At 61.7% G+C, this 57,671-nt stretch carries 49 protein-coding genes (1 of these 49 running past the window's edge); 33 read left to right on the top strand and 16 right to left on the bottom strand.

The window, feature by feature from the left end:
• Positions 1–1,448: the 5' portion of an NADPH-dependent 2,4-dienoyl-CoA reductase gene (locus ATI53_RS10380; protein WP_205912159.1), read on the bottom strand. 586 nt of this gene lie to the left of the window's left edge; 1,448 of the gene's 2,034 nt are visible here — the first part of the coding sequence; it begins with the start codon at positions 1,446–1,448; the stop codon falls past the left edge of the window.
• Between the two features lie 95 nt (positions 1,449–1,543).
• Between ATI53_RS10380 and ATI53_RS10375 the strand changes: the two genes are divergently transcribed.
• The 11 genes from ATI53_RS10375 to ATI53_RS10325 all read left to right on the top strand — a co-directional run bounded on the left by ATI53_RS10375 (position 1,544) and on the right by ATI53_RS10325 (position 14,410).
• Positions 1,544–2,725 (top strand): acyl-CoA dehydrogenase family protein, encoded by a 1,182-nt coding sequence (locus ATI53_RS10375; protein ID WP_111550348.1) that lies wholly within the window; start codon positions 1,544–1,546, stop codon positions 2,723–2,725.
• Positions 2,722–3,501 carry an enoyl-CoA hydratase/isomerase family protein gene (locus tag ATI53_RS10370; RefSeq protein WP_111550347.1) on the top strand — a complete coding sequence of 260 codons (780 nt, stop codon included), beginning with the start codon at positions 2,722–2,724 and terminating at the stop codon, positions 3,499–3,501. Before ATI53_RS10375 ends, ATI53_RS10370 begins: the two co-directional genes overlap by 4 nt.
• 9 nt (positions 3,502–3,510) lie before the next feature.
• Entirely contained in the window at positions 3,511–4,671 is a 1,161-nt protein-coding gene (locus ATI53_RS10365) for an acyl-CoA dehydrogenase family protein (protein WP_009504383.1), read from the top strand.
• Positions 4,672–4,697: 26 nt separating this feature from the next.
• Positions 4,698–6,089, top strand: a complete 1,392-nt coding sequence (locus tag ATI53_RS10360; RefSeq protein ID WP_009504381.1) for a phenylacetate--CoA ligase family protein — start codon at positions 4,698–4,700, stop codon at positions 6,087–6,089.
• Entirely contained in the window at positions 6,086–7,693 is a 1,608-nt protein-coding gene (locus ATI53_RS10355) for an acyl-CoA carboxylase subunit beta (protein WP_009504379.1), read from the top strand. Before ATI53_RS10360 ends, ATI53_RS10355 begins: the two co-directional genes overlap by 4 nt.
• A gap of 10 nt (positions 7,694–7,703) precedes the next feature.
• Positions 7,704–9,710: an acetyl/propionyl/methylcrotonyl-CoA carboxylase subunit alpha gene (locus ATI53_RS10350; protein ID WP_111550346.1), complete on the top strand. Its 2,007-nt coding sequence runs from the start codon at positions 7,704–7,706 to the stop codon at positions 9,708–9,710.
• A 4-nt stretch (positions 9,711–9,714) separates the two neighbouring features.
• Complete coding sequence (locus ATI53_RS10345; RefSeq protein ID WP_009504377.1) at positions 9,715–10,674, top strand: hydroxymethylglutaryl-CoA lyase; 960 nt, start codon at positions 9,715–9,717, stop codon at positions 10,672–10,674.
• A gap of 15 nt (positions 10,675–10,689) precedes the next feature.
• Entirely contained in the window at positions 10,690–11,604 is a 915-nt protein-coding gene (locus ATI53_RS10340) for an SDR family NAD(P)-dependent oxidoreductase (protein ID WP_009504375.1), read from the top strand.
• Positions 11,604–12,398 carry a citryl-CoA lyase gene (locus tag ATI53_RS10335; RefSeq protein ID WP_034452341.1) on the top strand — a complete coding sequence of 265 codons (795 nt, stop codon included), beginning with the start codon at positions 11,604–11,606 and terminating at the stop codon, positions 12,396–12,398. Before ATI53_RS10340 ends, ATI53_RS10335 begins: the two co-directional genes overlap by 1 nt.
• 3 nt (positions 12,399–12,401) lie before the next feature.
• A complete protein-coding gene (locus ATI53_RS10330) occupies positions 12,402–13,565 on the top strand; it encodes an acyl-CoA dehydrogenase family protein (RefSeq protein ID WP_009504372.1) in 1,164 nt (387 codons plus the stop codon).
• A 92-nt stretch (positions 13,566–13,657) separates the two neighbouring features.
• Positions 13,658–14,410 (top strand): SDR family NAD(P)-dependent oxidoreductase, encoded by a 753-nt coding sequence (locus tag ATI53_RS10325; RefSeq protein WP_089962649.1) that lies wholly within the window; start codon positions 13,658–13,660, stop codon positions 14,408–14,410.
• Positions 14,411–14,732: 322 nt separating this feature from the next.
• Here ATI53_RS10325 and ATI53_RS10320 read toward each other — a convergent pair whose 3' ends face one another.
• From ATI53_RS10320 to ATI53_RS10305, 4 genes are all read right to left on the bottom strand, one after another.
• Positions 14,733–15,935 carry a CaiB/BaiF CoA transferase family protein gene (locus tag ATI53_RS10320; protein WP_009504368.1) on the bottom strand — a complete coding sequence of 401 codons (1,203 nt, stop codon included), beginning with the start codon at positions 15,933–15,935 and terminating at the stop codon, positions 14,733–14,735.
• A gap of 314 nt (positions 15,936–16,249) precedes the next feature.
• Positions 16,250–17,530, bottom strand: coding sequence for a plasmid replication protein RepC (repC, locus tag ATI53_RS10315; RefSeq protein WP_034452338.1), 1,281 nt, complete (start codon positions 17,528–17,530; stop codon positions 16,250–16,252).
• 224 nt (positions 17,531–17,754) lie between these two features.
• Positions 17,755–18,777, bottom strand: a complete 1,023-nt coding sequence (locus ATI53_RS10310) for a ParB N-terminal domain-containing protein (RefSeq protein WP_111550345.1) — start codon at positions 18,775–18,777, stop codon at positions 17,755–17,757.
• Positions 18,774–20,129 carry a ParA family protein gene (locus tag ATI53_RS10305; protein WP_205912148.1) on the bottom strand — a complete coding sequence of 452 codons (1,356 nt, stop codon included), beginning with the start codon at positions 20,127–20,129 and terminating at the stop codon, positions 18,774–18,776. Before ATI53_RS10305 ends, ATI53_RS10310 begins: the two co-directional genes overlap by 4 nt.
• 718 nt (positions 20,130–20,847) lie before the next feature.
• On the opposite strand from ATI53_RS10305, the gene ATI53_RS24355 reads away from it, so the two are divergent.
• A complete protein-coding gene (locus ATI53_RS24355; RefSeq protein ID WP_375342734.1) occupies positions 20,848–21,195 on the top strand; it encodes a hypothetical protein in 348 nt (115 codons plus the stop codon).
• On the opposite strand, the gene ATI53_RS10295 is transcribed toward ATI53_RS24355, so the two are convergent.
• Positions 21,192–22,355: an ATP-binding protein gene (locus ATI53_RS10295; RefSeq protein WP_111550343.1), complete on the bottom strand. Its 1,164-nt coding sequence runs from the start codon at positions 22,353–22,355 to the stop codon at positions 21,192–21,194. The two genes, ATI53_RS24355 and ATI53_RS10295, sit on opposite strands and share 4 nt — an antisense overlap.
• A gap of 370 nt (positions 22,356–22,725) precedes the next feature.
• Here ATI53_RS10295 and ATI53_RS10290 point away from each other — a divergent pair, with 370 nt between their 5' ends.
• The 4 genes from ATI53_RS10290 to ATI53_RS10275 are packed head-to-tail and all read left to right on the top strand — an operon-like array spanning position 22,726 to position 25,758.
• Positions 22,726–23,709 carry a thiamine pyrophosphate-dependent dehydrogenase E1 component subunit alpha gene (locus tag ATI53_RS10290; protein WP_249033398.1) on the top strand — a complete coding sequence of 328 codons (984 nt, stop codon included), beginning with the start codon at positions 22,726–22,728 and terminating at the stop codon, positions 23,707–23,709.
• Between the two features lie 43 nt (positions 23,710–23,752).
• Positions 23,753–24,769 (top strand): alpha-ketoacid dehydrogenase subunit beta, encoded by a 1,017-nt coding sequence (locus ATI53_RS10285; protein ID WP_009504359.1) that lies wholly within the window; start codon positions 23,753–23,755, stop codon positions 24,767–24,769.
• 30 nt (positions 24,770–24,799) lie between these two features.
• Entirely contained in the window at positions 24,800–25,036 is a 237-nt protein-coding gene (locus tag ATI53_RS10280) for a biotin/lipoyl-containing protein (protein WP_009504357.1), read from the top strand.
• On the top strand, positions 25,033–25,758 hold the full coding sequence (locus ATI53_RS10275; RefSeq protein ID WP_111550342.1) for a lipoate--protein ligase family protein: 726 nt from the start codon (positions 25,033–25,035) through the stop codon (positions 25,756–25,758). The genes ATI53_RS10280 and ATI53_RS10275 overlap by 4 nt, the downstream gene beginning before the upstream one ends.
• 118 nt (positions 25,759–25,876) lie before the next feature.
• On the opposite strand, the gene ATI53_RS10270 is transcribed toward ATI53_RS10275, so the two are convergent.
• From ATI53_RS10270 to ATI53_RS10260, 3 genes are read right to left on the bottom strand one after another with little or no spacing between them, the layout of a single operon-like run.
• Positions 25,877–27,427 (bottom strand): DHA2 family efflux MFS transporter permease subunit, encoded by a 1,551-nt coding sequence (locus ATI53_RS10270; RefSeq protein WP_034452351.1) that lies wholly within the window; start codon positions 27,425–27,427, stop codon positions 25,877–25,879.
• Positions 27,414–28,574: an HlyD family secretion protein gene (locus tag ATI53_RS10265; protein ID WP_009504353.1), complete on the bottom strand. Its 1,161-nt coding sequence runs from the start codon at positions 28,572–28,574 to the stop codon at positions 27,414–27,416. The genes ATI53_RS10270 and ATI53_RS10265 overlap by 14 nt, the downstream gene beginning before the upstream one ends.
• Positions 28,567–28,962 (bottom strand): MarR family transcriptional regulator, encoded by a 396-nt coding sequence (locus ATI53_RS10260; RefSeq protein WP_223865983.1) that lies wholly within the window; start codon positions 28,960–28,962, stop codon positions 28,567–28,569. Before ATI53_RS10260 ends, ATI53_RS10265 begins: the two co-directional genes overlap by 8 nt.
• 167 nt (positions 28,963–29,129) lie before the next feature.
• On the opposite strand from ATI53_RS10260, the gene ATI53_RS10255 reads away from it, so the two are divergent.
• Positions 29,130–29,588 carry a universal stress protein gene (locus tag ATI53_RS10255; RefSeq protein WP_111550340.1) on the top strand — a complete coding sequence of 153 codons (459 nt, stop codon included), beginning with the start codon at positions 29,130–29,132 and terminating at the stop codon, positions 29,586–29,588.
• Positions 29,589–29,619: 31 nt separating this feature from the next.
• Here the strand turns inward: ATI53_RS10255 and ATI53_RS10250 are convergent, their stop codons facing one another.
• The 5 genes from ATI53_RS10250 to ATI53_RS10230 all read right to left on the bottom strand — a co-directional run bounded on the left by ATI53_RS10250 (position 29,620) and on the right by ATI53_RS10230 (position 36,128).
• Positions 29,620–30,723 (bottom strand): ABC transporter permease, encoded by a 1,104-nt coding sequence (locus ATI53_RS10250; RefSeq protein ID WP_009504348.1) that lies wholly within the window; start codon positions 30,721–30,723, stop codon positions 29,620–29,622.
• Positions 30,724–30,726: 3 nt separating this feature from the next.
• Positions 30,727–33,468: a ribosome-associated ATPase/putative transporter RbbA gene (gene rbbA / locus ATI53_RS10245; RefSeq protein ID WP_111550339.1), complete on the bottom strand. Its 2,742-nt coding sequence runs from the start codon at positions 33,466–33,468 to the stop codon at positions 30,727–30,729.
• Entirely contained in the window at positions 33,465–34,532 is a 1,068-nt protein-coding gene (locus tag ATI53_RS10240; RefSeq protein ID WP_009504346.1) for an HlyD family secretion protein, read from the bottom strand. Before ATI53_RS10240 ends, rbbA begins: the two co-directional genes overlap by 4 nt.
• Before the next feature lie 257 nt (positions 34,533–34,789).
• The gene (locus ATI53_RS10235) at positions 34,790–35,287 is read right to left on the bottom strand and encodes an SDR family oxidoreductase (RefSeq protein WP_111550338.1); all 498 of its coding nucleotides are present in this window, start codon (positions 35,285–35,287) and stop codon (positions 34,790–34,792) included.
• Between the two features lie 28 nt (positions 35,288–35,315).
• On the bottom strand, positions 35,316–36,128 hold the full coding sequence (locus ATI53_RS10230; RefSeq protein ID WP_111550337.1) for a DODA-type extradiol aromatic ring-opening family dioxygenase: 813 nt from the start codon (positions 36,126–36,128) through the stop codon (positions 35,316–35,318).
• 623 nt (positions 36,129–36,751) lie between these two features.
• Here ATI53_RS10230 and ATI53_RS10225 point away from each other — a divergent pair.
• Together ATI53_RS10225 and ATI53_RS10220 are read left to right on the top strand one after the other, a co-directional pair.
• The gene (locus ATI53_RS10225; RefSeq protein ID WP_165617169.1) at positions 36,752–37,900 is read left to right on the top strand and encodes an efflux RND transporter periplasmic adaptor subunit; all 1,149 of its coding nucleotides are present in this window, start codon (positions 36,752–36,754) and stop codon (positions 37,898–37,900) included.
• A gap of 31 nt (positions 37,901–37,931) precedes the next feature.
• Positions 37,932–41,012 (top strand): efflux RND transporter permease subunit, encoded by a 3,081-nt coding sequence (locus tag ATI53_RS10220; protein ID WP_009504340.1) that lies wholly within the window; start codon positions 37,932–37,934, stop codon positions 41,010–41,012.
• A gap of 64 nt (positions 41,013–41,076) precedes the next feature.
• Here the strand turns inward: ATI53_RS10220 and ATI53_RS10215 are convergent, their stop codons facing one another.
• The gene (locus ATI53_RS10215) at positions 41,077–42,138 is read right to left on the bottom strand and encodes a flavin monoamine oxidase family protein (RefSeq protein WP_009504338.1); all 1,062 of its coding nucleotides are present in this window, start codon (positions 42,136–42,138) and stop codon (positions 41,077–41,079) included.
• A 165-nt stretch (positions 42,139–42,303) separates the two neighbouring features.
• Positions 42,304–42,972, bottom strand: a complete 669-nt coding sequence (locus ATI53_RS10210; protein WP_111550336.1) for a cupin domain-containing protein — start codon at positions 42,970–42,972, stop codon at positions 42,304–42,306.
• 195 nt (positions 42,973–43,167) lie between these two features.
• Here ATI53_RS10210 and ATI53_RS10205 point away from each other — a divergent pair, with 195 nt between their 5' ends.
• The 14 genes from ATI53_RS10205 to ATI53_RS10140 all read left to right on the top strand — a co-directional run bounded on the left by ATI53_RS10205 (position 43,168) and on the right by ATI53_RS10140 (position 57,280).
• Positions 43,168–43,422, top strand: a complete 255-nt coding sequence (locus tag ATI53_RS10205) for a hypothetical protein (RefSeq protein WP_146609910.1) — start codon at positions 43,168–43,170, stop codon at positions 43,420–43,422.
• Between the two features lie 100 nt (positions 43,423–43,522).
• Positions 43,523–44,377: an SDR family oxidoreductase gene (locus ATI53_RS10200; RefSeq protein ID WP_009504333.1), complete on the top strand. Its 855-nt coding sequence runs from the start codon at positions 43,523–43,525 to the stop codon at positions 44,375–44,377.
• 38 nt (positions 44,378–44,415) lie between these two features.
• Positions 44,416–45,222, top strand: coding sequence for an ABC transporter ATP-binding protein (locus ATI53_RS10195; protein ID WP_009504332.1), 807 nt, complete (start codon positions 44,416–44,418; stop codon positions 45,220–45,222).
• Complete coding sequence (locus ATI53_RS10190) at positions 45,215–47,134, top strand: AMP-dependent synthetase/ligase (protein ID WP_240778592.1); 1,920 nt, start codon at positions 45,215–45,217, stop codon at positions 47,132–47,134. Before ATI53_RS10195 ends, ATI53_RS10190 begins: the two co-directional genes overlap by 8 nt.
• The gene (locus ATI53_RS10185; protein WP_009504328.1) at positions 47,135–48,022 is read left to right on the top strand and encodes a branched-chain amino acid ABC transporter permease; all 888 of its coding nucleotides are present in this window, start codon (positions 47,135–47,137) and stop codon (positions 48,020–48,022) included.
• Positions 48,023–48,025: 3 nt separating this feature from the next.
• A complete protein-coding gene (locus ATI53_RS10180; protein WP_009504327.1) occupies positions 48,026–49,099 on the top strand; it encodes a branched-chain amino acid ABC transporter permease in 1,074 nt (357 codons plus the stop codon).
• A 12-nt stretch (positions 49,100–49,111) separates the two neighbouring features.
• Positions 49,112–49,924 carry an ABC transporter ATP-binding protein gene (locus tag ATI53_RS10175; protein ID WP_009504326.1) on the top strand — a complete coding sequence of 271 codons (813 nt, stop codon included), beginning with the start codon at positions 49,112–49,114 and terminating at the stop codon, positions 49,922–49,924.
• A 33-nt stretch (positions 49,925–49,957) separates the two neighbouring features.
• Positions 49,958–51,196, top strand: a complete 1,239-nt coding sequence (locus ATI53_RS10170; RefSeq protein ID WP_311135904.1) for an ABC transporter substrate-binding protein — start codon at positions 49,958–49,960, stop codon at positions 51,194–51,196.
• Positions 51,197–51,279: 83 nt separating this feature from the next.
• Positions 51,280–52,530, top strand: coding sequence for an ABC transporter substrate-binding protein (locus ATI53_RS10165; protein ID WP_089962630.1), 1,251 nt, complete (start codon positions 51,280–51,282; stop codon positions 52,528–52,530).
• An 89-nt stretch (positions 52,531–52,619) separates the two neighbouring features.
• The gene (locus ATI53_RS10160; RefSeq protein WP_009504323.1) at positions 52,620–53,399 is read left to right on the top strand and encodes an enoyl-CoA hydratase-related protein; all 780 of its coding nucleotides are present in this window, start codon (positions 52,620–52,622) and stop codon (positions 53,397–53,399) included.
• An 11-nt stretch (positions 53,400–53,410) separates the two neighbouring features.
• On the top strand, positions 53,411–54,193 hold the full coding sequence (locus ATI53_RS10155; RefSeq protein ID WP_009504322.1) for an enoyl-CoA hydratase/isomerase family protein: 783 nt from the start codon (positions 53,411–53,413) through the stop codon (positions 54,191–54,193).
• A 39-nt stretch (positions 54,194–54,232) separates the two neighbouring features.
• Entirely contained in the window at positions 54,233–54,991 is a 759-nt protein-coding gene (locus ATI53_RS10150; protein ID WP_089962628.1) for an electron transfer flavoprotein subunit beta/FixA family protein, read from the top strand.
• Entirely contained in the window at positions 54,991–55,917 is a 927-nt protein-coding gene (locus ATI53_RS10145; protein WP_009504320.1) for an electron transfer flavoprotein subunit alpha/FixB family protein, read from the top strand. Before ATI53_RS10150 ends, ATI53_RS10145 begins: the two co-directional genes overlap by 1 nt.
• A gap of 205 nt (positions 55,918–56,122) precedes the next feature.
• Positions 56,123–57,280 (top strand): acyl-CoA dehydrogenase family protein, encoded by a 1,158-nt coding sequence (locus ATI53_RS10140; RefSeq protein WP_009504319.1) that lies wholly within the window; start codon positions 56,123–56,125, stop codon positions 57,278–57,280.
• The last annotated feature ends 391 nt before the right edge of the window (positions 57,281–57,671 follow it).

The raw sequence follows: 57,671 nt of genomic DNA, 5'->3' as shown, positions 1-57,671 counted from the left end.
TCGATGCCCGGCAGGTCGGGAATGCGCGGGCTCACCCCGGTGGAAATGACGACATGGTCAAAGCCGGTCAGATCGTCCAGCCCGGCCCGCTGCCCCAGACGCAGCGTAACGCCGTGCTTTTTCATCTGGCCGGAATAGTACCGCAGGGTTTCGTCGAATTCGTCCTTGCCCGGTGCCGCGCGCGCCAGATTCAGCTGCCCGCCCAGCTTGTCCTGCGCTTCGAAAAGCGTGACGTCGTGGCCCAGACGGGATGCCTCGGATGCCGTGGCCATGCCTGCGGCGCCGCCACCGACGACGGCCAGCTTCCGTGGTGATTCTGTCGGCGTATCCCGGAATTCGGTTTCGCGCCCGGCCCGCGGGTTGACCAGACAGCCGACCGGCCGGTCCGAAAAGATGAAGTCCAGACAGGCCTGATTGCAGGCAATGCAGGTATTGATCTCGTCGGCGCGGCCTTCGCGCGTCTTCCTGACGAAATGCGGATCGGCCAGAAAGGGCCGCGCCATCGAGATCATGTCGGCCTCGCCGGAGGCAAGGATATCCTCTGCAAGCTCGGGCGTGTTGATTCGGTTGGAGGCGACGACCGGGATCGACACCGCAGCCTTGACGTTGGCCGCGGCCTGACGCCAGGCACCGCGCGGAACCGGATAGGCGATGGTCGGCACGCGCGCCTCGTGCCAGCCGATCCCGGTGTTCAGAATATCCGCGCCTGCCGCCTCGATCTTGCGCGCCAGGTCTGCGATTTCATCGGCGGGCGCGCCGCCCTCGACCAGATCGGCGGCCGAAATGCGGTAAATGATGAGAAAGTCGGTCCCGCAACGGTCCCGCACCGCGCGCACGATCTCGACCGGAAAACGGTGGCGATTCTCGACGCAGCCGCCCCAGTCGTCGTTGCGCTTGTTGGTATGGGTGACGGTGAATTCGTTGATAAGATACCCTTCGGACCCCATGATTTCGACGCCATCGAACCCCGCCGCCTGCGCATTGGCGGCGGATTTGGCGAAATCCTCGATGGTGCGGCGGATGTCGGCGTCGGTCATTTCGCGCGGGACATAGCGGTTGATCGGCGCCCGGATCGGGCTTGGGGCAACGCAGCCTTCGATCTTTGCATAGCGCCCGGCATGAAGAAGCTGCGCGCAGAGCAGGCTGCCTTCGGCCTGCACCGCTTCACAGATCGGACGCAGGCTCAGCGCCTCTTTCGGATCGTCGATGCGCGGACCTTCGGGATCGAATATCCCTTCGGCATTCGGGGAAAACCCGCCGGTGACCAGAATCGCCGCCTCCCCCCGCGCGCGTTCGGCGTAAAACGCGATCTGTTTGGCGATACCGTCTGGCTCGGTCTCCAGCCGGGTATGCATCGACCCCATAATGACCCGGTTTCGCACCATGTGCCGGCCTGCGCGGATCGGCGAAAGCATGGTCCCAAAGCTTTCCTTTTGCGTGTTTGTCATTGTGCACCTCCTCCTCAAAAATTCGCTTGATCTGTATTCTAACATTTGTTAGATTTTTGGGAAGAACATAATTTCGGTCATGGGGAGTGGCACCGATGCAATTCCAGCCATCAGAAGATCAAAAAGCGTTTCGCGAAACCGCGAAGCGATTCGCAACGGAGAAGCTGGCGCCCAGCTATCTGGAACGCGCCAGCGGACACACCTTTGATCGGGCGCTGATCAAAGAGATGGGCGCACTGGGTCTGATCGGCGCCGATCTGCCCGAGGAATTCGGCGGGCTTGGCGAAACGTCTGTCACCTCGGGGCTGATCGTCGAAGAGATCGCCTATGCCGATTTCAACGCAAGCTATGTGCAGCTTCTGGGCTCGCTCATGGGCGGCATGGTCGCCAAGCACGCCTCCAAGGACATCGCGTCGGAATGGGTGCCCAAGGTCGTTTCGGGGGACGCCGTCATTGGCCTGGGTCTGACCGAGCCGCGCGGCGGATCGGATGCGGCGAACCTGATCCTGAAGGCCGAAAAATCCGGCAACGGCTGGCGGCTGAATGGTGAGAAAACTTCGATGAGCTTTGCCAGTCAGGCCGATGCGGCGGTGGTTTTCGCCCGCACCGGCGACCCTGACGGCGGGTCGCGCGGAGTCAGCGCCTTTTTTGTCGATCTCAATCAGGACGGCATCAAGCGCACCCATTTCGACGACATCGGCACCAAGCCTGTCGGGCGTGGATCGGTGTTCTTTGACGACGTGTTTGTGCCGGCCGAAAACATGATGGCTGAACAGGACCGCGCCTTTGGCACGATCATGGCAGGCTTTGACTATTCTCGCGCGCTGATCGGGCTGGAATGCCTCGGCGCGGCGCAGGCGTCGGTGGATGAAACCTGGGCCTATGTCCAGGAACGCGAGGCGTTCGGCGCGCCCATCGTGCAGTACCAGGGCGTCAGCTTTCCGCTGGCCGAGGCCGAAACCCAACTGACCATGATGCGCCAGCTTTGCTACTATACGCTGGATCTGCGCGACCGTGGCCTGCCCCACACCTCCGAGGCGGCGATGTGCAAATGGTACCTGCCCAAAACCGCCTGCGAGATCCTGCACCAGTGTCTGATCCTGCACGGGCATTACGGCTATACCACCGACCTGCCGCATCACCAGCGTTACAACGACGTTCTCGGCCTTCAGATCGGCGACGGCACCGCGCAGATCCAGAAGCTGGTGATCGCCCGCGAAAAGGTCGGGCGGATGGCGCTTCAATACGACAAGAAGGCGAAGGGAGCCGCGAAATGAGTGACCCGGTCGCCGTAAGTACCGAAGGCAGCGTCGGCATTATCGAGCTGGCGCGCCCCGAGAAATTTAATTGCCTTTCACTGCAAGTGCATGAGCACATCGCTGCCGCGCGCGCCGGGTTCGAGGCCGACCGGGACATCCGGTCGATCCTGATCCGGGCGCAAGGCAAGCACTTCTGCACCGGCGCCGATCTGGCCGAGGTGAAAGGTAAACTGAACGATCCCGCCGCGCTGGACCATTTCATCGCTTTTGGAATGAACAACCTGCGCGCGCTCGAAACCTCCTCCCTCCCTGTCGTAGTGGCGGTGCAGGGTTTGTGTCTGGCCGGTGGGATCGAACTGATGTTGGCTTGCGATGTGTGCTTCGGGGCCGAAACCGCGCAATTCGGCGATCAGCACGCGCAATTCGGCCTGATTCCCGGCTGGGGCGGGTCGCAACGGCTGACGCGGCTGATGGGCCAGCGCCGGGCGCTTGATCTGATGTTCTCGGCCCGCTGGCTCAAGGCGGACGAGGCGAAAGCGGCCGGTCTGGTGAACTATGTGGTGCCCGATGCGGAGCTGCATCAGACCGCGCTTGAGTATTGTCAAAAGATCGCCACCCGTTCGCGCCCCGGTATCGCCGAGATGAAACGTCTGGCACGGGAAGGTGCGGACCTGGGCATCGACCAGAAAATGCGGCTTGAGCGCGACGCCGCGGTGCGCGCGCTGCCCAGCGACGACGTCGCCGAAGGCCTTGATGCTTTCGAAAACCGCCGCGACCCCGCTTTCAAAGGCTGAGAAGACACCATGGATTTCACTTTGAACGACGAACAACGCCAGATTTACGAATATGGCGGCCAGCTGGCGCAGAAATATGACAATGCGTATTGGCTCGAACACGCTCGCAAGCATGAGTTCCCGCACGATATGTTCAAACAGATTGCCGATGACGGTTTTCTGGGGATCATGGTGCCCGAGGAATACGGCGGCGCCGGCCTTGGCATGACCGAAATGGCCCTGTTCATGGAGGGCACCGCAAATCACGGCATTCCGCTGCTGATGATGGTGGTCGGCCCGACCATGTCGCTGGCCCACATCGCCAGCCACGGGTCCGAGTTCCACAAGAAAGAGCTTCTTCCGGCTGCCTGCCGGGGCGATATCCAGTTCTGTTTCGCGATCACCGAACCGGGGGCCGGATCCAACACGATGAAGGCCACCACGCTGGCCAAACGCCGGGGCAACCGGTTCAGCCTGTCGGGGGAAAAGACCTTTATCACCGGCGCCGAGGTATCGGACTACTGTCTGGTCGTGGCGCGGACCAAGCCGCACACCGAAGTCAGCCGCAAGACCGACGGTTTTACCCTTTTTGCCGTGGATCTGAAGAAAAAGGGCGTGGAAAAGCAGCGGGTGAAAATCTCGATCCCCTTGCCCGAGGAACAATGGACGCTTTTCTTCGACGAGGTGGATCTCGGCCCCGAGGATGTGGTCGGCGAGGTGGACGAAGGGTTCTCGATCCTGTTCGACAGCCTCAACCCCGAGCGGATTATCCTTGCCGCGTTGTGCTGCGGCATCGGCCGGTTCGCCCTGAACAAGGGCGTGGCCTATGCCTCCGAGCGCAATGTGTTCGGCCAGCCCATCGGGGCGCATCAGGGTGTGCAGCACCCGATGGCCAGGGCGCATACAGCGGTCGAGATGGCCAGCCTGATGACCCGCCGCGCCGCATGGGAATTCGACAACAAGCTGCCTGCGGGTGCGTCTTCGAACATGGCCAAATACGCCGCCGCCGAAGCCGGAATCGAGGCCGTGGATGCCGCGCTTCAGGCCCATGGCGGGTCGGGCTTTACCGAAGATACGGGGCTTTACGAAATGTATCCGCTGGTACGCCTGCTGCGCACAGCACCCGTGAACCGCGAGCTGTGCCTCAGCTTTATCGGCGAAAAGGTCATGGGCCTGCCGCGATCCTACTGATCGCGCGGCCTGTAAGGGAGGACGACATGCAATTTGGAATGCGCTTCCGGCGGCAGGACGCCGCCGACAAGGTGAACGATCGCTTCTGGCACGAGATCGAGGGCACGCCGCTCGACGAAGTGCGCCGCATTCAGGAAGAGCGGCTGCGCGAGCAGATGGCCTATCTCAAGGCGAACTCGACCTTCTATCAGGAAAGGTTCGCGGAGGCGGGTGTCGATTTCGACGATATCCGCACCATCGAAGACCTGCAGAAGCTGCCGTTTACCTACAAGACCGAAATCCGCGAAAGCCTTGCCGCGGAACCGCCCTTCGGCAAGCACCGGGCCGCGCCGATGGCCGACATCATCCAGATGCAGGCCTCATCCGGCACAACCGGCAACCCGTCCTATGTGGCGCTGACCGAAGCCGATACCGAAATGTGGCACGAGATGACGGCGCGCTGTTTCTTCGCCAATGGCGTGCGTCCCGGCGACATGGCGCTGCATGCGTTTTCGCTGGCCAAAGGCTTTGTCGGCGGCATCCCGGTGATGCAGGGTTTGCAGTATATGGGCGCAATTGACGTGCCGGTGGGCGCCGACGGTGGCGCGGAACGGCTGCTGCGCGCCTGCGCCGACACGCGGCCGCGCTGCATCGTGGGCGCCCCGAATTTCGTTCTGCACCTTGCGGATAAGGCGCCGGAGGTGCTTGGATGCAAAGCCACCGAGCTGGGCGTCGAGCAAATTGTCGTTGGTGGCGAACCCGGTGGCGGCATCCCGGCAATTCGCGCCAAGATCGAAGCGGCCTGGGGTGCGAAATGCTGCGAAATGCTGGGCGGCACCGATCTGGGCGTGACCTACTGGGCCGAATGCGATGCACAGTCGGGGATGCATATGGTCAACATGGACTACATCATCACCGAACTGCTCGACCCCGAAAGCGGCAGGATCATTCCCTGGGAAAAAGGTGCCGAGGGCGAGATGATCTATACGGCGATCGGGCGGCAGGCCAGCCCGGTCGTGCGCTTCCGGTCGGGCGACTATATCGAGGTCATCGACACCGAATGCACCTGCGGGCGCACCGGCCCGAAGATCCGCTGCACCGGCCGGACCGATGACATGCTGATCGTGCGCGGCGCCAATGTGTTCCCCTCGGCCATCAACAGCGTGGTGACCGAGATGGTGCCGGACACCAACGGCGTCATGCGCATCGTGGCCGATTTCGCAGGCCATACCACGCAGGGCGCGCTGAAGGTGATCGTCGAACGCGGTCCCGACCGCGATCCGGCGGATGACGACGCCCTCAAGAAGAAAATCGAACAGCGTCTGCGCGACGCTCTTGTCTTCAAGGCCGACGTTCGTCTGATCGCGCCCGACACGTTCGAAAAACCCGGCGCCGCCAAGGTCGCCTTCGTTCTGAGAGAATACCCCGACCTGCCATGACAAAAATGAAATCCCTTCTCGACACCGGGTCCGACGACTTCCGGGAAAACGACGCGCGGTATCGCGAAAAGATCGTCGAGCTGCATGCGCTTCGCCTGCAACAACGTGTCGGTGGTCCCGAAAAGGCGCGGGACAGACACTTGTCCAAAGGCAAGATCCTGCCGCGTGAGCGTATCGAGCGTCTGATCGACCCGGGCACGCCCTTTCTGGAACTCGGTGAACTTGCCGGGCTGAACAAATATGACGGCGTGCCGCCGGGCGCAGGGATCATCACCGGCATCGGCGTGATCGAGGGCCGTCAGTGCATGATCATCGCCAATGACGCCACCGTGAAGGGTGGCACCTATTTCGGCATGACCTCGCGCAAGCATGTCCGCGCCCAGAAAGTCGCCTGGAAGAACCGCTTGCCCGTAATCACGCTGGTCGATTCCGGCGGCGCGTTCCTGCCGGATCAAGAGAACATTTTCCCCGATGAGGGTCAGTTCGGTTCGATCTTTCACCAGCAGATCGGCATGTCGGGCGACGGCGTTCCGCAGATCGCCGTGGTCATGGGCCCGTGCACTGCGGGTGGTGCCTATATCCCCGCGCTTTGCGACGAGGTGGTGATCGTGCGCGGCCAGGGCTTCATGTATCTTGGCGGGCCAGAGCTGACCTTCGCGGCGACCGGCGAAAAAGTCGAAGCCGAAGAACTGGGCGGCGGCAAGATGCATTCTTCCGTTTCGGGGGTGACAGATCACCTGGCCGAGGATGACGCGCATGCACTGGCGATCACGCGCGAAATCGTCAGCCATCTGGGCGAAAAGCCCCTGCCCCGCAAGACCCCCGAACCGCCGCGCGCGCCAGCCTATCCGGTCGAGGAGATCTACGGCATTGTCAGCCGCGACACCAAGGTGCCGACCGACAACCGCGAGATCGTCGCGCGGCTGGTGGACGGCAGCGACTTCCACGAATTCAAGCCGCTTTACGGCGATACCATCATGACCGGCTGGGGCCGCATCCACGGCCACGAGGTCGGCATCCTTGCCAACACCGGCGTGCTGTTCGTCGAGGCCGCGCTGAAGGCCACACATTTCATCAATCTCTGCGTCCAGCGCGACATTCCACTGCTGTTCCTCGCGGATGTGAACGGCTTCATGGTGGGCCGCGAGGTCGAGCAGATGGGCATCGCCAAGGCCGGGGCCAAGATGATCACGGCCATGTCTTCGGCCCGGGTGCCAAAGTTCACCATCATCACCGGCGGCTCCTACGGCGCGGGATACCTGGCCATGCTGGGCCGCCCGTTCCAGCCGGATGCAACGTTCGCCTGGCCTACGGGCCGCTCTGCCATCATGGGGCCAGAGCAGGCCGCCAGCGTGCTGGCGCAGGTGCGCGCTCAGATCAACGCGCGCGAGGGCAAGAGCTGGACGCCCGAGGAGGAGGAAGCCTTCAAGGCCCCGATCCGCAAGGAATACGAGGATTTTCAAGGCGCGTATAATTTCGCCTCGAACCTCTGGATCGACAGCGTGATCGAGCCTTGCGAAACCCGCGATGTCATGGCGCTCATGCTGGACGTAACTTCGCGCAGGCCAAAGGTCGAAACCAATTTCGGCGTGTTCAGAATGTGAGGCGCGAGTCATGAAAATCAAAACGCTTCTCATCGCCAACCGCGGCGAAATTGCCTGCCGGATCGCGCGCACCGCGCGGGCCAGCGGTATCACCCCTGTCGGCGTGCATTCCGAGGCCGACGCCAACGCCCTGCATGTCCGCGAAATCGGGCACTCCGTCTGCGTCGGAGCAGGCCCGGCATCCGAAAGCTATCTGAAGATCGACGCGGTGATTGCCGCCGCGCAGTCGGTCGGCGCGGATGCGATCCACCCCGGCTACGGTTTTCTGGCCGAGAACCCCGATTTCGCCCGTGCGGTCGAGGCCGCCGGCATGATCTTCATGGGGCCTACGCCGCAAACGCTCGAACGCTTCGGCGACAAGGCAAGCGCCAAAGAGGCCGCCGTGGCCGCCGGTGTGCCGGTGATCTCGGGCGCCGAGGGCGCGCGGTCGGACCCCCGGCAGATCGCAGCGGAGGTCCGGGAAATGGGCCTGCCGGTCCTTCTCAAGGCGGTCGGTGGCGGCGGCGGGCGCGGACAGCGCCTGGTGACCGACGAGGCCACCCTGGTTGAGGACATCGAGGGCGCGCTGCGCGAAGCAAAATCCACCTTCGGCTCCGAAGGATTGCTTCTGGAAAGATTCCTGCCCGAGGCGCGCCATGTCGAGGTGCAGATCGCTGGCGACGGCAAGGGGCATGTGGTGCACCTGTTCGAACGCGACTGCACGCTTCAGCGGCGTCACCAGAAGGTCATCGAAGAGGCGCCCGCCTGGGGCCTGCCCCGCACGCTTCTGGACGATATCGCGCATGACGCGGTGCGCCTGGGCGAAACGCTGGACTATCGCGGCCTCGGCACGGTGGAGTTTCTGGTTGCCGGCGAGGAGTATTTTTTTCTTGAGGTGAACCCGCGCATTCAGGTCGAACACCCCGTCACCGAGGCGATCACCGGGCTGGACCTTGTCGCGCTGCACCTGCGCATTGCCGAAGGCGCGGGCCTTGGCCTGGTGCAGGACGATCTGGCGATCAGCGGCCACGCGGTCGAGGCGCGGCTTTACGCCGAAGACCCGGCGATGCAATTCGCGCCGTCAACGGGTACGCTGACTACGCTCAGCCTGCCGGATGGTTTGCGCATCGACAGCGGTGTCGAAGAAGGCGACGCGGTCACACCCTTCTACGATCCCATGATCGCCAAGCTGATCGTCCACGCGCCGGACCGGGAAACCGCATTGGCGCGGCTGGCGACAGCCTTGGACCACGTCGCGGTCGAGGGCGTGCAAACCAACCGTGCCTTTCTGACGGCGTTGGCGCGTGACCCTGAATTCGAACAGATGCAGGTTCATACCCGCTGGATCGACGGCAGGCTCGACGAGCTGACACAGGCAGGGTCTCTGGCCCGCCCCGAGCTGTGGAAGGCCGCCGCCGCCGTTCTGTTCGTAGCCACGTCGCGTCGTGATTTATGTGCCGACCCCTGGACCAATCGCGACAGCTTCACCGGCTGGCGGCTTGGCCTGGGTGGCGATGCGATCGAAGCCGGACAGCGTGTGACACTGACCGATTCCGGCGGAGCCTCCGAAGAGTTGCGCGTCGGGCCGGTCAAGCACAAGGACCGCTACACCGTTCTGTCGGAAACCGGCGATGCGGCGACATTGACCGCCCGCGAAATCAAGCCGGGCCGGTGGCGCCTGAGCGAGGGCGACACGGTCCACCACATCAACGCGCGGCTGCACGCGGGGGTGATCGAGATGGACACGCCCGAAGGGCGTCTGGTCTTCCGCCCTGCCGCACCTCTGGACTTTGCGGGGGGAGATGTGGCGGCGGATCGTGCGGTGGCCTCTCCGCTGACCGGGATGATCGTCGAGATCAAGGTGGCCGAGGGTCAGACCGTGGCCGAGGGCGACGTGATTGCGATCATGGAATCCATGAAACTTGAGATCTCGATCCGCGCTGCCGCAGCCGGGATCGCCAGCAACATATCCGTCTCGAATGGGGACATGGTCGATCGCGGCCAGGTCATCGCCGAGATCCTAGCACCCGAGGAGTGATGAGATGAGCGACTTTCCCAAATTCGTCGAATTCCGTGAAGAAGGCCCGCGCGAGGGCTTTCAGATTGAAAAGAAGATCTATCCGATCGAGGATCGGATCGAGCTGATCGACATGCTCAGCGAGACCGGTCTGAAACGCATTCAGGTGGGCAGTTTCGTCAGCCCCAAATATGTGCCGCAAATGGCCGATACCGGCGAGTTGTTCCAGCGTATCAAGCGCAAGCCCGGCGTGAACTACACGTCGCTGTGGCTGAACGACAAGGGGTTTCGCAAGGCCCTGACCGCACATGAGGTCGATATCGACCCGCGCCTGTTGTTCTACCCGTCCGAAGCCTTTGCGCAGTCGAACAATAATTGCTCCTCTGCCGAAATGCGCGAGAAACAACGCGACTGGGTCCGTCTTTACAAGGAAGAAGGCTACACTGTCGATGCGGCTTATGTGATGACGGCGTTTGGCTGCAACTTCGAAGGCCCCATGCCGCAGGAGCGCATACTGGACGATTTCCGCTTTATCCTGCAACTTTGCGACGAAGAGCAGATTCCGGTGCCGATCCTGGTGGTCGCCGATACCATGGGCTGGGGCAATCCGGAGGCGGTCAAGCGGATGATCGGTGCGCTGCGCGAGATGGCGCCGGATGCGCGCATCGGCATGCACATTCACGACACGCGCGGGCTTGGCATCGCCAATGTCTATGCCGCCCTGTCGATGGGTGTGGACATGTTCGAAAGCTCGGTCGCGGGCCTTGGCGGCTGTCCTTTCGCGGGCCACGGCCACGCGCGCGCCGCCGGCAATGTCTGCACGGAGGATGCGGTTTTCCTGTGCCATGAACTTGGCATCGAAACCGGCATCGACCTGGACAAGCTGATCGCAGCCGCGGTCAAGGCGGAAGAGATTATCGACGCGCCGCTTATGGGCCGCGTCATGCATACTGGCGGGCTCGACAAGTACCGCAAGGCAAGCTGAGGGGGAACGACGAAAATGGCGAAGGCACTTGATGGAAAAGTGGTTCTGGTCACTGGCGCGGGCGGCGGGATCGGGCGCGATATTGCGCTGATGGCCGCGTCCGAAGGCGCCGCCGTGGTGGTCAACGATCTGGGCGCGTCGCTGAAAGGCACCGGGCAAACCGAAACCGCGGCGCAAAAGGTAGTCGATGAAATCAAGGCCGCTGGCGGCGATGCGGTTGCCAATGGCGGCAACGTAACCGATCCCGACGCCGCGCGCGCGATGATCGAGGCGGGCGTCAAGGAATTCGGCCGCATCGACGCCGTGGTGAACAACGCCGGCATCCTGCGCGACGGGTTCTTCCACAAGATGACCTATGAGGATTTCGACGCGGTGGTGAAGGTGCATCTTTACGGTGCGTTCAACACCAGCCGCGCCGCCGCCGACCATTTCCGTGAGCAGGAGGGCGGCGCGCTTGTGCACATGACCTCGACCTCGGGGCTGATCGGCAATTTCGCGCAAGCGAATTATTCCGCCGCCAAGCTGGGCATCGCCGCATTTTCGAAGTCGGTGGCGCTTGACCTCAAGCGCTGGAACGTCCGTTCCAATTGCATCGCGCCCTTCGCCTGGAGCCGGATGATCTCGTCGATCAAGACCGACACGCCGGAACAGCAGGCCCGCGTCGAGAAGATCAAGGAAATGACGCCGGCCAAAGTCGCGCCGATGGCTTGTTTCCTGATGAGCGACCGTGCGTCGGACGTCTCGGGGCAGATCTTCGCGGTACGCAAGAACGAGATATTCCTGTTCAACCAACCCCGCCCGGTGCGCTCTGTCCATTCAGGCGAGGGCTGGACCGCCGATGAAATCGCCGAGCGCGCCATTCCCGCGCTCAAGTCGCAATTCACACCGCTTGAAGTATCAGCGGATGTCTTTTCGTGGGATCCGGTCTGATGGGAAAGCGCAAGGAAAAGATCAGCTCGAAAATCGGCTGGAGCACCCCCGACAAGATCTGCGTGCGCGGTCTCGACCTGCCCAACGAAATTCTGGGGCACATGAACCTTGGCGATCTTGCCTTTCTTCAGTTGACGGGCCGCAAGGCCACGCCCGAGGAAAGTCGCGTCTTCAACGCCATCATCATCACCCTGGTCGAACACGGCATCACACCTTCGGCTCTGGCGGCGCGCATGACCTATATGGGCGCGCCGGAATCGCTGCAGGCGGCCGTCGCGGCGGGGCTGTGCGGGCTGGGCACGGTCTTTGTCGGATCAATGGAAGGCGCGTCGAAGATGCTTTACGAAGCGCTGCCCGAGGACAAGCTGGGCACCGGCGCCGATCTGGACGCCATCGCGCTGGAGACTGTCGAAAAATTCCGCGCCAAAAAGGCCATCGTTCCGGGGCTGGGCCATCCGGTGCACAAGCCGGTTGACCCGCGCGCGCCACGTCTGTTCCAGATCGCGGCCGAGAATGGAAAATCCGGCGAATACATCGAACTGATCCAGAAAATTCAGACCGTCGCCGAGGAAAAGTCCGGCAAGATGCTGCCGATCAATGCCACAGGTGCGATCGGTGCGATCTGCTGCGAATTCGGTTTCCCCTGGAAGATCGTGCGCGGTTTCGGCGTGATGGCACGCGCCATCGGGCTGGTCGGTCACATCCTTGAGGAAAGCGAAAATCCGATCTCCTTCGAATTGTGGCAGCGCGCCGAAGAAGAGATCCTCGAAACCTCCGGCCCGGGAGCGGCTTGAACGATGCAGACTTCGGCACCCGACACCCATAACGATCTGCGCGACGCGCTTCGTGCACTCTGCGCGCAATTTCCGCCGGAGTATCATCGCAGGTTCGGCGAGGATGGCGCCTATCCCGAAGAATTCGTCGACGCGCTGACCCGCGAGGGCTGGCTGGCGGCGATGATCCCCGAGGAATATGGCGGCTCGGGCCTCGGTCTGACCGAAGCCTCTATCATCATGGAAGAGGCGAATCGCTGTGGCGCCAATGCCGGTCACTTCCACGGGCAGATGTACAACATGGGCACGCTTTTGCGGCACGGCTCGGACGCGCAAAAGCAGCAATACCTGCCCGGCATCGCCAGCGGCGCGTTGCGCCTGCAATCCATGGCCGTGACCGAACCGACCACCGGAACCGATACCACCAAGCTCAAGACCACAGCGGTCAAAAAGGGCGATCGGTACGAGATCAACGGTCAGAAGGTCTGGATCAGCCGTATCCAGCATTCCGACCTGATGATCCTGCTGGCCCGCACCACACCGCTGAAGGATGTCAAAAAGAAATCCCAGGGTCTGTCGATCTTCATGGTCGATCTGAAAGAGGCCATCGGAAATGGCATGGAAGTCCGCCCCATCGCCAATATGCCCGGACACGAAACGAACGAGGTGTTCTTTGACAATCTCGAAATCCCGGCCGAGAACCTGATCGGCACCGAGGGGCGCGGCTTTTACCATATCCTCGACGGGCTGAACGCCGAACGGACGCTGATCGCGGCGGAATGTATTGGCGACGGCTATTGGTTCGTGGACAAGGCGCGCGCCTATGCCGGCGAGCGTGTCGTTTTTGACCGTCCCATCGGGCAGAATCAGGGCGTGCAGTTTCCCATCGCCAAGGCCTATGTGAATGTCGAGGCCGCGAACCTGATGCGCTTTGAGGCCTGTCGGCGTTTCGATGCCGGGCAGGATTGCGGAGCGCAGGCGAATATGGCCAAGCTGCTGGCGGCCGAAGCCAGTTGGGAAGCGGGCAATGCCTGTCTCCAGACCCATGGTGGCTTTGGCTTCGCGCGCGAATACGACGTCGAGCGCAAGTTCCGCGAGGCCCGGCTGTATCAGGTGGCCCCGATCTCGACCAACCTGATCCTGTCCTATGTCGGCGAGCATATTCTGGGTATGCCACGGTCGTTCTGAGATATGACGAGGCAGAAGTTGATCCTTGTCAAAAGGAACGGCCGCCGCATCCTGTAAAATTGCCGTCACAGCAATCTGAAAGGGTGATCGTCATGAAACGACTTCAGGGAAAGACGGCTTTGATCAGCGGTGCGGCCAAGGGCATGGGGTCCGCCGAGGCGCGTATCTTTGCCGCGGAAGGTGCGCAGGTTATCGTCGCCGATGTTGACGATGCGGGCGCGAGCGCCGTGGCGAAGGACATCGAGAACGCGGGAGGCCGCGCCGCGGCGGTGCATCTGGACGTGTCTGACGCCGCGAGTTGGCAAAACGCCATTGCAGAAGGGAACAAGGCATTCGGCAACATCAACGTGCTGGTCAACAATGCCGGTATCCTGGTCATGAAGCCCGTTCAGGACACGACCGAAGACGACTGGGACAAGATCTTTGCGATCAATACCAAGGGCGTCTTTTTGGGCACCAAGGCGGTTTTGGAGAACATGAAAGCCGCCGGCGGCGGAGCAATCGTCAATATCTCGTCCATCTATGGCCTGGTCGGCGCGCCCTCGTCAGCGGCATACCAAGCGACCAAGGGCGCGGTCCGGCTGTTTACCAAGGCGACGGCGGTGGATTACGCCGAGTTCAACATCCGGGTGAATTCGGTTCATCCTGGCGTGATCCGCACAGCGATGACCCAAGACATTCTGGCCGACCCAAGCGGTCAGAAAGAGATACTTGGAACAACGATCTTGCAGCGCCCGGCGGAGCCGGAAGAAGTGGCCCGGGCGGTGTTGTTTCTGGCGTCCGACGAGGCGTCTTTCATGACCGGATCCGAAATGGTCGTCGATGGCGGCTATACCGCGCAGTAAAAGGGGCAGCGCCGGAAACGCAATGAAAGCCGGTCCGGTTGGCGATGTCCCGATCCTGGCCAACCGGGCACCGCCTGTTCCGGTCGCGAAGTGCGTGACGCGGGGGATGTGGCGCAAGACAAGTTGAAAGAACGCCAGCCCTGGCCGGGCGCGGGCCCGCCGCCTCTCCTGGCGGGAATGAGTCCTCTATCTGGCGGGGCGTCAACAATTCGGCTGACAGATCCGGATCGGTTCGACTGTTCCGCTTTGGCGCTCCGTTCGGCTTTGGAAAAGCCGGAGGGCATGGAGGGAGACGGGAGGCTGCCGGCCTGGTCCGGTTCCGTCAGGCGCCGCCGTGCAGAGGGCGGATTTCGGAAAGCACCTCTTCCGTGTGCTCACCCAGCCGGGGTGGCAGACGGCGCACCCGCCCGGGGCTGTCCGAGAACTGGACCGGTATCCGCGGCGCCACGAGGACGCCCTCTGTCGGGTGCTCGTGGCGCTCGAAATACCCGGTTTGGACCAGGTAGGGATCAACCAGAAGATCCTCCAAGCTGTTGACCGGCCCGTTCGGCACATCGGCGGCATCGAATTGGCGGCGCCACGCGGCGGTTGTATTCCCCGCGATCGCCTCGGCGAGGATCCCGTATAGCGCGTCAATGTGGTCGGTGCGCCACTCGGCCGTGGCAAATCGCCGGTCGTCGCGCAGCTCGGGACGGCCTATGGCATCGAAGAGACGCAGCCACTGGTTGTCCGTCGCCGCCATCACGCAGATGTGCCCGTCCTGCGTCGGATAGGGCCGACGATGGGGTGAGAACACCCGGCTGTAGCCCAGCCCAAGATCGGGCCGGTCAAGCGTCGCCCCCCACAGATTCTCGATCAGGTTGAAATTGACCATCGCATCCATCATTGGCACGTTCACCTGCTGCCCGTGGCCGGTACGCTCGCGCCAGACGAAGGCCATCGCGATGGACGATGCCAGGATGTAACCGCATAGTTTGTCGGCAATCACCGTAGGGAAATAGCGCGGCTCGCCGGTGGCCCGGTGCATCATCCCGGCGACACCGCTGGCGCCCTGGATCACATCGTCGAATGCGGGCCAGTCGCGGCGCTCGCTGTCCAGTCGGAAGCCCGAAGCCGAGGCGTGGATGATGCGGGGATTGACCGCTCTGATTGCGTCGTAGTCGACGCCCAGCCGTTCGGCGGCGCCGGGGCGCATCGAATGCACCAGCACATCCGCCGAACGCGCGAGATCAAGAAGCGCGACCCGCGCGTCGGGCTTCTTGAGGTCAAGCACGACCGAACGCTTGTTGCGGTTTGTGTTGAGGAACAGCGCCCCCATCTTCGGGTTGCGTGCGGGGCCCACCTGGCGTGTGTAATCGCCGTCGGGTGACTCGATCTTGATAATGTCGGCGCCCATGTCGCCGAGGATCTGCGTCGCCACCGGGCCCAGCACGTTGACCGAAAGATCAAGCACCCTGTAGCCGGCAAGCGGGCCGTCCCCCTCGGCTGGCTGTTGCGGTGATGGTTGCTGCGGCTGGCTGTCCATTTTCTTGTTCCTTTGCGGTATCGCACCTTCAAGCCGGCAATGCGCACCGCAGTCCGGCGGACCACTGCTCAGGGCGCGGCGACGAAAGCCTGCGCAAGCTCCCACACTGCTTCGAGACCGCCTTGCGAGAACGGTTCCGCAAGCCATTAGAACGGTGTCGCCGCGGGCGCTCAATCGCCGCAGTCGCAAAAACACATGTGTGCGCGTAAGGCCTGCTTGATCGCGAGCCCTTTGGTATCGGAGTTTTGCCACCGGCGGACGCCGCTTCTGGATGAAACGGTGCAATGCCGTCGATATCTGTCGCCCCTGCCCCATCACGCTGCCTGCTCGCTGAGTCGACCATAGAAACTACGCTCGAGATGCAGCTCCCCTGCCCCGGCTTTTGCCACCATGCCGCGCAGATATCCGCCTGGAGAAGCAATTTCACCCGTGCTGTGCTTCTCGAAAACAAGCACGAAAGCCGCTGTGGCCACCTGTTTTCCCATCCGGCCCTGCGCGACGTTCCAGGTGTGATCGGAGATGCCGATCATCGGTCTGAGCTGCCCGGCAACGCGATGCAGATCGCCCCAGCTCTTTAGGAACCCACCCATATTCTGCGCCCAGGACGCAAATTCAGGACAGGCTTGCATGATTGTCGACAGGTCGAGCGTTGCCTTCGTCTGGCGGTCATTCGCATCCGAGACGTCGAGCTTCTCTGCAGTCGGCTTTTTTTGTGGTGTGTGAGGTGCCGGCCCGTGGATTTCGGATGTTTCCCGCGAGTTACTAGTTACAGGATGAAGTTGAATTGTAGATTGTATGTGGGGTCCTGAAATGACCTCCCTGGGGTCCATTTCGGGAGCGTTCCGACCCGCTTGAAGGCCGTCATCGCCGCAGTTTTCCACAGAGTTTTCTGCACCTATCGCTTGTAGATAGACGGACTCGACCCGTTCCTGGAGCTCCTTGAACCTGGTCAGCAGCCGTTCCAACCGCGCAGAAGGTTCACGGCGTCGCGGAAGCCGATCCAGAAGCTCTTTGAAGAGGCCGGTGAACTGCATCCATGGGCCGCGCAGCGCATCGCTGAGCGCCGCCTCTATGCGGGCGCGGATCATCCGACGTGCCACGGTGATCTGGCGCTTCATGCGCTGGCACAGTTCACGCTCGGCTTGCAATTCTGCCTGTAGTTCCTCGAACTCTTCGACACGGGCCGAAAGCGGCGACAAGTCGAAGCCATACGCCTCGACGATGCGCCCATTCGCATCCCTGCGTCCCCACCGTTTGCCATTGGGGCTATCCCTGAAGGAAATAACTCCGATTTCCGCGAGACGCCGTGCGTGGCGTTTGAGCGCCGATAGCGAGAACCCCGTCTGCTCCATCAGATAGGCGTTCGAGGCCCAGACGATCGGGCGCCGCCCCTGCTCCCAGTCCTGGGACTGGGTAAATGCCCCCAGCGTATCGAGCAGCATCATGTCAGCTGCCTTGAGGCCAATATGCGCCCCGACGCGCTTGAGCGCGACAAATGCCCGTGTTTTGGGTACAGCTACCCGTTCGCCGGCCTGGGCAAGCTGCTCAGCAACCCCAAGACCCGGCGTTGGCTTGCGCCAACCTGTATGTTTCATGCCTGTATCTCACCTCCGATTATGTGGAGGCAAAAGAATGCCGTTCGCTCGGAAGCGTTCTTCGTTGACAGTGAACCTTGTGAGACTTATCTTGAAGGCGACCAAACCATTAGATCAGCTCTCAGGCCACACCGCTTGGGGGCTTTTCTTTTGCCGTTAGTTCACGCGTCGTTCCTTTTACTCGTTGCCTCGTCGTTCAGATGACCATTTCGAGAACAGGGTCGTCAGCCGGTCGTCTTGTCCGGGGTTTCGCTGCTCAAGTAGCTCGCGACCAGATCTCCAAGCTTCTCAAGGCGCTCTTGATCTATCGGCATACCCGCGACCTTGATCGACAAGTTCCCATCGACAGACGTGACCGAAAGATTTCGGTGGCCCACCTTGCGCTTCACCGTGAGCTTTCGCGGCTTGGCCCTTGGCTTGGCCTTGGGTTTGCTCACGCTCTCCAGGCTCGCCAGCGCCCCCTGCAAATCGCGAAAACTCATGTCGTAGACATTCTTGAACGCGTTCAAGATTTGCTCCTGCGCGGCGAATACGGCGCGCGCGCGTGAGACCAGGCTTTCATGCACACCAATTTTCTTGGCGAAGGCGACGGCTGTCAGCCTTTTTTCGCCAGACGCCAGCGTCTCATACATTTCGCCAATCGAAACCAGACGCTCAAACGGGCTAAGGTTTTCACGTTCCTCATTTTCGCGGAACCGTAGGAACAACATCTCGAACGTGCTGTTCTCGGCATGTCGCGCATCAGGCGGGGCAAGGATCGCACGAAGGGGAATGCCAAGTTCTGACGCGGCTGCCAGTCGGCGACGCCCCGTCAGCATCACAAATGGAACGCCGGCGACATTCGTCGGATCCAGCGAATCCGGCGTCCAGTCCGGATCTTCGGGCCAGACCAGAATGGGCGTGTCCTGCCCGTTCGTGGCAATGCTGCTTACCAAAGACCTGAAAGCGTCCTGAGACATCCAGTCTTGTCGGCGGTCGGTCCCCATCGGATCAGAGATCTGGTCCTGAGTCAGGCTGATCTCGTGACGACCGTGAAGGATATCGGAACAAAGCTCGTATCTGCTGCGCTCCACGGCGGCTTGCGACTGCGCAAGCGCCCCTGATTTCCAGGCACTGCCGGCCCCCTTGAAAGGCGTCGAAACCGCATCACCCGGTTCCGTCCTGCCTTCGGAACCGGCCACGTGCTCCTTGGGTGTGTCGGGATTGGTTGCCTTGCTGACCAGCGACCTTGGAATACTGCGTTTCATGCGTCACCCTCGCCGTCATCCTCATAGAATTCGTCCATCCATGTATTGGCATAGCCACGTTCAAGGCCAGGCCAGAGCCGCGACACTATGGCGTCGTTGACGGCATCGGCATTCGTGATGAACCGATTGATCCCCTTGCGCTTTCCCGGCGTATCCGGCTCGTATTCATATACGGACTGATAGACGTCGGACGCATTCGAGATAGCATCGGAGCGCAGGTAGAACACCGGCAGGATTTCCGTGGGGCAATGTTCCAGCAGGTTTCCGATGTGGTTGAGATCCTGCGCATTGGACCGCTGGACGATCGTCGGCAACAGCATGTTGGCACCGGATCCGATTTCGATTCTTTCATGGGCCAGGATGTGCTGAAGCATCCCGAGCAGCCCGCTCACGAAGGTCGACAACGTCGCGATGTCGAACCCCTTCATGGTTTGCGGAATAACCAGCGAAGACGAGGCAATCACGTTGTTCAACTGGAACAGGGTAAGCGCTGGCTGATAGTCGATGATGATGACGTCCAGGGTTTCGGTCAGAGCCGAGTCCAGCCGATTCTGATCGACCTTGCCGTCGACCGCCAGCTCATTGGGCAGCGTCTTTGGGGGGTGGCCTGCCTTCCATCGGTCGATTGCATCGCGCAGGTAGCGGTAAAAGCTCTTTCCCGCAGGCGCTTCGCGGACAAGCCGTGCAATCTGGATCTCACCCTCGGATGTTTCGCCATGCGCTGGCAACAGGCGCAGCCCCGGCCAGGAGGTCTTGAGAAAGAAGCTGTCGAGCGTTTGCGCATCGTGATCGGTGTATGGCGCGTTTTCTGATTGAAAGAGTCCGGCAAAGTCCACCATGGAGGCGGTGTTTTCATCCGGCATCTGAGGAAGACCCTCTCCCCCGACAAAATAGAGCGTTATGGTGCTTTGCGGGTCGGCGTCCATGACACCAACCCGCATACCGTAGTGCAAACTGAGATACTGCGCAAAATGCGCGGCGCTCAGGCTCTTGGCGGTGCCGCCTTTCTGGCTGGCAAACGAGATGACGGGCAAGGGGGCGTCGGGTTTGCGCCAGGCCAGATAATCGTAGGGTCGCTTTGCCGAGGCCGCGAGAAGAGCCCGCATCCGCATCAATTCGGACAGCGTGAAGACTCGCTCTCTTCCAACATATTCGCCGGCGGGAAAGTCATCGCTCGAATTGGCGAACTTGGTAAGGTACTGTATACTCACGTTCAGGAAGCGCGCGCACTGGCGCATGGACCATGTGCGTTTGATGCGCTGACGCAAGGTGAGTTCCTTGTTCACCGCCACCATCGTGCGCTCAAGCCCGCGTGACAGATCTGTCAAAAACTGTTCTAGACTACCGCTCATTGCTAAGCCCTGACTTCGGTTGGGTCCGAGTTCGACTCGATTCGGCTTCGATAGTAGCACGGTTATGGTGGAAAGATAAAGATACCACGCGCCTATGCTTCTCAGGCGCCTATTTTGAAGGCCCATTGTTCCAAAAGGCCCAATCTTGAACGCGTTCAAGATTGGGGTTCCAGTCAGCCGCTCTGTCGGAAGCCAACGCGCCTAGCCTGCTTGCGCTGCGTCTTTCGCACCCTGGATGATGAACGCCTGCAAGGGCGGATCGACTTGCGCCGCGCAGCTCTGGCGGGATCGGCGATAACCTGAGTGAACGGAATGACGGCGCGACGCCCGTCACGTGATGCAACGTGTCACATTCGAAGAAACGCAGCGGCGCGAATAAGGGCGGTGGACCGCCGAGGGAGAACTCGCAGGGTTCTCGGACACCGTCTTGCGACTGACCACGACAACACCCTTGCGAAGATGCCCAGAGCTGCGAGGCCATTGAGCCCGGCTGAGGTTCCGGCCGCGTCCCACTGAAACAAAGGGTCGCTTGGGCCCGAACCGCAGGCCGCGAGCATCCGTCACGCGCGAACTGGCAGATCCCGCCGAAGAGCTACCGTTGACGCTGATCGCGTCACGCACGTCTTATACAAGGGCGCGGAGACATGAGCCAGCGCCGCGCTAGGTCGCATACCCATTACCTGGTGTCTCAAAAAAGGCGAGTTGTGATCCAGCATGAATGCAGCAGCATCTGGGCATGGACCCGTTTGATTTGACGGATTTTGAGTGGTTGCTGATCCATCGCGGGTCATCAGCATCGGGCCAGCGTCCGGATAATGGGGGCCGATCCGCTGGCGTGATCACCAAAAGCCACGCGCTGGTGGATGCGATCGGCCGTCCGATCTTGTTGAGACTGACCGAAGGCCAGGCTCACGACAGTCGCTCGGCGGCGGACCTGCTCGTTGGTGCGCGGCGGGAACGACACCCCGCGGACCGCGCTTATGACCGGAGCGACGACAATGTTCTCGCATCCCTACATCTCGCCTTGCTGTGCATCTGGCTCCGGACGTGTGAGTCGGGGCTCTAGAGTGCTCTCAGCAGCCGGACCCCGTGTTCGAGAGGCATTGCACGAATTCCGTCAGCCACCGGAACGTCACGCTCTCCGGCGTAGATCAGTAGCTTTTGGTCGGCCTTGATGTCGTCCGCGCCCGTGTGGAACCCGCGCGAGACCTTTGGCGCGGTCGTGCGTTTGATTTCGATCGCCCAGATGTCGCTTCCGGGCAGGCGTAGGACGAGGTCAAGCTCTGCGCCTGCCGAGGTGCGATAGAAAAAGGGCTCCGTGCCGGTTGGCGCAGCGGCAAGAAGGGCCTCGATACAGTAACCTTCCCAACTGCCCCCGACCACCGGATGCCCAAGAAGCCCTTCGGTGTTTTCGATGCCCAGCAGGGCATGCACGATTCCGCTGTCCCTCACATAGACTTTTGGCGATTTCACCAGACGCTTGCCGACATTCTCGTGCCAGGGCTGCAGCCGCCGTACCAGCATGAGATCGACGAGCAGGTCGAGGTAACGCCCAACCGTCTGGCCGGAAACCCCGAGACCTTCGGCAAGGGCGGCGGCATTCAGCAGGCCACCCTGGACATGCGCCAGCATGGTCCAGAAACGCCGCAGGGTCGCGGCCGGAATGCGCGGCCCGAGGGCAGGGATGTCCCGCTCCAGGTAGGTGCGCAAAAAGTCCAGACGCCAGGCCATGCTGGCCTGATCGCTCCCGGCCAGGAAACTGTCGGGAAATCCCCCGCGCAGCCAGAGCGTGTTCGACCGATCCGCCCCTACCTCTGCGAGCTGCAGAGGGGGCATTTCGATATACCTGACACGGCCGGCCAGGGATTCCGCCGACTGTTGCAGAAGAACGTTCGAAGCCGAGCCAAGCAGAAGAAACTGTCCCGTCCGAAACCCGGCCCGCTTGCGGCGGTCAATCTGCCCGCGCAGGCTTTTGAAGAGTCCGGGCATCTGCTGGACCTCATCTAGGATGACCAGCTTGCCCGCCTGTTCGTCCAGATAAAGATCCGGCTCGATCAGGATCTGCCTGTCCGCATCACGCTCCAGATCAAGGTACACCGATGCCCGCTCCGAGGCGATGTCGAGAGCAAGCGTGGTTTTCCCGACCTGTCTGGGCCCGAGAAGGACAACGGCGGCCTGGCTTTTCAGGGCTGACTCTACAATCTGATTAGACTGGCGTGTGTACATACCTTGCAAATACTCCATTGCATGGCAGATTTGCAAGGTTATCCTTGGGTGCGGACGACGTGGCGACCCAACTTGGAATCTTGTCTACATCCGCAAGCAGTCAGTGACCTGGGGATTCGGCATCGTCAGGCCGGGGCAGGGGGCGGTGATCGCCCCCGCACCGTAAAGCGCCAGTTGGGCAAGGGGCCCGCGCGCGATCCCGCCGGGTTCGCAAATTCGTGCGGGCACAATTCGCCCTGGCACAGCGCGGCCTGGAATGGGCGACCTGACTGGCAGCTCGTTGATCTGCGTCAATGTGAAAGTCGAGCGGTGGCATAGTGTTAAGTGGCTTGTGCGCCCGCACGCGAACCGAACAACAGGGAGGACTGCCATGCAGCCGACGAAAGAACAGTCACTGTGGATGTACGAAAACATGGTGGTCAGCCGACGCTTTGAAGAAGCGATCGAGAAGGCTTATCTCGAAGGCAAGACGCCCGCGTTCAACATGGCGAACGGGCCGATCCCCGGTGAGATGCACCTGTCGAACGGGCAAGAGCCGGTCGCCGTGGGCGTTTGCGCGCATCTAAATGCAGACGATATCGTGACCGCGACCCACCGCCCTCACCACCAGGCGATCGCCAAGGGCGTTGACCTGAAAAGGATGGCCGCCGAGATTTTTGGCAAATCGACCGGCCTGTCTGGCGGGCGGGGCGGCCACATGCATCTGATCGACCCGGCGGTGAATTTTTCATGCTCGGGCATCATCGGTGAAAGCTGCGGCCCTGCTTGCGGGGCTGCGCTGTCGCGCACGATTCAGAACAAACCGGGAGTCGCGGTCGCATTCCTGGGCGAGGGTGCCGCAAACCAGGGCGCATTTCACGAAGCTCTCAATCTTGCCGGGACCTGGAAGCTTCCGGTCGTCTTCGTGATCGAGGATAACTCCTGGGGTATTTCGGTTCCCAAGGCCGAGGCTACGGCCGTGATCCGCAATGACGTGCGCGCAGCGGGCTATGGTATGCCGGGGCACTACGTTCCCGGCAACGACCCTCATGCGATCTTCGATGTCGCGGGTGAGGCGATTGCGCGCGCACGCAAAGGCGAGGGGCCGACGCTGATCGAGGCGGAAACCTACCGGCTGGCGGGCCACTTCATGGGCGACGCCGAGCAGTATCGCCCCAAGGGCGAGAAGGACGCGCTGTTTGCCAAGGATCCGATCCCCAAAATGCGCGAGCGCCTGCTTGCCGAGGGTTGCACCGCCACGGAACTTGACGAGATCGAACAGCGCGCCGACAGCTTGGTGGCGGACGCAATCACATTTGCCCGCGAAAGCGACTATGCGCCGGAATCCGATGCGCTGACCGCCGTTTTCGTCTAGATTTCAGACCTCCACCGACGTGTGGTACGAAAGGATTCAACCCATGCTTGACCAACCGACCAACGAACGCCGGCTGACGATCGCGCGCGCGATGGCTGAGGCGATGCAGCAAGAGATGCAACGCGATCCGCGCGTCTTCGTGATGGGCGAGGATATCGCCGGTTTCGGCGGCATCTTTGGAAACACCCGGGGCCTGTTCGAGAAATTCGGAAAGGAACGCGTGCGCGATACTCCGATTTCCGAAACCGGCTTCATCAGTGCTGCGGTGGGCGCGGCGATGGATGGGATGCGGCCCGTCGTGGAATTGATGTTCGTCGATTTCTTCGGCGTCTGCTTTGATGCGATTTATAACCAGATGGCCAAGAACGCGTATTTCTCGGGTGGCAACGCGTCGGTTCCGATGGTTCTGATGACCTCGACCGGAGGCGGGTACTCGGATGCGGGTCAGCACTCGCAATGCCTCTACGGGACCTTCGCCCATCTGCCGGGCATGAAGGTCGTTTCACCCTCTAACGCCTATGACGCCAAAGGGTTGATGACCGCGGCGATCCGCGACGACAACCCGGTGGTCTACATGTATCACAAGCAGTTGCAGGGTATGGGCTGGTTGGGCACCGAACCGGGCGCGACGCTCAACACGCCGCAAGAGGGCTACACCGTCGAAATCGGCAAGGCCAAAGTGGTGCGCGCGGGCTCCGACGTGACGCTGGTCGGCTTGGCCATGGGGGTGCATAACGCGCTGAAAGCCGCCGACAAGCTGGCTGAAGAGGGTGTCAACGCCGAGGTTATCGACCTGGTTTCCCTGGTCCCGCTGGATCGAGAGACGGTGATCAATTCGGTCGCCAAGACCGGCCGTTTGATCGTGATCGACGAGGATTACCACAGCTACGGCGTCTCGGGCGAGATCATCGCCACCGTGACCGAGCACGACGTCTCGAAGCTGAAAGCATCGCCGGCGCGTGTCACCTTTCCGGATGTGCCGATCCCTTACGCGAAGCACATGGAACAGTTCTGCCTGCCCAACCCCGACAAGATCATCGCCGCTTATCGCAAAATGTAGCAGACCACGGCTGAGCAAAGGAGTGAACTCATGGCAACAGAAGTGAAGGTGCCGCAGGATCTGTGGCAGGATGACGACATGGAAGCCGTCATCACCAACTGGCTGGCAAGTGACGGCGCGACCGTGCGCAAGGGCGCGCTGATCGCCGAGATCATGGTCGAGAAGTCACAGTTCGAGGTGACAGCGCCAGCCGATGGCGTCTTGAAAATCGACAAACAGGCCGATGACATCGTGCGCAAGGGGGATGTCATCGGGCAGATCACATGATCGCCACTACCGGGGCGCCGGGCGCGGTGCGGGAACTGGCAATTGCCGATGCTCTGGCATGGGAGGCAACGTGCCTGACCGGCATTGCCGCCGGACACCGCGCCGCCATCACCCAGCTTTGGAGCTGCGAACCCGCCCTGGTTGCGCCTGCCGGGATGGCCAGGCTTCCGGGTTTCGCGCGCGCATGCGCGCAGGCCACCGACGCCGGTTGGCCGGTTCATTTGCGGGCCACCGGCGGCGATCTGGTGCCGCAGGGGCCAGGCATCGTCAATCTGACGCTGATGTTCCGTGGGCCGCCGGACGCGTCATCCACACTTGAGGACGCATACAAACGACTGACGGCGCCGATCTGCGACGCCCTTTCCAACGCAGGCATAAGCTCTTGCAATGGATCCGTGTCCGGTGCCTTTTGCGACGGACGCTACAATATTACCGTGATGGGCCGGAAATTCGCCGGAACCGCTCAACGCTGGCGTCCGACGGCGGGTGGAATGGCAGTGCAGACGCATGCGATGATGCTGATGCGCACGCCGTCGGACAAAACAATCGATATGCTCAACCGCTTTTATCATGATTGTGGAATAAAGCGGATAATCCACGCCAGCGCCCATGTCGGATTGCAGGATCTGGTTCAGCCGGACGAGGATAAAGCGGCCCAGCACCGTTTCCTCCGCATGGTCGCGCATCGGGCGCATTTGTGGTCGACGCCGCAAATGTCATGAAGGTGGTGTCAGGAGGCTGAGAAGCAATTTGCGCAAGGGCAACAGCCGCGTCCCTTGTGCCGCACCGATCCGACGCCACCCGGCAAGAGCGGCGCCGCGGTTCGGCTTGAAATTCGCCCTATGTGCCAGAGGATGGCGCGCGCCACATGAACCAGGTCGGGACCAGCGCGAGCAGGAATATACCGCATACCACAAGAAAGCCGTCCTGAAAGGCGGCGTTCGAGGACTGGATTATCACTGTCTGGCTCAGGAACGATGCCGCGGCGGGCATGAGCTGAGAGTCCGGCAGCCCCGAGGCGTGCAGCAGGCCGGCAACTTTGCTCAAGAGTTCCATCGTCGTGGCGTTGTCGCTGGTCTGGGTCGCGGCAAAGGCATCCGCGTGCATGATGGTGCGCCGCTCGATGAACACGGTCAGAAGGTTGACCCCGAAGGCCCCTCCAAGTTGCCGAATGAAGTTCGAAGCGCCCGAACCCTGGCCAAGAAGCTGGGGCGGCAGAACCTTGAGCGCGCCCGACGAAATGGCCGGAAACACAAGCCCCAATCCCACGCGTGACAGGATCGTCCACCATGCCAGCGTCCAGAAGGCCGTGTGGACATTTACCGATGTCATAAGCCAGGAAGACCCGGCAAAGACCGCCATGCCGACGCCGATCATGATCGGGGCGGGCACCTTGTCGGACAATCGCCCGGCAATGGGAAAGACCAGCAGCATCGCAAAGCCCGACGGCATCAGAAGAAGGCCCGCCTGCGTGGGCGTCATACCCTGGATCTGCTGCACGAAGACCGGAAGCAGATAGGTAGAGCCGAACAGCCCCGCCCCCATGATGAAGGCAATGACCGAGGCCGAGGAGAACGCGAAATTCCTGAAAAGCCGCATGTCGAGCATGGGTTTGGCGGTGTGCATCTCCCAGGCGATGAAGCCGATGGCCGAAGCGGCGGAAATCACGAAGCCCGACAGGATGGCGTTGGACTCCCATCCAAGCCGCTGCGCGTTCGTCAGCGTGCTGAGCAGCACCGCAAGAAAAGCCGACAGGATCGCCACCCCGACAAAGTCGAAGCCCGGAATCGGACCGCTTTCTTCGCGGCCGGGCAGGAAAAGGTTCGCCAGCAGAATGGCAAGACCGGCAAAAGGCAGGCCCAGGTAGAAGACGAAGCGCCAGTCGAAGGCATCCATAAGCACCCCGCCGATCCATGGGCCCAAAGCCGGAGCCAGCACAACGCCGACGCCATAGATCCCCATGGCGGCGCCGCGTTTGTCGGGCGGAAAGACCTTGAACAGCATGATCATGGCCAATGGCTGCACGACACCCGCCGCCGCCCCTTGCACCACGCGGGCCAGCGTCAGCACGGTCTCGTTCGGCGCGAGCCCCCCAAGGACCGACCCCCCAAGGAACACGCCCATCGCGGCTGTCATCGTCAGCCGCATGCCGAAGGCGCGGTTGGCCCAGTCGGCCAGCAGCATCGTTGCGGTCATGGCTGCCAGAAAGCCGGTCGAGATCCATTGTGCTTGCACCGCGCTGATGCCGAATGCCCCCATGACCGCCGGGATGGCGACGTTCACGATCGTCGTGGACAACACGACCGAGATGGTCGCGATCATGATCGTGCCGGTTGCCAACCATTTGTAGGAAGGGCCGTAACGCTCGAAATACCGGTCAATCTGTGACATCGACATAAACCTCGACCATCATGCCGGGCCTGAGTTCGGTGTCGGCAGCCGCGATCGACACACGGATCGGCAGACGCTGGGTCACTTTGGTGAAATTGCCCGAGGGGTTCGGGCTGGGCAGAAGCGCAAGCTGGCTTGTCGCCGCCCCGCCCATGCCGATCACCTTGCCCTCGAAGGTGCGGCCCGGAAAAGCGTCGACCGTGACGCCCGCCTTCGATCCCACATGGATCCGGCCATAATCGGTTTCCTTGACGTTGGCGTCGATCCAGACGTCATCCGGCGCGTGATACATTGCAATGCGCGTGCCCGGAGTCACATATTCGCCGACATCGACAAAGGTCCCGTCAACGATGCCGTCGAACTGGGCCGTGATCGTGCGGTGCGCGAGGTCGATCTCTTTCAGGCTGCGGTCGGCCTCGGTGCCCGCGCGACCGGCAAGAACGGACGCAATCTGCGACTCCAGCACATTCATCTGCTCTCCGTCGGCCTCGACAATGGCCAGACTCGCCTGCGCGCTTTCGATCGCCGCGAACGCGGCACGTTCCTGCTGTGCTGCGGTGTCGAGCGCTGCCTTGGCCTCGTCCAGAGTTTGCTGCGACATGATTTTCTGCGCAGCAAGCTTGATTGCCCTCTCGTGACGGGTCTGTGCATTCGTCAATACCGCGAGGGATGCCGCGTGGTTCGCTTCCGCGGCAGCTATGCTGGCCAGGGCCGCGTCGCGCCGCGCGGAGAGTTGCTTTTCAAGCAGCACCTTGCGTGCCCGAAGCTCCGCCAACTGCGCATCGGTTGCCGAAAGTCTCGACAGGACTGCATCAAGCTGCGGCTGCGCAGATGTGCGGTCGATTGCGGCGACAAGATCGTCTTTTTCGACAGCGTCGCCCACGAGCACCGGAATCGCCGTGACCCGCCCAGCGACCTCGCTGGATACGGTGACCACATTGGCCGCGATTCGCGCGTCGTCGATGTGTACCTGCGTGAATCGCGCAGCCAGCCACGGGGCGGCCAGCCAGACGGCAACGGCAAGCACGCCGCCGATCACGATCAGTCTGGCCCATCGCGTCCGGCTGCGCCTGGGGGGAGGGGGCGGCACCTGTTTGTCCGCCGCAGCCTTGTCGGAAATGGCTGTACCCGACTTTATGTCATCCATTTTGACCATTGTTCAAAACCTCCAGTCTGGCCGCGATGCCGCTTAGAACTTTCGTTGCAATGCGCAGATCCTCCAGGGAAATGCCTTCGAGGATTTCTGCCCGGCTGGTCGCTGAAATCTTTTTCATCCTGACAATGAGAGGGCTCGCAACCTCTGTCAGGTGAAGCGTCTTGGCCCGCCTGTCCGTGGCGGAAGGGCGGCGTTCGATCAGACCCGCGCCTTCAAGCCCGTCCAGCAGCCGGACGAGCGTCGCGGCCTCGATCCCCAGGCGGTGCGCCAGTTCGATCTGCGTCACCTCTTCATTCCGCGAAAGCTCGAACAGCACGTTCCACCTTGCCTGCGACAGGTCGAGATCGCGAAACCGAAGGTCAAGATGCCGCCGCCACATGCGTGACGCCGTTGCCATGGACCGCGCGAAAGGCTCCTGGATCTCTATGTCGTCGGGATCTGTCTTCATCGCTCTTTGCTTTCAACGCCTTGCCAATAGTTGTAGAGCTAATTAATATGGATGCAATTATCTTGCAAGGGTCATTCCCGCACCGGAGACATACGTCGATGTATACCAAAATCCTGCTGTGTTACGACGGCTCGCGCGAGGGGCGGCTGGCGCTGCGCGAAGGCGCGCGGCTGGCGCAGATCACGGGGGCGCGGGTGATCCTGCTGGCGGTGGTCGAAACGGGCGCTGGCAACGCGCTGGCACAAGGCGCGGATGTCGGCGCGCTCGCCATCCAGCAAGCCGATTTCGGGGGGATCCTTGACGAAGGCCATCAAAGGCTTTCGGCGATGGGGCTGGCACCCGAGGTCCGCATGGAGTTCGGCGATCCGGTGGCGAAAATCGCAAGCGTCGCGACCGAAACCGGGGCCGATCTGGTCGTGGTCGGGCATCATCGCCAAGGTCTCTGGACGCGCTGGATGAGCCGGTCGGTCGCGGCCGGGTTGGCCGACGCGCTGGGATGCAGCCTGCTGCTGGCACAAAAGGTTGTCGAGGATTCAGACTTTTTCCGCGACGGTTGAAAAGGTGTCCACGCGCGCAGGAAGCGCCGCGTTACCGCAGGAAGCCGCGGAACCGTCGCAAGGCGAACGCGAACATCACCGATCCGATCACCGCCAGCGCCAGCAGTTGCGGCCAGACCACCGCAAGTCCCGCGCCCCGAAACAACACCGCCTGTGCAAGCGCGATGAAATGGGTGTTGGGCGCCGCCAGCATGATGTATTGCACCGCCTCGGGCATCGATTCCCGCGGCGTCATCCCGCCCGACAGGATTTCCAGCGGCAGCAGCACCAGAAGCAGCAGCATGGCGAATTGCGGCATCGAACCCGAGATCGTTGCCAGCAATATCCCCAGCGATGTGGTGGCGAACAGGTGCAGCGCCACGCCCACCAGGAACAGCGTCAACGAGCCTGCCACCGGCACCCCAAGAACACCCTGCACCATGAAGGTCAGCGACAGCCCCGCCGCCACCAGCACCACGCCCCCCATGCTGAGCACCTTGCTGGTCATGATCTCGGCCGCGCTGACCGGCATGACAAGCAGGTGCTCGACGGTACCATGCTCACGCTCCCGGATCAGCGCCGCCCCCGACAGGATGATCGACAGCATGGTCACGGCACTGATCACCGCCGTCAGCGCACCGAACCACCCAGGATCCAGCGCCGGGTTGAAGCGGGCGCGCAGCGCAAGATCGACCGGCACCGCGGCTTGTCGCCCGGTCCAGCCGGTGACTTCCTGATCGACGATCGCCTGGACATAGCCCGCGCCGGTGAAGGCCTGGCTGACCCGTGTCGCATCGACGTTAAGCTGCAATTCGGGCCGGGCGCCCGCCACAAGGTCGCTCTGGAAATCCGGAGGGATGACCAGCGAAAACGTATCGATGCCAGCATCCATGCGCGCATCCATCTCGGCCATGTCGATCTGGTCGGGTGTCACGAAATAGGGCGACAGGAACGCATCCGCGATCCGCCGGGACAGGGGCGAGGCATCCTCGTCCACGATGCCGATCGTGGCGCGGTTCAGCGTCTCGGGCATGGCGGTGGCGTGGGAATAGATGTCCAGCGTAAAGGCGTAGAACACCAGCGCCAGGAGCAGCGGGTCGCGCACCAGCCCGCGTAGCTCCTTGACCGCGAGGTACAGCACATGTCTGGGTCGCATCGCTCAGGCCTCCTGCTTGCGCACGAAGATCGTCCCGAGCGCCACAAGCACCGGGACCAGCAGAAGCATCGGTACGAAGGACGCGGCCAGATCGCCGAAGTCCAGCGCCTTGGCAAACACCCCGCGCGAGATGGTGACGAAATGGCTGGTCGGGAAAACCTCGCCGATCCCGCGCCCCATGCCTTCCAGTGACGAGACCGGGTCGATGATGCCCCCATACTGCGTGGCCGGGATCAGGGTGGCCAGAGCGGTAAAGAACAACGCCGCGACCTGGCTGCGGGTGAAGGCCGAGATCAGCAGGCCCAGCCCGGTGGCCAGGATGACATAGACCAGCGCCCCCGCCGAAAGCGCCAGAAGGCTGCCCTTGACCGGCACCCCGAAGACAAACACCGCAAGCGCCAGCAGCAACAGGAAGTTGAGAAAGCCCAGCACGATGTAGGGCACCTGCTTGCCCAGCAGGAATTCCAGTCGCAGCGCCGGGGTGACATAGAGGTTCACGATCGAGCCTGTCTCTTTCTCGCGCGCGACGGACAGGACGGCGAGCATCGCCGGGATCAGCATCAGCAAGAGCGGGATCACCGCCGGCACCATGGCCGCCAGGCTTTCGACATCGGGGTTATAGCGATAGCGCATTTCCAGACTGTAACTGCCGGTGACAGCGTCTTCGCCATAGACCTGGCGCAGCTGGTCGGTCAGCCAGTGAACGTGCATCCCCTGGACATAGCCGCGCACCGTGTCCGCACGCATCGGCATGGCACCATCGAACCAGGCCCCGATTTCCACGGGGCGGCCGCGTTCGACATCTGCCGCAAACCCCGGCGGGATTTCCAGCGCCAGGCTGATTTCGCCGGCGCGCATCCGCTGGTCGATGTCGGCATGGTCGATGAGCGGTGGCTGTTCGTCGAAGTAGCGCGATCCGGCCAGGTCGTTGACATAGGACTGGCTGGCGATGGTTTGATCGTAGTCAAGCACTGCGAACTTGAGATCCTCGACATCCATCGAAATGCCGTATCCCAGCACAATCATAAGGATCACGCTGCCGACGCTTGCAAGCGTCAGGCGGATCGGATCTCGGCGCAGCTCCAACGACTCGCGCCAGGAAAAGCTCAGGAGCCGGGCAAGGCTGACCCGTCCGTGGCGCCGACGTGGCGCCGACGAAGCCTCCGCCACGAGATCCACCCGATGCGCCGCGGCGGGCGTGCCGTTTTCGCCTTGTGCCCGTTCCAGGTGATGGATGAAGGCATCGTCCAGCGTCGCCGCGCCGGCGCCTTCGCGGATGGCTTCGGGCGTGTCGCTGACAAGCACGCGGCCCTCGTGCATCAGGGAAATCCTGTCGCAGCGCATGGCTTCGGACATGTAGTGGGTAGAGATGAAGATCGTCACACCGTCTTTTCGGGACAGGTCCACCAGCGCCTGCCAGAAGATGTCGCGCGCCACCGGATCCACGCCCGAGGTCGGCTCGTCCAGGATCAGCACCTCGGGCCGGTGAATCAGCGCCACGGCCAGCGACAGCCGCTGACGGATCCCAAGCGGCAGTTGCAGCGGCAGACTGTCAAGAACCGCCTCAAGATCAAACCGCTCCGCAAGCTCGGCGATACGGGGCGCAATCCCGGCGGGCGCCATGTCGAAAAGCCGCGCATGCAGATCAAGATTCTGACGCACCGTCAGCTCGGAATAAAGCGAGAAGGACTGCGTCATGTAACCGATGCGCTTGCGCGTGGCCATGTCGCGCGCGTCGACCGTTTTGCCGTCGATCCGGGTGGTTCCTTCGGCGGGTTCCACAAGCCCGGTCAGCGCCTTCATCGTCGTCGTCTTGCCGCAACCGTTCGACCCGAGAAAGCCGAATATCTCACCTTTCCCGATGCGAAAGCTCACACCCTTGACCGCTGCAAAGTCTCCGAACCGGACCGTCAGGTTTTCAGCCTCGACGACGCAGTCGCCGCGACCTGCGGGGTCACGCGGCGGCACGATCAGATCGTGGTGTCCCGCGCGCCTTTCTTCGGGAAGAAGTTCTATGAAAGCCTCGTCAAGGCTGGCGGTTCCGGTGCGGTTCAGAATCTCTGAGGGGCTGCCGGCGGCAAGCACCCTGCCGTCGTCCATCGCGACCAGGTGGTCGAATTCCGAGGCTTCCTCCAGATACGCACTGGCGACGATCAGGCTCATGCCCGGACGTGCAGCGCGGATACGCGCGATCAAAGCCCAGAATTCACGCCGCGACAGCGGGTCGACTCCGGTTGTCGGCTCGTCCAGGATCAGCAGATCGGGGTCGTGGATCAGCGCGCAGCACAGGCCCAGCTTCTGTTTCATGCCGCCCGAAAGATTGGCCGCCGGGCGCTCGGCAAAGGGTGCAAGATCGGTTGCCTCCAGCAGATCGGCGATCCGCCTCTCGCGCTCCTCGCGGCTCTCGCCGAAAAGCCGGCCGAAGAACTCGACATTCTCCCGCACCGAGAGCGTGGGATAGAGATTGCGGCCAAGTCCTTGCGGCATATAGGCGATCCGCGGGCAGATCCGGGCACGGTGGCCGGCGCGCCGCATGTCGCCCTCCAGAACATCAAGCTGGCCTTGCTGGATACGCCTGGCCCCGGCGATCAGCGCCAGAAGGCTGGATTTGCCAACACCGTCAGGCCCGATCAGGCCGACGATACAGCCCGCCGGCAGGTCGATCGACACATCGTCGAGCGCCCGGACCTTGCCGTAGAGAAGCGAAAGCCCCTCTGCCCGCACCACCCGCCCGGAGGCGGTCATTCCAGCACCCTGCCATCGGCGGCCTCGGGCCAGGGCAGCGCGGGGTCCAGCCGAACCCAGGCGACGCCGGGCAGACCGGTCTTGATGTAATCCAGGTATTTTTCCAGCAGATCGGGCGCGATTCGGGCGCGGACCCGGAACATCAGCTTTTCGCGCTCGATTTCGGTCTCGACGGTTTTCGGAGTGAACTGTGCCACGTCCGACACGAACGAGACCTCGGCGGGGACAACGATATCCGGTGCCGCGTCCAGGATCAGGCGGACCTCGGTCCCCAGCCCGGCGCGCCCCGCCGCGGCGGTCTGCAGGAAGAACGTCATGTAAACGTCGTTCAGATCGATCATGTTGATCACGCGCCCGCCGGCGCCTATGACTTCGCCCGCCTGTGCAACGATGTACTGCGCCCGTCCTGGCCGGGGCGCTTTCAGCGTGCTGTCCTCGATCTGGACGTCTATCGATTCGATCGTCGCCATTGCCGCCGCCACCGCCGCTTCGGCCCCGACCACTGCCGCTTCGGCTGCGGATACCCCGATCCGCGCCGCCGCAATCCTCGCTTCGGCGGAGGCGACCGCGGCCTCGGCACCAAGCGCGTTCGACCGGTCAATATCAAGTTGCCGCTCGGACGCGATGCTGCTTCCCGCCAGCGCCTCGGAGCGGGCGAACTGGCGCTGCGCGGCATCAAGGGCCGATTGCTGCTGCGCCAGAACCGCCTCGGCTGCGCGCACTTCGGCCTGACGTTGCTGGATCATCAGCCGGGCGTTTTCAACCGCGATCTCGGCGCGGCGCTGTTCCGCCTCTGCCTGATGGCGGTTGGCTTTCAGTTGACGGGTGTCAAGCGCGGCCAGCGGTTGCCCCGCCTCGACAAGCTCGCCCTCTCGCACCAGAATCGTTTCAATCCGTCCGGGAAGCTTCGAGGCCACATCGATCTCGACGGCTTCGACGCGCCCGTTGCCGCGCGCGAAACCTTCGGGGACAGCGCCATTGCCGTTGCCCTGCCAGACCAGGAAACCCAATATCGCCGCGGCCACGGCAATCGCTGTGAAGAGAAGGTATCTGGTGTTTTTCATGCTGTGCTCGATTGCTGTTGCGGGCCGGATTGCGTTAAGTCATCGGTCGAAGATGTCACCACTAAACTCTTTGATCGCGCCTTCGTAAACGCGTCAATGGGCCCCGGCCGGGTGGTCGGGCTCGCCTTGCCCCTCCGGACTCGGCATTCTGACCGCGCCTGCGCGCATCGTGGACGTCGCCTGATGCATTAACGAACGATCACGTGCCACCTGAGCAAGCTGGATGGTTCATCCCCATCTGTGATTATGTTGCGTTTTTAACAGGCTTCTGAAAAGTCGGCAATGCGCGACGGTATGCCGTCGCCGCCATCTGCCCGGCCCAGTTCGACGATCTGCGGCACGGTATCCTCTGGCGACATCATCGTCCCGCGGTGGTCTGCCGCAATTCCGATCGGATTGTTCTCGTCCGGGTTGGTCAGAGAGGGATAGAGGATGTGCGGCACACCGACCTTCGTGGCGGCGGACATGGCGTTGCCACGCGCCGCGCGCCGTTTGCCCGTCGCGGGATCGCGCGCTGCGGCAAGCCGCCGCCGCCGCGCGTGGCCGTCAAAGGCCGTGCCGGATGTGGCCGGGTCATGGAAACCACCGGCCCTGTGTCGATCCCCCTTTCCCGCAGCGCGGCAAGCTCGTCCGCTGTGCGGGGTGATCGCGGCGATGGGTTCGGCCGCGCGCGCCAGAAGTTCGTCGATGACCCGACTGCCGAGCTGACCGGATGCGCCGGCCTGGATGAAGGGACCGTTGATCGCGTCGGGCATGTTCCGTGCTCTTTTGCGGAGCTGCTTGTCATCCGAACCGAAAGGCGCTTTCGAGCGCGCCGAGCACCTGATCCTCCAGGGTCTTGCGACCGATGTCGGCCCCCGCCGCACCCGCCACGACATGCAGCGGGATCAGGTGCTCGGCGCGCGGATGGGCATTGCGTGCGCCCGGTGCCTGCGACCAGCGCGCCAGCCTGCGGTTGCGTTCGTCGGGATCGGGGTTGGTGATCGCGTCGGTCAGCCAGGTATCGAATTCGGTGCCGGCCACCTCGCCCCGCGGGCCGGCGCGCAGGCTCTGCATAAGCACCCCCATGTTGTGATAGGTGTTGCCGCTGCCGAGGATCAGCACGCCTTCATCACGCAGGGGCGCAAGAGCCTGCCCCAGCGCGATATGGCGTTCCGGGTCCAGATCACTGGCAAGCGACAGCTGGACGCAGGGAATGTCGGCATCGGGAAAGGCAACCTTGAGCGGTACGAAGATGCCGTGGTCAAAGCCGCGCGTGACATCTTTCGCGACCGGAAGCCCGGCGGCGCGGATCAGGTCATGAACGCGCTCCGACAGCGCCGGATCGCCGGGCGCGGGCCAGGTCAATTCATAGGTGTGGGGCGGAAACCCGCCATAATCGAACAGCAGCGGTGGGGCGGCGTTGCTCTGCACGGTGAATGCGGGTTCTTCCCAGTGGCCGGAAATCACCAACAGCGCCTTCGGGCGCGCGGGCAATGTCGCGGGCAGGTCGCGCAGGTACTGGCGATGCCGGTCCCATTCGTCAGGCGGCGACCAGTCCATGAAAAAACAGGGGCCACCCCCGTGAGGAATGAAAAGAGTTGGCATGCGCGTCATGTCTGTCTGTCCTTCTCGGCTTGCAGGTAGCCTCGGGGTTGCCGTTCGGATGCTGTGGAACAGTTTGGGTGCGGCGTATGTTAAAGCAGGTATGGTAAGGTAACCAGCTGTCAAAAAAGTGAACACCGATGCCCGGAGCGCCACCACACTGTCGGGCTGCGCAAACCCGACATATGCGCGGGTGTGCCAGCGTTGAGGGCGGTGCGCCCGGTGACACGGCGCGTTGGTTTTCTTTACGTTTTGGCATCAGGTGCGTGGCATGATGCAACGTAGCGCCGCCGACGCGCCGAGCGGGGAGGGCGGTCTTTCTAACATCCGGCTTCGAAAGCGCCGACTGACCGATGCGTCAGAGCATTGCAAAAGAGCGGATCGGTTGCCGCGTTTCCGCAGGTCTACTCGGCGGGGAACGCCTGGCACAAGGGGGCGGGCCTTCCGCATCCATCCGCGTTTGACAACACGGTCGCGCCTTGGATCGGAGCAGGCAAGATCAAAACTGGACCTTGGTGCTGCCGCAGACTAACTCACACCGAAATCAAAACCGACCGGACGGTAAAGTTGCGAATGAGCCAGGGCAGCCAGCGGGATCAGGAAACGCGTCATCGAACGATTAAGGACAATGATTTATGAGCTCTATTAATAAGAACCGAAGCTGGAAACGGATCGCTTCGGTGATCGTGCTGGCGGCTGCGGCAGCCCTGGCTGTGTCGCTTCTTCCGGGGACACTCACGGATGTATTGGCCCAGACGGAAACAGACGCCGCGGCGAGCCAGACCGACACGGTGGAAACTCCCGACCCCGATCAACTGGTCACCGTCGAAGTGACCCGTGCGCTCAGCCGGGTGATCACTCAATCCCGTGGGGTCGCCGGCCGTGTCGAACCTGCCCGCACAGTGGATATTGCGTTTCAGATACCCGGACAGATATTTTCCCTCGACGTCGAACCGGGCGACAGAATTCGCGAGGGCGACGTGATCGCAGAGCTCGATCAGGCCGATTTCAATCTTGCCGTCGATCGGGCCCAGGCTTCCTTTGACCTGGCGAATTCCGAGTTCGAGCGCGCCTCGAGCCTTGCCCAGCGAGGGGTCGCCGCCGATGCGCGCCTCGATACGGCGCGCGCCCAGTTCGCACAGGCCGACGTCGCGCTTCGCGAGGCCAAGCGACGCCTGTCCCAGACCCAGATCACAGCGCCCTTCGATGCGATCGTGGCGCGGACCTTCGCCGAGGAATACGTCAACGTCACCTCTGCCGCGCCGGTCGCGCGGCTGCAAGATGTCAGTGAGATGCGGATCATGATTTCTCTGCCCGAGGAGCTTGCGGCTGTTGCACGTTCCGCGCCCGACGCGTTCGACATCGTCGCGAGTTTTCCCGCAGTTCCGGGATACACCGCGCCGCTTGTCCAGCGCTCGTTCGCGACCGATGCCGATCCGACGGCGCAGACCTATGACCTGGAATTTGCAATCACGGGCGATATCGACCCGCGCCTCCTGCCCGGTATGACGGCGGATGTGCGCATCGCCGTCGCGTCGGACGAAAATCACCCGCAATCCGTCCTCGTTCCGGTATCGGCGGTGGACACGACAAGCCGAACCGACCCGTCCATCTGGGTTTATCAGGAATCTTCTGGCCAGGTCGCGCGCAGGACGGTCCGACTGGGGCTTCCGGTCGATGACGAGATTGTCGTCCTGCAAGGCCTGAACGGCGACGAGCTGGTTGTTTCCGGCGGCTGGTGGCGGCTCAGAGACAATCAGTCAGTGACGGTTTCCGGCCTCTGATCCCGTATTTCAATAGGATCCATACACACCCATGGCATTCAGTATCTCACGCGCGAGCATCAAGCGTCCTGTGGCGGCTTGGCTGGTCATCATCTTCTGCTTCGTCGGCGGCTATTGGGGGCTGAATACAGTGGGCCGCCTCGAAGACCCCAGCTTCACTCTCAAAACGGCGCTTGTCTTCGTGCCTTACCCGGGCGCCACGGCCGTCGAGGTCGAGGAAGAGGTCGCGGATGTCGTCGAGAACGCGTTACAGCAGATGAAGCAGCTTGACCGGGTGGAATCAAAATCCATGCCGGGAATGGCCCAGATCACCGTCGAGATCGAGCAGACCTACGGCCCCGACGAAATCCCGCAGGTCTGGGACGAAATGCGCCGCCGCATCAGCGACGTAAAGGGCGACCTTCCCGCAGACGCCCGCCCGCCAATCATCAATGACGATTTCGGCGACGTCTATGGCATGTTCTATGCAGTGACGACCGAAGGGCTGAGCCCGATAGAACAGCGCGATCTGGCGACCACCCTGCGTCTTGGGCTGGTGACTGTCGATGGCGTCGCCAAGGTCGAGGTTCAGGGGCTGGCGGAAGAGGTGATCAACATCTCGATCCCGTCATCGCGGCTGACAGAGCTGGGTCTTCCTCCGAACCAGGTCCTGGGCGTTCTCGCCGATGAAAACCAGGTGTTCACGAACGGCGAGATTACCGAGGGCCCCGCCCGGATCGGCCTGTCGGTTCCGCCAGGCTATGTCAGCCCCGAAGGAATCGAGGAACTTCGGCTTGGCGTGGCGGGAGAGGTTGGCCAGGTCGCGGTCTATGACATCGCCAGAGTGACCCGCGACGAGGCCGAACAGCCCAGCCAGGTCATCCGGCAAAACGGAACGCCGGCCTTTACCCTCGGCGTGTCGGCGCTGACAGACCGGAACGTGGTCGAGGTGGGCAAGGGGGTTTCGGCCCGTCTGGACCGGCTCAAGGCGAAATTGCCGGAGGGTGTCGAAATCGTTCCGATCTACGAGCAACACGTCGTCGTGGACGAGGCCGTTTCCAGCTTTCTCGTCAGTCTCGGACAGTCGGTCGGCATTGTCGTTGCCGCGCTGATGCTGACCATGGGCTGGCGCGCGGGCCTGGTGGTGGGCTTGACCCTGGGGCTGACGGTGTTCTCGACGCTGTTCTTCATGTCTGTGTTCGGCATACAGATGGAACGGATCAGCCTTGGCGCGCTGATCATCGCCATGGGGATGCTGGTCGACAATGCCATCGTCATCACCGAGGGGATGGTGATCGGGATGGCGCGCGGAAAGACGGCGGAGGACGCCGCGGCCGAGACCGAAACCGCCACGTCGATCCCCTTGCTTGGCGCGACGGTTATCGGGATCATGGCGTTTTCCGGAATCGGGTTGTCGCCCGATGCGACCGGCGAATTCCTGTTCTCGCTGTTCGCGGTCATCGCGATCTCGCTGCTGATGAGCTGGGCGCTTGCCGTTTCGGTCACGCCCTACCTCGGCAAGCTGCTGCTTCGCGCGCCAAAGGACACGTCGGACGATCCCTACAAAGGGGCGTTCTACGGGGTCTACCGCTGGTTCCTGTGGCTTGCTTTGCGGTCCCGCGTCATTGTCGTCCTGGCAATCCTAGGGATTACCGTCTGGTCTGTGATGGCCTTCGGGCAGGTCAAGCAGGCATTTTTCCCGGCATCGAACACTCCGATCTTCTACGTCGAGGTCCAGATGCCACAGGGGACCGATGTCAACGTCACCGACGACGAGATGAAACGGCTGGAGCAAGTGCTTCTGGCCGAGAACAACGTGACGGACGTGACAACCCTTGTCGGGCGTGGCGCGAGCCGCTTCATGTTGACCTACAACCCCGAGCAGGCAGACCCCAGCTATGGCCAGCTTATCGTCCGGGTCGCGGACCCCGAGGCAATCTCGTCTATCGCAAGCCGGCTGAACCGGGATCTGCCCGCCGAATTTCCCCACGCTCTGATCCGTGTCGAAGAAATCGTGTTCGGGCCGCCTTCCGGTGCCGATGTGGCGGTTCGTTTTTCGGGGCCTGACCCGGTCATCCTGCGCAAGCTCGCGGATGACGCGATGCGGATTTACGAGGATGCCGGTACAATCACCAATCCGCGCACCAATTGGCGCCAGCGCGAGATCCTCATCGAACCCATCGTCGATGAATCGCGCATGCGTCTGGCCGGCGCAACGCGCGGCGCGATTGCCGACACCATTCAGTACGGAACCTCCGGGCTGCGTGTCGGTCAGCTGCGCGAGGACGACGAGGTGATCCCGATCCATCTCCGTCTTTCCGAGAACGAACGCGACGGGGTTGACCGCCTGCGTGACCTGTCTGTGTGGTCCGATGGGGCCGGATCATACGTGCCGATGGCCAACCTCGTGTCAAGTTTCGAAACCCAACTTGTCGAGGCGCTCATTCACCGGCGCGACCGCGAGCGGACCATCACTGTCCTTGGGGGCGCGCGCGGTGATCTGACCGCGGATGAAGCCTTTCGGAGCGTGAGGACCGATGTCGAGGCCATCTCGCTTCCTGACGGGTATAGCCTGGAATGGGGCGGAGAGTTCGAAAGCGCCCAGATGGCTCAGGAGAGTCTTGGAAAGCAGCTTCCGCTGGGCTTTCTTGTGATGCTGACGATCTCGATCCTGATGTTCAACAAGGTCCGCCAACCGCTGATCCTGTGGCTTGTCGTGCCGATGTCGGTGACGGGGATGGTGCTGGGGCTGCTGTTCACCGGATTGCCCTTTACGTTCACCGCGCTGCTTGGCTTCCTGTCGCTTTCGGGCATGCTGATGAAGAACGCCATCGTCCTGGTCGAAGAGATCGACCTGCAACGCGCCGAGGGTGTCGCGGATTACAAGGCGATCATAGATGGGTCCGTCAGCCGTCTGCGTCCTGTGGTGCTTGCGGCCGGCACGACGATCTTCGGGATGATCCCGCTTCTGCCGGATGCTTTCTTTGCCTCGATGGCGGTGACGATCATGGGCGGCCTTGCATTCGCTTCGGTGCTGACGCTCGTTGCGGTTCCGGTGCTTTATGCGCTCTTCTTTCGGATCAAGCCTCCGAAAGAAGACGCCGATCCCGAGAGCGCCGACGCGGCGGGCTGATCCGAAATCGTGCTGTGCGCGCGGCGGCATCCACCATTGCGGTGCCGCCGTCGGCCATCACATCTCAATCCCCGTTACGTTGCAGAGCGTCATAGCCGCGGTCCGCGGCCTCAAGCGCGCCTTCGAGAAAGCCGCCGAATGTCGGCGCGACCTCGGTCCCGGAGAGGATCAGCGCATTGTCCCAAAGCCGGGACAGAACGTGCGGAAGACCATAGTCGGGGTGCGCATGGACAGGCCGGTGATCCAGATCGGTTGCCGTGCACGGATCGGCCGCCCAGTCCTTGACAAAAAGGCTCTTTGGCGCCTGTGCTTCGGGGCCAAAGAGCCGGGACAACTGCGCGCGAAGCTGCCGGTCAAGGGCGTGGCGATCGCGCCTGCCTGCGGGCGGAACGCCGATAAAGCCGAATATGGCATAGGGCCCGCCCCGCATGGGGCTGGCATCGTGGCATTCGACCATCGGGCCGAACCTGCTCATCGCGTCACCGGACAGGCCCGCGTCCCGCCAGAAAGGACGGTCATAAACGGCCACGGCCTTGGCCTGTCCTGCCATCCAGGTCGGAATGCTCTCCATCGTGGCGATGGTGTCATTCGGCAGCGCCGGGACATAGGACAGCCGCGCCGCGATCCGCAGGGGCACGGTCAGCACGACCTGCTGCGCGTTGATTTCCTGCCCGAAATCGGTGCGGGCCGTGACGCCATCTGCCGTTCTGTGCAGCGCCCGGATCGGTGTCGCGCTTAGACGCTGGTCCTCGGGAATGTCGCGCACGAGGGCGTCGATAAGACTGCCCATACCGCCGCGCAGCCGCCATGAGCCTTGCATCGACGCAAAGCCTTGCCCACGCTGGACATGTCCGGTTTCATCTTCGTACAGAAGATCACCCTCGTAGAACTGGTCAAATCGTGTCAATCCAAGCCGCTCGGTCAGGGCGGCCATGCGGGGTTGACCGGGCCAGAACCAGGACGGGCCCAGGTCAAACGCACCCTCGCCAAACCGCTCGGTCAGGATACGACCGCCCCATCTGTCCCGGGCCTCGACCAGACGAAAATCGCGTCCTTCTGCGGCCAGCCGAGCGGCAAGGGCCAGTCCGGACAGACCGCCGCCGATGATAAGGGTCTGGGTTTGCACGTTTCAAATTGCCTTTGGCGTGGCTTGCAGATCGCCTATGATCCGGGGGGCCGTAATGTGAGACAGGTCAAGGGTGCGTCGCTCAACTGCCGAATGGCGCAGCCATGGCCCCGGCCTCTGGCGGCGCAGCGCCCAAGACAGACCGAAGTTTCCTGATCGCCATGATCAAACCGCCGGGGCTTTTGCATGGGTCAGGTGGCCTGTCTTGATCCAAAGCTTCGCCCCCTGATCGCCCGCCGTCGCGGTCAAAGCCGCGCCATCCGGCAGGCGCAGCCAGGCATTTCGTTCCAAAACGTCACCGTCTACCGTGACCGTGCCGCTGATGACCAGCATCTCGATCCCGCCCGGCGCATGTGACGTCATGGCGGCGCCCGCCTCCAGTTTGCTGTAGGTCACAACTTCGCGCGCGTCCCGGTGCAGGACTGCCGTGGCGACGCCCTCTGACGGAGCGCCAAGCTCGGCCTCCATATCCTTGTGGAACTGGGTGCGGTCGGCCATGTCGAACTGCCACAGCTTGACGAAGATCGTGCATCCCGCCTCCGATCCCGGCGTATGCGCGGTCGTGGGGGGGTTGCGCACATATGTGCCCGCCGGATAATCGCCATGCTCGTCCTGAAACACGCCGTCCAGAACGATGAATTCCTCGCCACCGCTATGGGTGTGCGCCGAAAACCGGCTGCCCGGCGCATAGCGCACGATGGTGGTGGCCCGCGCCACCTCATCGCCGATCCGGTCCAGCATACGTCTGTCCACGCCCTCGATCGGCGAAGGCTGCCAGTCGATCCTGTCCGAATGAACGACAACCGGTTTTGAGAAATCAGCGTTGAGTTCCACGACGTTCAGTCCTTCCTGGCCTCAGGCGCTTGGCAGAGGCTTTTAACTGGTTGATGGCCTATTGTTGCCAGTAGCTAGGCACGAGATTTGTAATGGCAAGTTCATTTTCCCTTGTCCTTGGGGCATCCGGCAGGCGTGCGGTACCGGACGGCCTGACTCCGGGCACCGCGATTTGCAAAAGCTTCGGGTCTTGCGATGGCGAAATGGCGCAGGCCCGAATGCACAAGGACGGCACGATCGACGCCGGGCGTGCGACCTGCGGTGTCGATTGCCGCGGGCGGGGCGAGCAAAGCCGCAGGGATCGCTTTCGGTGGATTCTGCGATGCCTGGACATATCCCGTCGCGCCCCTTGCCAGAGAAGCGCTGGCGTTCCGCATCGTACCGGTGTCCGCGCGGACACTCTTGATGGCAGTGGATAAAATCGTTTATTTTCAGGTATTTGCCATGTGAATGCGAGGTGCGGGCACAAAGCATATTCTTGTCTTGATTAACTTTCTAACGCGCGTTAGATTATCGAAATAACCCCAAATGGGGATAGGGAGGAGGCGTCATGAATAAGACGCAGTTCGGTTCTTCGCCAGAAGACCTGAAAGTGCGCTCGACCGTTTTCGCACGCGATCTGTTCGCAGGCAAGACCGCTGTTGTCACAGGGGCGGGCGGTGGTCTGGGTCTGGCGATTGCAAGCCTGTTCGCCAGGCTGGGTGCCAACCTTGCGATAAACGGGCGCAACGAGGAAAAGCTGGCGTCGGCCACGGAATTTCTCGAAGGTCTGGGTGCCAGAACCTTTGCCATGCCCATGACCATCCGGGATCCCGAGCAGGTCGAGGATTTCGTTGGCCGGGTAAATCAGGAATTCGGTTCGATTGACGTATTGGTGAACAATGCAGGGGGGCAGTTTCCGCAGGCCGCCCTGGATTTCAGCCCAAAGGGCTGGAACGCCGTCATCGACACCAACCTCAATGGAACCTGGTGGATGATGCAATCCATGGCGCGCCATTGGGTAAAGCACGAACAGCCGGGCGCGATCGTGAACATTGTGGCCGACGTCTGGCGCGGGATGCCCGGCATCGCGCATACCTGCGCGGCCAGGGCGGGGGTGATATACCTGTCCAAATCGGTCGCGGTAGAATGGGCGCCGCATGACATCCGCGTGAACTGCGTGGCGCCGGGGTGCTGCGAAAGCAACGGTTTCGGGAACTATCCCGAGGAGGGCGCGGCAACCTTTCAGGACTCCAATCCGATGCGGCACGCCGGGGACGAATGGGATGTCGCGGAAGGCGTTGTCTATATGGCGGCCAGTTCCGGAAAATTCGTGACTGGTGAAGTTCTGAACATCGACGGCGGGCAACAGATGTGGGGCGATCCCTGGCCGACAGGGCGACCGGATTATTTCCGGATTTCCTGATACAAGCGACGAACCTAGCGGGGGACAACAGGATCCAGATGATGACGCAAAGAACAACAGATGTCGGTACCGGTGATGGGGCAATACTGGAGTGCCGTGGGATTGAACGGCGGTTTGGCGGTATCGTCGCTGTCACAGGTGTGGATCTCGTCATTCAACCCAAGGAGATCTTTGGTCTTGTCGGTCCGAATGGCAGCGGCAAGACAACGCTTACGAACGCGATCACCGGATTCTACCCTCCGAATACAGGGACTGTCCGGCTGGCGGGAAATGACATCACGGGCACCGCGCCGCACAAGGTTGCAAAGCTCGGGGTCGCCCGAACCTTTCAGAACCTTGCCCTGTTCAACGGAATGAGCGTTCTGGACAACATTCTGCTTGGGCGACACATCCACATGAAGCAGGGCGTTCTGCGCACGGCGCTTTACTGGTGGGTCGCGCAGCGCGAAGAAATCGAGAACCGTAAAATCGTCGAAGAGGTGATCGAGTTTCTTCAGCTTGAGAGCATTCGGCACGAGCTGGTCGATGGCCTTCCGATCGGCCTGAAAAAGCGCGTCGAGCTTGCGCGCGCGCTGGTGGCGGAGCCGCAATTGCTGATCCTCGACGAGCCGATGGCAGGTATGAACCAAGAGGAGAAGGGATATATGTCCCGCTTCATTCTGGACGCTCGGGCCGAACGCGGCGTCAGCGTCCTTCTGATCGAGCACCACATGGATGTCATCATCGGCATCTGCGACCGCATGCTGGCGCTGAACTACGGCGAAATGATCGCCAGCGGCATTCCTAGGGAAGTTGTAAAGCATCCGAGGGTCATCGAGGCATATGTTGGAGGGACGCATGGCTGAAGAGGCGACATTGCAAGTCTCCGCCAGCGAGACGATCGGCACATTGCTGGCGCGGAACGCGTCACACTACGGGTCGAGTATTGCGCTTCGCGAAAAAGAGCGCGGAATCTGGAAAGAAAGCACCTGGGCCGAGTATGTCGAAGAGATTCTGGCCTGCGCGGCTGGACTTGAAAAGCTCGGAGTAGAGCCGGGCAAGGCCGTGCTTGTTCTGGGCGACAACCGTGCGCGGCTCTACGCTGGCATGCTTGCGGTTTCCCTGCTCGGGGCCTACGCGATGCCGGCCTATCCGGGGGCGACGCTCGAAGAGCTTCAGCATTTCCTGGGCGAAGTCGAAATCGTGGCGGCCATCGCGGAAGATCAGGAGCAGGTCGACAAGATTCTCGAGGTCCGGACCGCGGGCGCGAGCGGCATCGCTCATGTCATATACGACGAAACGCGCGGGCTTGGATTTTATGAAGACGACGGACTGATGTCATGGGATCACCTGATCGATATCGGCCGACATGATCTTAACGAGGATCCGCACCGCCGAGAGTCAATTCTGAACCGCACAAAACCCGACGATCCGGCAATTTTCATGCATTCCTCGGGGACGACCGGCAAACCGAAAGGGATCGTCCTGAGCCAGAAGAACGTTCTCGCCGCGGCAAGAAACGGCCATGCAGCCGGTGCCTTCGAGGAGAACGAGGACGTGCTGGCCTATCTGCCGATGGCCTGGGTGGGTGACTTTGCCATTACCGTCGCGGCGGCGCTGCTTTGGCGCTTTACCGTGAACGTGCCCGAGCGGCAGGAAACGGTCGTGCGCGACATGCGGGAAATCGCACCGACCTTTTACCTTGCGGCCCCCCGAAGCTGGGACCAGATGCTGACGACGATCCAGGTCGGCATGGAAAATTCGACCCCGTTGAAGAAATGGCTGTACCGTTTCTTCATGGACCGGGCGGTTGCTGCCGAGACGCGTAAGCTGAATGGCGAGAGCGGCGGTGCGTTGGAGCCTCTGGGACGGCTTCTGGGAGAGGCGATCGTTTTCGGTCCGATCAAGGACCAGTTCGGGATGAGCCGCCTGAAGAATGCGTTCACCGGCGGCGAAGCGATCGGCGAAGACACTTTTGTTTTCTACCGGGCTCTTGGGATCAAGCTGCGCCAGCTCTATGGCCAGACCGAAAACAGCGCGATCAATGCGATCCAGTCTCCGGGCGAGGTACGCCTTCACACCGTTGGCAAACCGGTGCCGGGCGTCGAGCTGAAAATCGCGGACGACGGGGAAATCCTGATCCGCTCCGACAGCGTGTTCAAAGGTTATTTCAACAAGCCCGAAGCGACTGCCGAGGCCCTTGAGGGAGGGTGGCTGCGTACCGGCGACGCCGGCTATGTCGAGGAAAACGGGCAACTCGTGGTGTTGGGGCGTGTCTCCGAGGTCATGTATACCGCCGGAGGTGAACGCTATGTGCCGAACTATATCGAGAACCGGCTGAAGTTCAGCCCGTACATCAAGGATGCGGCGGTGCTTGGTGCCGGGCTGGATGAACTCACGGCAATGGTCTGCGTGGATTTCGAAGCGGTCGGACACTGGGCCGAGGTGAACGGCGTGCCATACACGTCCTATGCCGATCTGTCCCAGCGCGCCGAGGTTGCCACGCTGCTGCACGGGGCTTTCAAGCGGGTGAACAACGCCCTCACCGAGCCATTGCGCCTGCAACGCTTTGTCAGCCTGCCGAAAGAGTTCGATCCGGACGATGGCGAGATCACGAGAACACGGAAACTGCGTCGCAAGGTCGTGGAGGAACGTTATGCCGACGTCGTCGCGGCGCTCTACGATGGTTCAAAAGAGGTCCATGTAAGCGCCCAGGTGACTTACGAGACCGGCGAAGTCGGGAAGGTCGAAAGAAGCCTTCCCATCAGGGAGGTATGAATGGACTGGGTCTTTCTATCAGAGCTTGCGATCAACGGTGCCCTGACGGGCCTTCTGTATTCGCTTTTCGCCATCGGCCTTGTGCTGATTTACAAGGCTTCCTCGGTGCCCAATCTCGCGCAGGGCGGGCTGACGATGGTCGGGGCCTATGTGGTTCTTGCTCTGTCCCATGATGCGGGCCTGCCGCTTTGGGTCGCCATTCCCCTCGGTGCGGTCATCATGTTCGCGCTGGGTTTCGGAATCGAGCGTGTGGCACTGCGCCGTCTCGCGGGGCGCCCGGTCGTCATGATCCTCATGTTGACGCTTGGCCTGGACATCTTCCTGCGCGGCACAACGCTTGCGATCTGGGGGGGTACGTCGCGGTCGATGGAATTGGGGGTCAGCTATGAACCGCTGTTCGTCGGCGACATCTTCGTCAGTCGCATCCATCTGGTCGGGGCTGCGGTCACGATCGCGTTCTTTGTCGCCTTCATGCTGTTTTTCCGCACGCGAACCGGCGTGAAACTGCGGGCCATCGCGGATGACTACATGGCCTCGTGGTCGGTCGGGATTTCGGTCGAGCGCGGCGTCGGCCTGTCCTGGGCCCTGGCATCGGTCGTTGCCCTCGGGGCGGGCGTCATCTGGGGTGAAATCCAGGGCGTCGATCAGTCGCTGTCACTGTTGCTTCTCAAAGGTCTGACGGTCGCTGTCCTTGGTGGACTCGACAGTATCCTGGGGGCGGTGATCGCCGGTCTTATCCTGGGGATCGTGGAAAACGTGGGCGCCGACTTCCTGGATCCGCTTGTCGGGGGGGGAAGCCGCGAACTGATCGTCGCCGCCGTGCTTATTCTGACAGTCATGATCCGTCCGCACGGACTGTTCGGCCGTCACGACATCGAAAGGGTGTAAGGAATGTTTTACCGACTCTCCGGTGTTCACCACGCCGACTATGTATCCGACACCCGGATCTTCAAGTTGCCTGCCGACCGGAATCTGGCTGCGTTCATCTTTCTGTTCGGTCTTGTGGCACCGTTCATCATACCGTCGCTTTATCTGAACAGTTACATACTGCCGTGGCTGATCTGGACGGCGGCCGCCCTTGGGCTGAACCTGGTGACGGGGTGGGCCGGCCAGCTTCATCTGGGCTATGCCGCGGTCATGGCGGTTGGCGCGTATTCCGCGATCCACGCCGCGCGGTTCGGGATTCCCTGGGAATTCGCCCTCATCATCGGTGGACTGTCATCGTCGGTAATCGGCAGCCTGTTTGCCTTTGCGGCATTGCGGGTGAAAGGTCTGTATCTTGCGCTCACGACGCTTGCGATGCAATTCGTGATGGACTGGGTGCTGACCCATTCGCCGGCGATCACCGGGGGCTCACATGCGTCGCTGCAATCTCCGACGCTGGCGCTGCTTGGGCAGGATATCACGTCGGATGCCGGCTATTACTATGTCGCCTTCGGATGGTGCGTGCTGGTCACGATTTTCATGTTGAATCTGAAGCGTACGGGTCTGGGCCGCGCCCTGGTCGCCGTGCGGGAAAAGGACTTTGCCGCCGCGATCCTGGGGGTGAACAGTTTCTACTACAAGATCCTGGCCTTCGCGACATCGTCCTTTATTGCGGGCGTCAGTGGCGCCCTGCTGATTGCGACCTTCTTTTTCCTGGCCGCGCCCGAGCAGTTTTCGGTAAACGTTTCGATCCAGGTTCTGGCAATGGTGATTGTCGGCGGGCTTGGCAGCGTCATCGGATCCTATTTCGGTGTTGCCTTGATCCTGCTCGTACCCGGTCTTGTGAACGGTCTGGTCGTTGCGGGAAGTGCCGGACTTGGCACGCAGATCAATGTCGAAACGCTCGCCCATATCCCGAACGCGGTCTATGGCGCGCTGATCGTCGTGGTTCTTCTGATCGAACCGTTGGGGCTGGGAAAGCTTTACGGAAACATCCGGGACTATCTGATGGTCTGGCCCTTCGATCAGCTCAGGAAGTAAAAAGGAAAGCCGATGCAGGAAAAGGTCGAAGCCCAGCCCATTCTGTCGATGAACAGTGTCGAGGTGCTGTATGACAACGTGATGCTGGCGATCAAGGGTGTTTCGATTCAGGTCCCAAAGGGCGAGATGATCGCGCTTTTGGGGTCGAACGGAGCGGGGAAAAGCACCACGCTGAAGGCGATCAGTGGACTTTTGAAAGCTGAACGCGGGCGCGTCAGCCGGGGTGAAATCAGGTTCAACGGAACGGATATCACCGAGATGCTTGCCCAGAACCGCGTGGAGTTGGGCATCTGTCACGTCATCGAAGGACGGCGCGTCTTTGAACATCTTACGCCGGACGAAAATCTGACGGCCGCCGCCCCGACCGGAATGTCGCGATCGGATCTGAGCGGGGAAAAGGAGAAGATATACAACTACTTCCCCCGGCTTGCCGAGCGGCGCAATTCTCTGGCGGGCTATCTGTCGGGCGGCGAGCAGCAGATGCTGGCCATCGGTCGCGCGCTGGTGACCCAGCCCAGCCTGCTGATGCTGGACGAGCCAAGCCTAGGACTTGCGCCGTTCCTGGTGGCCGAGATCTTTGGCATCCTACAAAAGATCAACAAGGAAGAGGGAATGTCGGTTCTGCTTGTGGAACAGAACGCCCTGGCCGCTCTGGAGATCGTTTCCGAAGGGTATCTGATCGAAAACGGCCGCGTTGTCATGAACGGCACCGCCGAAGCTCTCAAATCAAACTCGGACATTCAGGAATTCTATCTCGGAGGAGGTGAAGGGACGGATTTCCACAATGTCAAACACTACAGCCGACGCAAACGTTGGCTGAGTTGAGGTTCCAAACAGGCAGTGTTCAGGGAGGAAAAGATGAAACAACTTACCAAGGCGTTAGCAGCACTTTCGATGATGGGCGGCCTGATTACCGGGACGCAGGCTCTGGCCGAGCCGTTCAAGGTGGGTGTCTGTTATGATCTCAGCAAGGCGTATACTTTTGCGACACCGCAGGTTTCGCAGGCCGCGCTGGATCTCGCAAAGCTCATAAACATGAAGGGCGGGATCGGCGGCGAGCCGGTTGAAGTCATCGTGCGCGACCACGGTAACGAACCGCAGCGTGGGATCGAATGCTATTCGAGGCTGAGCCGCGAGGGGGTCTTTGTCTTCGATACCCTGTCCACGCCGGTGTCTCTGGCGATTCTGCCGCGTGCGATGCAAGACGAACGCGTTCTCATGCAGTCGCTTGTCGGTCGTGGCGATGCGGTGGACGGCACGGTATTCGACTGGGTGTATCCGGCCGGCCCGTCCTACTGGGGGCAGGTGGCCAACGATATCGGCTATATCAAGCAATTGCACGACGGCGATCTTTCGGACGTCAAGGTTGGCTACATCTATTTCGACTACCCGTTCGGGCAGGAGCCGATCGAGATTCTGCAGACGTTGTCGGAAATGGAGGGCTTCGAGCTTCTGCTCTACCCGGTGCCGCTGCCTGGCAGCGACCAGTCGGGGGCCTGGTCGAAAATGCGCCGCGACAAGCCCGATCATGTGATTTCGTGGATGCTTGGCGGTGCGCATGTCGTTGCTTCGAAAGAAATGCAGCGCAATCGCATTCCGATGGAAAAGTACATTTCGGTCAACTGGCTGAACGAAGTGGATATCGCCAATATCGGGACCGAGGCCGCCATCGGACTGAAGCGCGGCACCAATGTCGTGGGGGGGCCGGACGTGGCCCTTCGGACCGAGATCATAAGTGAACTTTATGACAAGGGGCAAGGTTCGGGTCCGTTGGTCAATACGCAAGACGTTTACTACAATACCGGCCTGGCGATGCACTCGATCATTTTCGAGGCCGCGCGACGGGCGGAAGAGATGGAAGGCCTTCCAATCACCGCGCAGTCCTACAAGGCCGGACTGGAGTCTCTGGAAAACTACGACGCCAACGGGCTGATGGCGCCGATCACGCTGACAGCGGAGGATCACGGCGGCGGCGGCAAGACCCGCATCGAGATGTGGGACGGAGAGACCTGGGTGCCGCAAACCGACTGGCTCGCGGAATACAGCGATGTGGTGTGGGACGTGGTCAGGGAAAGTTCCTCGAAATACGAACAGTGACGGTCAGCTAGCACAAGGGTCGGCGGCGGCGCGCCCGAATAGCGATAAGCTGCGCTGATGTCGATCAAAGGGAGAAAGAAAGCATGGAAATCAAACAGCACATCAAGGCGGTGGCGCTCACCGCCGCGTTGGCGACAGGCGCGACTATTGCGTCCGCGCAAGACAAGGAGCCGATCCGGTTCGGGCTCTGTTTCGACCTCAGCAAATCGTATACGTTCATTTCGCCCCAGGTGGCCCAGGCCGCCCAGGATCTCGCGATGTACACCAACGACAACGGTGGCATCGAAGGGCACCCGGTTGAAGTCATCGTGCGCGACCACGGCAACGAACCCCAGCGCGGCGTGGAATGCTACGAACAGCTCAAGCGCGACGGCGTTTTCATTTTCAACTTCCTGTCCACGCCTGTCACCAACGCTGTCATGCCGCGTGCGATGAAGGACGAAAACCTTCTGATGCAGTCTTTCGTTGGCCGTGGCGATGCGGTTGACGGCGAGGTGTTCGAATGGGTTTTCCCGGTGGGTCCGACCTACTGGCAGCAGGCCGCCAACGACGTTGCCTTCATCAAGGAGCAGCTCGACGGCGATTTGAGCAACGCCAAGGTCGGGTTCATCTATCTGGATTATCCGTTCGGTCAGGAACCGATCGAGATCTTGAAAACCCTGTCCGAGAAAGAGGGCTTTGAACTCGAGTTGTATCCGGTTCCGCTGCCCGGGTCGGACCAGTCCGGCGCGTGGAGCAAAATTCGCCGCGACAAGCCTGACTATGTCATCAGCTGGCTGCTGGCTGGTGGACATGTGGTCGCCTCCAAGGAAATGCGTCGCAACCGGTTCCCGATCGACCGTTACCTGACATCGAACTGGCTGAACGAGGTCGATATCGCCAACATCGGCGCGGAAGAGGCGACGGGCATTCTTCGCGGCACCAACGTCGCCGGTGGCCAGGAAGTCCCGATCGTGAAAACGATGCTGGAAACCTACTATGCCGACGGCAAAGGCAGCGGGCCCGAAAGCTTGGTGCGTGACGTGTATTACAACATTGGCATGGCGATTTATTCGGCCGGGTTTGAAGCCGCGCGGATGGCGATCAAAGAAAACGGTTGGCCGCTGACCCCGGAAACCATGAAGACGGCCTACGAGGCGCTTTCGGGATACGATGCCAACGGCCTGATGGCTCCGTTGTCTGTGACACCCGAAGATCACGGCGGCGGCGGTAAAACCCGCATCGAGCAGTGGGACGGCGAAAAGTGGGTTCCGCTGACAGACTGGAGCGCCGAGTACCTCGACGTTGTGTGGGAAGTGATCAAGGAAAGCTCCGAGAAGTTCACCGTCGAATGAGCTTGAACACCCCCGCGCGCGACATCGTCGCGCGGGGGAACCTCGGCCCGAGTTTTCCATCGGGAATGTCCCAAAGAAACGAGGCAGATATGATGAACCCTATTGACGTGAAGATCGAAGACGGCATCGCGACCGTCAGTATCAACCGGCCCGAGCGCAAGAATGCGCTGTCGGTGGCCGCAACGAACGGGCTGGCGGATGCCTGGGAAAAGATCGAGGCGGATGACAGCGTTCGCGTCGCCATTCTGACCTCGGCCGATTGCGGTGTGTTCTCTGCCGGGATGGATCTCAAGGAAGCTGCCCAGATCGCGCGTGACGAGGGGGTCGATATTCTGTCCAAGATGCGCGACCCGTTTCACGAAACCATGCGCGCCTGCAAAAAGCCGATCATCGCCGCCATGACCGGATCCCTGATGGCCGGCGGCATGATGCTGACGCTCAACTGCGATCTTCGCGTTGGCCTCATGGGCACCAAGGTCGGCATCACCGAGGTGAAGATCGGGCGCGGGTCTCCGTGGGCGGCTCCGGCTCTGTCGATGCTGCCCCAACCGATCCTTATGGAAATTGTCCTGACCGGTGATCTGATGCCGATCGAAAGACTGCACGATTACGGGTTTACCAACTATCTTGAGGAAACGCCGGACGCCGTGCGCGCGCGGGCATATGAGCTTGCCAGACGGATCGCCAGCGCGGCCCCGCTTTCGGTTATTGCGGCGAAAGGCGGCGTGCGCGCAACCATGGATCTGGGCTGCGCCGGCGGCCTCGAAGAGGGAAGGCGCCTGCATGAGGTCGTCTATGCCAGCAATGATGCTGTTGAAGGCCCCAAGGCGTTTGCCGAAAAACGCGCGCCGGTCTGGACCGGAACCTGACGGAGGCTGGAATGACCGAACTTATTCGCTTTGAAAAAGATGGCCCTGTCGGCATCCTGCGCTTTGTTCAGACCAACAAGCGCAACCCCTACAGCATCGCCTTCGTCGGGGAACTGGTGGCGCATCTGCGCGACGCCGAACAGGATGACACGATCCGGGCGGTGGTCATGACCGGGGGCGATCATTTCAGCAGCGGCGGGGATCTGGTCGGGTTCCAGTCCGAGGTTGCCAAGGGGGCCAGGGCCACGTCCGAAATGGTCGACAAGGTTCACGATGGCGGACGCGCCGCATATCTTTTTCGCAAGCCGCTGATCTCGGCCGTCTGCGGTGTCGCTTTCGGTGCCGGTCTGAGCCTTGCTCTTTCGGCGGATATTGTCGTTGCCGCCGAAGATGCGCGGCTGTGCGAGGTTTTTGCCCGCGTTGGCGGTTGTCCCGATACAGGGTCAAGCTGGCTGCTCCAGCAACGCGCCGGCGCGGGGGTGGCGCGGATGCTTGTTCTTACCGGTCGCGAGATCGACGGGCGAACCGCGAAGGAATTGCGCGTTGTGGAAGAATGCGTTCCTGCCGAGCAGGTCGAGAAACGTGCGCTTGAGATCGCCCGCGAAATTGCCCCCCATCCGATGTTCGGCGTACAATCCGCCAAACGCGTGATGCGCGCCGCAGCCGAATGCAGCTATCTGGAAGCGCTGGACATCGAGCGTGATGCCCAAAGCGTTCTGTTGTGCGCGCATGATTTCCCCGAAGCCATGAAGGCGTTCTCGGAGAAACGAAGACCCGAATTCAAGGACCGTTAAGACGGTCGAAACCACATCAATAACTGGAGGAAACCGCTCATGAAGGTGCTGGTGCCTGTCAAACGCGTGATCGACTACAACGTGAAAGTACGCGTCAAAGCGGACGGTTCAGGTGTCGATCTTGCCAATGTGAAGATGTCGATGAATCCGTTTGACGAGATTTCCGTCGAACAGGCGATCCGCCTCAAGGAAGCGGGTCAGGTGGACGAAGTCGTGGTCGTTTCCATCGGGGTCAAGCAAAGCCAGGAAACGCTGCGCACCGCTTTGGCGATGGGCGCGGACCGTGCGATCCTTGTTGTGGCGGCGGATGACGTGCACAACGATATCGAGCCTCTGGCCGTTGCGAAGATCCTCAAGGCGATCGTTGACGAAGAGCAGCCAGGTCTTGTGCTGTGTGGCAAGCAGGCCATCGACAACGATATGAACGCCACCGGCCAGATGTTGGCCGCCCTCATGGGCTGGTCGCAGGCGACCTTCGCCTCGGATCTGGAGATTGTCGGCGACAAGGCAAAGGTCACCCGCGAGGTGGACGGCGGTCTGCAAACCATCGAAGTGTCCTTGCCGACGGTCGTGACCGTCGACCTGCGGCTGAACGAGCCGCGCTATGCGTCGCTGCCCAACATCATGAAGGCCAAGAAAAAGCCGCTGGATGAAAAGACTCCCGCCGATTACGGCGTTGATGTCGCCAATCGTCTGGAAATCGTGAAGACCGCAGAACCCGAGGCCCGCAAGGCGGGGATCATGGTCGAGTCGGTCGATGAACTGGTATCGAAACTCAAAGAAGCGGGGGCTGTGTAATGGCTGTTCTACTTCTCGCAGAAGTCACCGATGGTGAACTGGCGTTTGACGCAACTGCAAAAGCCGTTACGGCTGCAAAGCAACTGGGCGACGTGACCGCGCTCTGCTGCGGTGCCTCGGCCGCCGCCGCGGGCGAGGCCTGCGCCAAGATCGACGGCGTGGCAAAGGTACTCGTGGCCGAAGATCCCGCCCTTGGGCACCGGCTTGCCGAACCCACCGCGGCGCTGATCGTTAGCCTGGCGGGCGACTACGAACATATCGTCGCCCCCGCCACCACCGACGCCAAGAACGTGCTGCCCCGCGTCGCCGCGCTGCTGGACGTTATGGTGATTTCCGACGCTTCGGGCGTGGTCGACGGGGACACGTTTGAACGCCCGGTCTACGCGGGCAACGCGATCCAGACCGTAAGATCCAAAGACGCCAAGAAAGTCGTGTCCTTCCGGACCTCGACCTTCGACGCGGCGGGGACGGGCGGCTCGGCTGCGGTGGAAACCATCTCGGCGGCGGAAAATCCGGCCCTTTCCGAATGGATCGAAGACAAGGTTGCCGAAAGCGACCGTCCCGAACTGACCTCTGCCGGTGTGGTTGTTTCCGGCGGGCGCGGTGTCGGCTCGGAGGAGGATTTTGCCCTGATCGAAAAACTCGCCGACAAGCTGGGCGCCGCAGTCGGCGCGTCCCGCGCGGCGGTTGACAGTGGCTATGCCCCGAACGATTGGCAGGTCGGCCAGACCGGCAAGGTTGTCGCGCCTGGTCTTTATGTGGCCGTTGGCATCTCGGGCGCGATCCAGCACCTTGCGGGCATGAAGGATTCCAAGATCATCGTTGCGATCAACAAGGACGAGGAAGCCCCCATTTTCCAGGTTGCGGATTTTGGACTGGTTGCCGACCTGTTCACCGCCGTGCCGGAACTGGTCGAGAAACTCTGAGCCCGACATAGCGAAACCGCAAAAGGCCCTCTGATCGCGGAGGGCCTTTTTCATGCGGCGGTGGTGTTGTGTCGCGTCGGGAACCGCGCGTTGCGCGTCCCGGAAACGTAACGGAATTGCCAGGGCCGGCTCCGGATCGTTGTCAGAAAACAAAACACTTGGTAGTTTTTTCGAGATGCAAATAAGGCTCCACAGGTAAAGAAACATGTCTCTGATCAAGAACACGACAACCTGGGCTTCTGATGAACACAAGATGTTCGCGGACAGCACGCGCAAGCTCTTTCAGGCGGAAATGGCCCCCAATATCGAGAAATGGGCCGAACAGGGTATCGTCGATCGCAGCTTCTGGAAAACAGTTGGCGAGCAGGGCGTGATGGGGGGCTCGATCGACGAGGATTATGGCGGGTCCGGCGGCGGAATCGGGTTCGATGCGATTACGATTTACGAGCAGGGGCGCGTCGGAGACACCGGTTGGGGCTATGGCATCCAGACCATCGTTATCCACTATATCAATGCCTACGGCAGTGAAGAGCAGAAAACGAAGTGGTTGCCGCGGCTGATCAGCGGCGACAGCGTTGCGGCCATCGCGATGACCGAACCGGGAACGGGCTCGGACCTTCAGAGCGTCCAGACCCATGCCGAAAAGGACGGTAATCATTACAAGATCAACGGCTCGAAGATCTTTATCACCAACGGACATACCGCCGATATCATCGTCATCGTGGCCAAGACGGATCGCAGCGCCGGTGCCAAGGGCGTGTCCCTGATCGTTCTGGAAACCGAGGGCGCGGAGGGCTTCCGTCGTGGGAGGAACCTCAGGAAGCTGGGCATGAAAGGGTCTGACACGGCCGAACTGTTCTTTGAGGATGTGCGGGTGCCGACAGCCAACCTCCTTGGTCAGGAAGAGGGGCAGGGGTTCTATCAGCTGATGAAGCAACTTCCGTGGGAAAGGCTGATGATCGGCATCACCGCGCTTGGCTTCATCGACTTCGCGATCGACGAGACGGTGAAATACGTTCAGGACCGCAAGGCCTTTGGCAAGCGGATCATGGATTTCCAGAACACCCGTTTCAAGCTGGCGGAATGCAAGACAAAGGCCGAATTGCTGCGCACGTTTGTCAATGACGGCATCGCGCGGCTTGAGGCCGGCGAGCTTGACGCGGCCACCGCTTCGATGGCGAAATGGTGGGGCAGCCAGACGCAGAACGAAGTCATGCACGAATGTCTGCAACTGCACGGCGGTTACGGCTTTATGATGGAGTACCCTATCGCGCGCCTCTACGCCGACAGCCGGGTTCAGATGATCTATGGCGGCACCAATGAGATCATGAAGGAACTGATCGCCCGGTCAATGGATATCTGAACGGACTTGCCCTGGTCGCCCGCTGATCGCCGTCGAGGCCGGGAACCTTCGCGGTATGTCGTGCGATAAGCGGCGGTCGTACTGGGCCGGGGCCTCGAAGACCCGGAGCGGCGGTTGGGGGCCGGATTGTCCCTTCGCAGGGGTGCTCGGTCGTATCCCTCCGGCGTGGGCCGTCTGACGGGGCGTTGGAGGCGATGATAAGTCCCACGTTATGGTCGACCTTACGGTCACACCCCGGATCGAGATCCTGTCCACCGAGGATACGCCGTGTCGTCGGCACTGGAGCGATGCCGACAAGATCAGGGTGGTCGAGAAAGCCTTGGGGGACATCGGCAGGTCTCAGCGACAGCGCGGCGGCATGGCATCTGCCGTTCGCTGCTGACCGTCTGGC

This window comes from Salipiger aestuarii (assembly GCF_003259905.1).
In the GTDB taxonomy this organism is placed as follows: Bacteria; Pseudomonadota; Alphaproteobacteria; order Rhodobacterales; family Rhodobacteraceae; genus Salipiger; species Salipiger aestuarii.
Note: the sequence above shows the minus strand (reverse complement) of the source record. Positions and strands in the feature narration are given on the sequence as shown.

Excerpts from the sequence above, each read along its gene's own strand:
- ATI53_RS10375 (WP_111550348.1), top strand. The coding sequence starts at position 1,544 with ATGCAATTCCAGCCATCAGAAGATCAAAAAGCGTTTCGCGAAACCGCG.
- ATI53_RS10370 (WP_111550347.1), top strand. The coding sequence starts at position 2,722 with ATGAGTGACCCGGTCGCCGTAAGTACCGAAGGCAGCGTCGGCATTATC.
- ATI53_RS10365 (WP_009504383.1), top strand. The coding sequence starts at position 3,511 with ATGGATTTCACTTTGAACGACGAACAACGCCAGATTTACGAATATGGC.
- ATI53_RS10360 (WP_009504381.1), top strand. The coding sequence starts at position 4,698 with ATGCAATTTGGAATGCGCTTCCGGCGGCAGGACGCCGCCGACAAGGTG.
- ATI53_RS10355 (WP_009504379.1), top strand. The coding sequence starts at position 6,086 with ATGACAAAAATGAAATCCCTTCTCGACACCGGGTCCGACGACTTCCGG.
- ATI53_RS10350 (WP_111550346.1), top strand. The coding sequence starts at position 7,704 with ATGAAAATCAAAACGCTTCTCATCGCCAACCGCGGCGAAATTGCCTGC.
- ATI53_RS10345 (WP_009504377.1), top strand. The coding sequence starts at position 9,715 with ATGAGCGACTTTCCCAAATTCGTCGAATTCCGTGAAGAAGGCCCGCGC.
- ATI53_RS10340 (WP_009504375.1), top strand. The coding sequence starts at position 10,690 with ATGGCGAAGGCACTTGATGGAAAAGTGGTTCTGGTCACTGGCGCGGGC.
- ATI53_RS10335 (WP_034452341.1), top strand. The coding sequence starts at position 11,604 with ATGGGAAAGCGCAAGGAAAAGATCAGCTCGAAAATCGGCTGGAGCACC.
- ATI53_RS10330 (WP_009504372.1), top strand. The coding sequence starts at position 12,402 with ATGCAGACTTCGGCACCCGACACCCATAACGATCTGCGCGACGCGCTT.
- ATI53_RS10325 (WP_089962649.1), top strand. The coding sequence starts at position 13,658 with ATGAAACGACTTCAGGGAAAGACGGCTTTGATCAGCGGTGCGGCCAAG.
- ATI53_RS10320 (WP_009504368.1), bottom strand. The coding sequence starts at position 15,935 with ATGGACAGCCAGCCGCAGCAACCATCACCGCAACAGCCAGCCGAGGGG.
- repC (WP_034452338.1), bottom strand. The coding sequence starts at position 17,530 with ATGAAACATACAGGTTGGCGCAAGCCAACGCCGGGTCTTGGGGTTGCT.
- ATI53_RS10310 (WP_111550345.1), bottom strand. The coding sequence starts at position 18,777 with ATGAAACGCAGTATTCCAAGGTCGCTGGTCAGCAAGGCAACCAATCCC.
- ATI53_RS10305 (WP_205912148.1), bottom strand. The coding sequence starts at position 20,129 with ATGAGCGGTAGTCTAGAACAGTTTTTGACAGATCTGTCACGCGGGCTT.
- ATI53_RS24355 (WP_375342734.1), top strand. The coding sequence starts at position 20,848 with ATGCAGCAGCATCTGGGCATGGACCCGTTTGATTTGACGGATTTTGAG.
- ATI53_RS10295 (WP_111550343.1), bottom strand. The coding sequence starts at position 22,355 with ATGTACACACGCCAGTCTAATCAGATTGTAGAGTCAGCCCTGAAAAGC.
- ATI53_RS10290 (WP_249033398.1), top strand. The coding sequence starts at position 22,726 with ATGCAGCCGACGAAAGAACAGTCACTGTGGATGTACGAAAACATGGTG.
- ATI53_RS10285 (WP_009504359.1), top strand. The coding sequence starts at position 23,753 with ATGCTTGACCAACCGACCAACGAACGCCGGCTGACGATCGCGCGCGCG.
- ATI53_RS10280 (WP_009504357.1), top strand. The coding sequence starts at position 24,800 with ATGGCAACAGAAGTGAAGGTGCCGCAGGATCTGTGGCAGGATGACGAC.
- ATI53_RS10275 (WP_111550342.1), top strand. The coding sequence starts at position 25,033 with ATGATCGCCACTACCGGGGCGCCGGGCGCGGTGCGGGAACTGGCAATT.
- ATI53_RS10270 (WP_034452351.1), bottom strand. The coding sequence starts at position 27,427 with ATGTCACAGATTGACCGGTATTTCGAGCGTTACGGCCCTTCCTACAAA.
- ATI53_RS10265 (WP_009504353.1), bottom strand. The coding sequence starts at position 28,574 with ATGGATGACATAAAGTCGGGTACAGCCATTTCCGACAAGGCTGCGGCG.
- ATI53_RS10260 (WP_223865983.1), bottom strand. The coding sequence starts at position 28,962 with ATGTGGCGGCGGCATCTTGACCTTCGGTTTCGCGATCTCGACCTGTCG.
- ATI53_RS10255 (WP_111550340.1), top strand. The coding sequence starts at position 29,130 with ATGTATACCAAAATCCTGCTGTGTTACGACGGCTCGCGCGAGGGGCGG.
- ATI53_RS10250 (WP_009504348.1), bottom strand. The coding sequence starts at position 30,723 with ATGCGACCCAGACATGTGCTGTACCTCGCGGTCAAGGAGCTACGCGGG.
- rbbA (WP_111550339.1), bottom strand. The coding sequence starts at position 33,468 with ATGACCGCCTCCGGGCGGGTGGTGCGGGCAGAGGGGCTTTCGCTTCTC.
- ATI53_RS10240 (WP_009504346.1), bottom strand. The coding sequence starts at position 34,532 with ATGAAAAACACCAGATACCTTCTCTTCACAGCGATTGCCGTGGCCGCG.
- ATI53_RS10235 (WP_111550338.1), bottom strand. The coding sequence starts at position 35,287 with ATGCCCGACGCGATCAACGGTCCCTTCATCCAGGCCGGCGCATCCGGT.
- ATI53_RS10230 (WP_111550337.1), bottom strand. The coding sequence starts at position 36,128 with ATGACGCGCATGCCAACTCTTTTCATTCCTCACGGGGGTGGCCCCTGT.
- ATI53_RS10225 (WP_165617169.1), top strand. The coding sequence starts at position 36,752 with ATGAGCTCTATTAATAAGAACCGAAGCTGGAAACGGATCGCTTCGGTG.
- ATI53_RS10220 (WP_009504340.1), top strand. The coding sequence starts at position 37,932 with ATGGCATTCAGTATCTCACGCGCGAGCATCAAGCGTCCTGTGGCGGCT.
- ATI53_RS10205 (WP_146609910.1), top strand. The coding sequence starts at position 43,168 with ATGGCGAAATGGCGCAGGCCCGAATGCACAAGGACGGCACGATCGACG.
- ATI53_RS10200 (WP_009504333.1), top strand. The coding sequence starts at position 43,523 with ATGAATAAGACGCAGTTCGGTTCTTCGCCAGAAGACCTGAAAGTGCGC.
- ATI53_RS10195 (WP_009504332.1), top strand. The coding sequence starts at position 44,416 with ATGATGACGCAAAGAACAACAGATGTCGGTACCGGTGATGGGGCAATA.
- ATI53_RS10190 (WP_240778592.1), top strand. The coding sequence starts at position 45,215 with ATGGCTGAAGAGGCGACATTGCAAGTCTCCGCCAGCGAGACGATCGGC.
- ATI53_RS10185 (WP_009504328.1), top strand. The coding sequence starts at position 47,135 with ATGGACTGGGTCTTTCTATCAGAGCTTGCGATCAACGGTGCCCTGACG.
- ATI53_RS10180 (WP_009504327.1), top strand. The coding sequence starts at position 48,026 with ATGTTTTACCGACTCTCCGGTGTTCACCACGCCGACTATGTATCCGAC.
- ATI53_RS10175 (WP_009504326.1), top strand. The coding sequence starts at position 49,112 with ATGCAGGAAAAGGTCGAAGCCCAGCCCATTCTGTCGATGAACAGTGTC.
- ATI53_RS10170 (WP_311135904.1), top strand. The coding sequence starts at position 49,958 with ATGAAACAACTTACCAAGGCGTTAGCAGCACTTTCGATGATGGGCGGC.
- ATI53_RS10165 (WP_089962630.1), top strand. The coding sequence starts at position 51,280 with ATGGAAATCAAACAGCACATCAAGGCGGTGGCGCTCACCGCCGCGTTG.
- ATI53_RS10160 (WP_009504323.1), top strand. The coding sequence starts at position 52,620 with ATGATGAACCCTATTGACGTGAAGATCGAAGACGGCATCGCGACCGTC.
- ATI53_RS10155 (WP_009504322.1), top strand. The coding sequence starts at position 53,411 with ATGACCGAACTTATTCGCTTTGAAAAAGATGGCCCTGTCGGCATCCTG.
- ATI53_RS10150 (WP_089962628.1), top strand. The coding sequence starts at position 54,233 with ATGAAGGTGCTGGTGCCTGTCAAACGCGTGATCGACTACAACGTGAAA.
- ATI53_RS10145 (WP_009504320.1), top strand. The coding sequence starts at position 54,991 with ATGGCTGTTCTACTTCTCGCAGAAGTCACCGATGGTGAACTGGCGTTT.
- ATI53_RS10140 (WP_009504319.1), top strand. The coding sequence starts at position 56,123 with ATGTCTCTGATCAAGAACACGACAACCTGGGCTTCTGATGAACACAAG.